The organism is Nonomuraea roseola (genome assembly GCF_039535395.1).
Taxonomy (GTDB): Bacteria; Actinomycetota; Actinomycetes; order Streptosporangiales; family Streptosporangiaceae; genus Nonomuraea; species Nonomuraea roseola.
Genome location: NZ_BAAAXC010000015.1, coordinates 4,081,687 through 4,136,529, shown reverse-complemented (window position 1 = coordinate 4,136,529; position 54,843 = coordinate 4,081,687). Strand labels below are relative to the sequence as shown.

The window sequence follows — 54,843 nt, the reverse complement described above, 5'->3', positions numbered from 1 at the left end:
CTCCACGCTCTCTGAGGCGGCCGCTGCGGCCGTTTCAGGCGACGCCGACCTGTTGAGTGCCGACAGCGATCCCATCCACCCCATGCGCGTCTACGGCGAGCTGGGCAAGGTGCTCGCCGACGACGCGGTCGTGATCGGCGACGGCGGCGACTTCGTCTCCTACGCGGGCAAGTACGTCGAGCCGCGACAGCCGGGCAACTGGCTCGACCCCGGGCCCTACGGCTGCCTCGGCACCGGCCTCGGCTACTCCATCGCCGCCCGGCTGGCCAGGCCGTCCTCACAGGTGGTGCTGCTGCTGGGCGACGGGGCCGCGGGCTTCTCACTGATGGACGTCGACACGCTCGTACGCCACAACCTGCCGGTGGTCATGGTGTGCGGCAACAACGGCATGTGGGGGCTGGAGAAGCACCCCATGCAGATGCTGTACGGCTACGACGTGGCCGCGGAGCTGCGGCCCGGAACGCGTTACGACCAGGTCGTGACCGCGCTCGGCGGCGGCGGCGAGCTGGTCACCAAGCCGTCGGAGATCGGGCCCGCGCTGAAGAGGGCGTTCGACTCGGGCGTGCCGTACATGGTGAACATCGCGACGGACCCGCAGGTCGCCTACCCCCGCAACACCACAGGGGTGTAGCAGGGGAAGGCGGTCCCTACTGCTTGGCGGTGATCGTCGGCGAGGGCGAGGTGCTCGGCGTCGGGCTGGTCGAGGGCGACGGGCTCGGCGACTTGCCCGGCGGGCAGATGTCGCTCACCACCGAGACGACCACCGTCTTGCCCTTCGCCAGCGGCTTGCCAGGCCCGGGCACCTGGCCGGACACCTTCTTGCAGCTGTCGGGCTCCATCACCATCACGGCCCTGACCCTGATCGTGTACCCGGAGGCCTGGACCTTCTTGGTCGCTTCCTCGATGAACATGTCGATCACGTTGGGCACGAGCGGCTGCTTCTGCGGAGTCTTCGTGGGCGTGGGCGAGGTCGTCGGCGTGACGGAGGGCTTCGGCGTCGTCACCCTGACGGTCGGCTCGGCGGTCTCGTCCTCGGTGGGGGAAGGCTCCTCCGTGGGCACGGTGGGCCTTGGCCTCGGTGGCTTGGTCGTCTTGGGCGGGGACGCCTTCGAGCTGACATCGCCCATGTCCGAGATGTGCACGGTCGGGCTCTTCTCGGCGTTCATGCCGGTCAGCGCCACCGCGCCCGCGCCTACGCCGAGCACGGCCACCGCCGCGATGCCCGCCACCAGCGCGCCCCTGCCGCCGGTCGCCTTGGCCGCCCTGCGCGTGCCACGGCGCGACCCCGGCGTGGTGACCGTGGTGTTCTCGGGCGGCTGCACGACCCCTGTCGAGGGCGAGGGCGCCATCGTGGCCCCCGTGACGGGCGCCAGGTCGGTGAGCGAGGGAGGCGAGCCCGCCTGCGCGGACTGCACGGCCTGCCTGGCCGCGGCCGCCATCGCCGAGGCGCTCGGGAAGCGGCGCAGGGGGTCCTTGGACAGCGCCCGCTCGACGACCGCCCTGACCGAGGGCGGGATCTCGGCGGGCAGCGGCGGCGGAGCCTCGCGGATGTGCTTGAGCGCGATGGTGACGGGGCTGTCGCCGTCGAAGGGGCGCACACCCACCAGGCACTCGTAGGCCACCACGCCGAGGGCGTAGATGTCGACGGCGGGCGTCACGGGGGCGCCCTCCGCCTGCTCGGGCGCGCAGTAGGCCGCGGTGCCGAGCACCATGCCCGCGTCGGTGAGCCTGTTGGCCACGTCCTGGCGGGCGATGCCGAAGTCGGTGATGACCAGCGTGCCGTCGCGCTGCACGAGCAGGTTGCCCGGCTTCACGTCGCGGTGGACGATCCCCTGGTCGTGGACGGCCTGCAACGCGGCGGCCGCCTGGGCGATCAGCTCCATGGCCGGTTCGGGAGCGATGCGCCCGAGGCGTTGCAGCAGTCTGTCGAGCGCCTCGCCGTCGACGAACTTCATGACCAGGTAGACGGTTGCCCCCGCGCCCGCCACCTGGTGCACACCGTAGTCGTAGACGTCGACGACCCCCGGATGGTTGACCGTCGCCATCGCTCGGGCCTCGCCCTGGAAGCGGGCGACGAATCCGGGGTCGTCCGTGCGGCCCGGAAGCAGCACCTTGACGGCGACGGTGCGGGCAAGGACGATGTCCTCGCCACGCCACACCTCGCCCATGCCGCCGGCGCCGATGCGGGTATCCAGGCGATATCGCCCCGCCAGCGTCGTCCCTTGGGCCACCATGTCTCCCCCGTTACCCCCTGTCGTCTGGAACCTCTCCCACCCCAGGGTTCTCCAACAAAGCGGATTTGTATCGCGGCGAGGTAACGCAGAGGTCACGGAATTCTGGAAGTGTAAGGCTTGTCCCTGTTTTCTCACCACAAAATTGGCGCAAGCTGTACAAACCTATCCTGGTGCCTTGCGGCCCTTCCTGTCCGTCCGATGGGCGAGATTCGATCAAGTAGCCTGGCGTCATGACGCTCGAGCCCGGACTCCGCTCCTCGATGCTCATCATGGTCGAGCGGTCGGACACCGCCGCCAAGGTGGGCAGCGGCGACGTGCCCGTGCTGGCGACGCCCAGGCTGCTGGCGCTGGCTGAGATGGTGACCACGCAGGCCGTCAGGAAGCATCTGGCGCCCGGCGAGACGTCTGTCGGCACCCGCGTCGAACTCGACCACCTGGCCGCCAGCCCCGTCGGCGCACACGTCGAGATCAGCGCCGAGCTGACCGCGGTGGACGGCAGGCGCCTGGTCTTCAGCTTCACCGCCCGCGATCGTGCCAAGCTCGTGGGCAAGGGCACGATCGAGCGGGTGGTCGTCGATCGGGAGAAGTTCCTCGGCCGGCTCTCCTGAGGCGAACGCTCAGGCGATGACGGCGATCAGGTCGCCTTCCTGCACCACGTCGCCTTCGGCCACCTTCAGCTGCGACACCACACCGTCGTCCTCGGCCAGGACGGGGATCTCCATCTTCATGGACTCCAGGATGACGAGCGTGTCGCCCTCCTCGACCGTGTCGCCCTCGGCGACGACGACCTTCCACACGTTCGCCACCATCTCGGCGTGCACCTCAGCCACGGGAACTCCCCTCTTTCAATGCCTCAACTGTGTCACGGTCACTTGGCGCGCATGCGGCCGACCAGGCCCGTGTCGTACTCGCCGCTGACGAACTCGGCGTTGCCGAGCAGCTCGGCGCAGAACGGCAGGTTGTTCTTCGGCCCTTCGACCTTGAACGCGTCCACCGCCTTCCTGCCCAGCTCGAGCGCTTCGGCGCGGCTCTGGCCGTACACGCAGAGCTTGGCCATCAGCGGGTCGTAGAACGGCGTGACCGTGGTGCCCGCAGCGTAGCCGGAATCGACGCGGACGCCGTCACCGGAGGGCTCCTCCCACACCGTGATCGCGCCGGGTCCGGGGAAGAAGCGCTTGGGGTCCTCCGCGTAGACGCGGAACTCGATCGCGTGACCCTCCACCTCGGGCCGCACCTCGGGGTTCTCCCCCGCGGCGACCCTGAGCTGCAGCTCCACCAGGTCGAGCCCGGTGACCAGCTCGGTGACGGGGTGTTCGACCTGCAGGCGGGTGTTCATCTCCAGGAACACGAAGTCCTGCTCGTCGGCGTCGACGAGGCACTCGACCGTGCCCGCGCCGAGGTAACCGACCGCCTCGCCCGCCTTCACGGCGGCGGCGAGCATGCGCTCGCGCAGCTCCTGCGTGACGCCGGGCGACGGCGACTCCTCCACGACCTTCTGGTGGCGGCGCTGCACCGAGCAGTCGCGCTCGCCCAGCGCCAGGACGGTGCCGTCGGGCAGGCCGAGGATCTGCACCTCGACGTGGCGGGCGCGCTCGATGTAGCGCTCGAGAAGGACGGCGGGCCCGTCGAGCACGTCGCCGCTGGCGAAGCGCGCGGCGGCCCTCGCGGCCTGCTCGAACGCCTTGGTCAGCCCTTCGGCGTCGTGAGCCACGCTCATGCCGATGCCACCGCCGCCGCCCGCGGTCTTGACCATGACCGGGTAGCCGATCTCCTCGGCCCGCGCCCGCGCCTGCTCCAGGTCGGTGACAGGCTCGCGGGTGCCCGCGGCGACGGGCACGCCCGCCCGCTCCATCAGGTTGCGGGCGTTGATCTTGTCGCCCATCCGCTCGATCGCCTCGGGGGCGGGACCGATCCAGATCAGGCCGGCGTTCACGACGGCCCTGGCGAAGGCGGCGTTCTCCGCGAGGAAGCCGTAGCCGGGGTGGATGGCCTTCGCTCCGGTCGCGCGCGCCGCCTCGAGCACCTTGTCGACGTCGAGATAGCTCTGCGCGGGGTTGGCGGGGCCGAGCAGCACGGCCTCGTCGGCCTCGGTGACGAAGGGCAGATCGGCGTCGGCCTCGGAGTGGACCGCGACGGCTCGCAGCCCCAGCCGCTGGACCGTGCGGATGATCCGCCTCGCGATCTCCCCTCGGTTGGCGATCAGGACGGTTCCGAGCGTCTCATTAAGCACGACGCCCACCCTATGATCGCCGCCTGTCCGACCCTTTCCCTCGAAACCACCGATCCGGACAGTTCGTCTTGTAGGAAGTCCACAAAAGTGAGCGGGGAAACGCCGCGAGGAGCATCCCCCGCCTAGAGACGATGCACCGGGGCGAGCCTGTCGACGACGCGGGCCATCGCCTCGATCACCGCCGGGTCGTACTCGCCGCCGATGCCGAGCCTCAGCCGCTCCAGAGCCGCCCCCGCCCTGTCGCGGTCGGTGGACCCGCCGACGAGGTCGTCGTAGGCGTTGGCGGCCTTGATGATCCTGCTCGACATCGGCGGGTCCTCGGCGATCGAGTCGCACTGCCTCCTGACCAGCTCGGCGACCCTGTCGAGCACGCCCGTCTGCCTGATCACGGCCGCGCCCAGCTCGGCGATGCGCCGCGCCTGCTCGGGATCGGTGAGGACGGTCGCCCCTCCGGGGATGGGATCGCGCAGGGACAGCTGGCCGATGTCGTGCATCAGCGCCGCGTACTCGAGCTCCAGCAGTTCGGGCTCGGCCATGCCGAGCTCCCTGCCGATCGCGACGGCCAACCTGCTCACCCTGCGCGAGTGGCCGGGCTCGACGTATCCCCCGACCTCGGTCACCCTCGACAGGGCGCGCACGGTCTGCAGGTAGGTCGCGCGGATGCCCGCGTACTTGCGGAAGGCGACCTGGGTGACCAGCAGCGGCGCGGCGAACACCAGCAGCGCCATCAGGTCCATGCTGTGGCAGGCGAGCGCGAGCAGCACCCCGGAGGCGGCCACGGCCGCGCCCAGCGGGAACGCCATCCTGATCTCGTCCCTGACCGCGACCTTGAACGCGGTGCGCACCTGCTCGGCTCGCAGCATCGCCGCGATGAGCACGTCGGCCAGCAGGGCGATCGCGATCAGCGCCACCATGACGACCAGCGCGGGCCACCAGGTCTTCGTCGGCTCCTGGGTCAGGGTGTAGAGAGTGCCGGCCAGCGGCCTGAAGGCGAAGGCCAGCAGCGCGCCGGTGAGCAGCCTCCTGGCCATCGCGTCGAGCCTGGGCGGGCGGCCCACGGCCAGATGCGGCAGCGCCCCCGCGATCATCCCGACCGCGATCACGGCGACCACCTGCAGCGCGGTGTGCTCGAGCTGGACGTCGCTGAGGTCGAGCAGCAGCGTGTAGCCGAGCGCGGCGGCCGCGCCGATGGGCGCGACCTCCCTGTTGCCCGGCATCGTGAGCCGCGCGAGCTCCCCGATCGCGATGAGCGCGCCGAAGCCCACCGCGATGTCGGGCCTGACCAGGCCGACGGCGCCGGTGTGGGCCACGCCGGCGACGGCCACCAGCCCCGCCGCGGCGATCAGCAGCAGCTGCCCCGAGTCGAGCCCCTGGAAGACCCGGTTCACCGCCGCACGCCCTCGGCACCGGGGGTGCTCGGCGCCGCCTCGGGCACCGGCCTGCCGATCGGGGTCGTCATGAGCCGCCCACCACTTCGATCGGCATCGTCGGGTCGTCGTGGTCCTTGGTCGTGGTCTCGGTCTCGTCGGAAGGCGGCGGCGAGGCCTTGCGCGGCGGCTGCCACGGCTCGCGCTCCAGCGCGCGCACGAAGGCCGCCACCATCTCGGGGTCGAACTGCGAACCGGCCCCCTTGTGCAGCTCGGCCACCGCCACCTCGACGGGACGCGCGCCCCTGTAGGAGCGGTCGGAGGTCATCGAGTCGAAGGCGTCGGCGACCGCGATGACCCGCGCGAACTCGGGGATCTCGTCGCCCGCCAGCCCCATCGGATAGCCCCTGCCGTCGTGGCGCTCGTGGTGGTGCATGATGCCCGCGAAGGCCTCGTCGAGGAAGTCGATGCCGCGCACGATCTCCAGCCCCCGCATCGGGTGCAGCTGGATCGCCGCGAACTCCTCCTCGGTGAGCGGCCCGTCCTTCTGCAGCACCTTCGTGGGCACGCCGAGCTTGCCCACGTCGTGCAGCATGCCCGCGTAGCGGATGGCCCTCAGCCGCTCCGCGCCCATGCCGATCTCCTGGGCGATCATCGTGGAGGCCAGCGACACCCTGGTGCAGTGGCCGCGGGTGTAGTAGTCCTTGGTCTCGACCGCCTGGCAGAGCGCGGCGATCGTGGCGTCGTAGGAGCGCTGCTGGGCGTGGTACTGCCCGAAGGCCCAGCGGGCGATGAAGAGCGGCAGCAGCACCAGCACGGCCGAGATCGAGGCCACGGTCGCCCACAGCCCCGCCACCAGCAGCCCGAAGGTGGCGTAGCCGAAGTAGGACAGCAGGAACTGCGCCATGCCCCTGGCGGGCATCCGCTCGGCGCGCTCGGTGCTCGCCAGGCGCACCATGGTCAGTGTCAGGGCGATGTTGAGTGGGACGAACAGCGCGGCCGCCACCGCGTAGGGGCCGACGAGCGCCTCGAAGTCGTTGACCTCTGGCACGCCCGTGACGCCGCCGAAGAACTCGTAGACCTTGCCCGAGGCGTAACCGCAGATCGCGAACTGGGCCCCGTTGAAAAGCCTTTTCACCAGCGGCAGGCCTGGCCGTACGCTCACGACGGCGGTCAGGCCGACGATCGCGGCGCCCTCTGGCCCCACCAGCACCACGGCGGCGAGCGCGGCCGAGAAGCTGACGGAGACGGCGAACTGCTCCACGTTGAGCAGTGTCGGCATCGACTCGCAGACCAGGAACAGCAGTGCGAGAACGAGCAGTGTGCCGTACTCGCCGACGCCGGCGAGCTGTCCCGGCACGACGACGATGTTGCCGACCAGAGCGGCCGCCGCGCCGATGACGACGACCAGGTAGGCCTTCGCAGGCCACGGCAGTCCACGCATGGCGCCCTCGCGACCCTCAGGTCCAGGAGACGCCTGGAGGGGCGGCGTCAACGCCCTCGACCAGGGGAATCACCGGAACGGCCAGTGCTTTCAACGTGCGCATGGGGCTCACGCTACAGAAGACGTCCGGCGACAGGGGGCCGACGCGGGAATCGCAAGCAAAGCGTAATCAAGCAACTACCTGCGGCGACTCCGGACCCACTCCACTGTCCCCTTCAGGCCAGTTGACAGCTCGGTCTGCGGCCGCCAGCCGAGACCCTCCCGCGCGGGAGCCGGATCGACGGCCATCGCCGGCAGGTCACCGAGCCGCGCGGGCGCGAATCCGGGGTCGTCGGGCACCCCCGCCGCCTCGGCGACGAGCGTGTGCAGCTCGCGGTCGGTGGTCTGGAGGCCGGTGCCGAGGTTGAACCGCCGCCCGCCGCCCGCCTCGCCGCACGCCCTGACGAAGCCGTCCACGACGTCGGCGACGTAGACGTAGTCGCGGGTCTGGTCGCCTTCGCCGTACAGCACGGTCGGCGCGCCCGACAGGAGCGCGTCGGTGAAGATGGCCACCACGCCCGCCTCGCCGGCCGGCGACTGGCGCGGGCCGTAGACGTTGGAGAGCACCAGCGTGGTGTAGTCGATGCCGTGCAGCGCCCTGAAGGCGGCCAGGTAGGTCTCGCCGCTGAGCTTGGAGGCCGCGTACGGCGAGCGGGGGTCGGTGGCCGCGTCGCCTGGCACGGGGATGACGCCCGGCCTGCCGTACACCGCGACGGAGGAGGCGAAGACCACCTTGCGCGCGCCACCGCTGTGGGCGGCGGTCAGCACCGAGGCGGTGCCCTCGACGTTGACGCGGGCGTCGTGCACGGGCGCCATGCTAGCCGGGCGGGCCGGCGGGGCGGGCTAGTCGGACAGGTCGGCCCGTACGCGAGCGATGCGGTCGAGGACCTTCGCGCGCAGGTCGTCGGGGACGGGGTCGCATCCGCAGTGCTTGGCGACCAGCGCCTTCACCGCCTTGTCGAGGTCGTACTCCTGCAGGCAGGGACCGCACTCGTCGAGGTGCACCCTGATGTCGACGCACTCACCCTCGCCGAGCTCGCCGTCGAGGTAGGCGTAGACCTTGTCGAGCACCTCGCGACAGTCCGTGTCGTGCGGCTCACCACAGCTCATTTGGATCCCTCCGCCGGGACCAGGCCACGCTCGCGAGCGTAGTCCTCGAGATGCGTCCGCAACTGCCTGCGGCCGCGGTGGAGTCTCGACATCACCGTGCCGATCGGGGTGCCCATGATGTCGGCGATTTCCTTGTAGGGAAAGCCCTCGACGTCAGCCAGGTAGACGGCGATCCTGAACTCCTCGGGCAACGCCGCGAGAGCTTCCTTGATGTCGCCGTCGGGCAGGTGCTCGAGCGCCTCGATCTCGGCGGACTTCAGCCCGCTCGAGGTGTGCGACTCGGCGCGCGCCAGCTGCCAGTCCTCGATCTCCTCGGTGCCCGACTGCTTCGGCTCCCGCTGCTTCTTGCGGTAGCTGTTGATGAAGGTGTTCGTCAGGATCCGGTAGAGCCAGGCCTTGAGGTTCGTGCCCTCCTGGAACTGGTGGAAGGAGGCGAACGCCTTGGCGAAGGTCTCCTGGAGGAGGTCCTCGGCATCGGCCGGGTTCCGGGTCATCCGGAGCGCGGCGGAGTAGAGCTGCTCGAGGTACGGCATGACGTCACGCTCGAACCGCTCGCTGCGCTGCTCCAGAGTCTCCGTGCCTGTCGCGGGCACCGGACCCACCCCCCTAAGATCGCCGGTGGCCTGCTGTGGCGGAACACCGTACTCAGGGGAGGATACCCGCTCGTCAGTGACCGTCAGGCCACCGGGGAGGGGTTCGGGAAGGGCGAGGCTGCGACCGGCGATGCGGTCGCGGCCCTCGGCGACTGCGAGCATGCTTGTCTGCAACACACCCGCGCGCGCGTCTGTTCCCGCAAGATAGAAGGTGACGAACGACCTGGTACGGGGAAAAACCAACGTACCTTTTCCGGAACACAGGAGTCGCGTGTGCTGCCCATTCCGGCCGAGGAACTGAACGGCTCAGGGACGCTCGGACCGTACTGGACCTTTTATCGTGCGGTCGTCGCCGAGCAGTTGAGCCGCTGGCTTCCCGGCCGTCCCTCCGTGGTCCTCGATCTGTCCGGCGGCAGGGGCCGCTGGTCCTCCCAGGCCGCCAAGGCCGGGCACAAGGTGATCGAGGTGGTCGACTTCCGCCGCGCCGTCGAGGGGCAGCCGCAGCTGCGCGATGCCGACCGGGTGCGCCAGGTTCGCGCCGACGATCTGGCCTTCCTGCCCGACGGGTGCGTGGACGCGGTGGTGGCCGAGGAGCGCGCCCTGTCGATCGAGCTGATGGCCGAGTCGGCGATGGAGGACGTGGTCCGCGTGCTGCGTCCCGGCGGGCGCGCCCTGGTCTGCGTCGACTCCCTGGTCCTCGGCATGGCGATACTGGCCGAGCAGAACTACTGGGCGCACCTGCGCCAGACCGGCGAGGTCATGCTGGTGCCGTGGCCCGACGGCAGCATCACCCGCTGCTTCAGCAGCGGCCAGCTGCGCGAGCTGCTCACCGGCGCTGGCCTGGAGGTCGAATGGGTACGGCCGCGCACCGTGCTGTCGCCCTCCACCGTCGACCACGTGCTCGCCACCGACACCAGGGCGCTGACCTGGCTGGTGCGCACCGAACTCGACGCGCATCCCAACGACGACGACACCGTCGGAATCCATCTCGTGGCGAGCGCGGTCAAGAAGGAGACGCGCTAGCGCCTTCTCTCCTGCCTCGACTGGCACTGCACGCATCTGGCGGCCTCGGGTCGCGCTTCCAGCCTGCCCTCCGGCACCTGCTTGCCGCAGTCGACGCACTCGCCGTAGGAGCCCTCGTCGAGGCGCTTGAGCGCGGCCACCACCGCGCCGCGCTGCGCGGTGGCCACGGTCAGCATGGCCTGCGCGCGGTCGGTGTCGGTCAGGTCGGATCCGGCGTCGGCCGCTGAGCGGTCCCTGACGGCCACCGGATCCCCGCGCAGCACGCCGATGGACCTGTCGAGCTCGGCGAGCATGCTCTCCAGTCGCTCTCGAGCGGTCGTGTCGTCCACGGTCCGCACCTCCGGGTAGGCGGGAGCGGCCGGCCGCGGGACTCCCCGGAGGTCCCGCCCGGCGCAGTGGGGGGCAAACAACGCGGTGACTCCGAGTAAACGGATGGCATCGCTTTCCTCACCGGATGCCCACTACGAACGCTTCTTACACTTTTAGAAGAGCGCGCCCTCTTCCTCCGGTTCCTGCGGCTCGATCAGGTGAGGGCCGTTGTTGCGCACGCTGTTGACGTCGGTGGAGACGGGGTAGGCGACCAGCCGTCCCGAGTCGGCGGGCACCAGCAGCCGCGACGCCTGCTCGGTGTCGGTCAGCGTGGGGTCGAGCCACTCCGCCCAGCGCTCCCGCTCGATCATCATGGGCATCCTGTCGTGGATGTGCCCGAGGTCGTCCTCCGCCTGCGTGGTGATGACCGTGCAGGTCACGAGCCACTTGAGCGGGTCGTCTTCGGCTCTGGTCGGGTCCTTCCAGAACTCGTAGAGCCCGGCCATGGCCAGCACGCCGTCGTCCTCGGGATGGATGTAGAAGGGCTGCTTCCTCTTCTTCTCGCCCTCAACCGGCATCCATTCGAAGTAACCATCGGCGGGCAGCAGGCACCTGCGCGAGGCGAAGGCCCTCTTGAAGGCGGGCTTCTCCGCGACGGTCTCCAGCCTGGCGTTGATCATGCGGGAGCCGATCGAGGGGTCCTTCGCCCAGACGGGCACCAGCCCCCATCGCATGACCCTCAGCTGCCTCACCGCTCGCTCGGCCTCCTTCGGCACCCTGCTGAGCACCGCGTAGACCTGCTTGGTGGGGGCGACGTTGTAGTCGGGCTGCAGTTCCTCATCGGGAGAGGCGTCCTGCTCGACCTCGAACTCCTCCAGGAGCTCGTGCTTCTTGCGCGCCGAGGCGTATCTGCCGCACATGCGTCCAGCCTGCCACGGGTTCGGCTCCCCCGCCCAGTAGGTTGGCTGGACATGAAGGCATTTCAGCTGGTCAGCCCAGGCAAGACCGAACTTCGCGACGTCGACGTGCCAGAGCCGGGTCCCGGTCAGGTTCTGCTGAAAGTGACCGGATCGGGCGTGTGCCACTCCGATCTGCACCTGCTTCACGCCCAGCAGTTGCCCTTCCCCATGACGCTCGGCCACGAGCCCGCGGGTCAGATCGTCGCGCTCGGCCCCCAGGTGAACGGATGGGCGACAGGACAGCATGCCATCTGCTACATCGTGTGGGGCTGCGGCGTGTGCCGCCGGTGCGCCACGGGGGCGGAGAACGCCTGCGAGCGCTTCCCCCGCGGCCTGGTGCCGGGGCCCGGCCTCGGCTACCCGGGCGCGATGGCGGAGTACATGCTCGCCCCCGCCAGGTCGCTGGTGCCGCTCGGCGATCTCGACCCCGTCGACTCCGCGCCGCTGGCGGACGCGGGGCTCACGCCGTACCACGCCATCGACCGCTCGCGCGAGCTGCTCACCCCGACCTCCACGGCCGTGGTGATCGGCGTCGGCGGGCTCGGCCACCTGGCGGTGCAGATCCTGCGAGCGATCACGGAGAGCACGGTCATCGCCGTCGACCTCGACCAGGAGAAGCTCACGGCGGCGCGCGGCCACGGCGCCGACCACGCCGTGCTGTCGGGTCCCGAGGCGGTGCCCGAGATCCTGGAGCTCACGCGCGGCAGGGGCGCGGACGTGGTGCTCGACTTCGTCGGCGTGACGCCAACGCTGTCCGTCGGCGCGGGGGTCGTCTCCTCCTACGGGCACCTGACGGTGCTCGGGCTCGGCGGCGGGTCCGTCGACTTCTCGGCCTCCGGTCCGCCGCAGGGGCTGCCGTGGGGCGCCACGGTCAGCAAGCCGTACGGCGGGACGCGCAGGGACCTGCACGAGGTGCTCTCGCTGGCCCAGCGCGGGCTCATCAAGGTGCAGGTGGAGCGGCACCCGCTGACCGCCGCCGACGACGTCCTGACCAGGCTGGAGCGCGGTGAGGTCCGGGGCCGCGCCGTCCTGGTCCCCTGACCGTGTACCTCATCTCCCCCCAGGCTCTCCCCCTCCTCACGGCCAGGCGGCCGTTGCGCCCGCTCCCGATAGGCTGAGCACATGTCCGCTCCGCTCTGGCCGGCCCCGACGGCCTCCGCCCCGGTCACCGCGACCGTCCGCCTGCCCGGCTCCAAGTCGGTCACCAACAGGGCGCTGCTGCTGGCCGCGCTGGCCGACGGCCCAGGCACCGTACGGCAGGCCCTGCGCAGCCGCGACGCCGACCTCATGGCGGCGGCCATGCGAGCGCTCGGCACCGAGCTGACCCCCTCGAACGAGAGCGCCTCAGGCGTCGACTGGCACGTCATCCCTGGCCCCGTCCGCGGCGGCGCCCGCATCGACGTCGGCCTCGCTGGCACGGTGATGCGCTTCGTGCCCCCCATGGCCGCGCTGGCCGAAGGGGAGGTGCACTTCGACGGCGACGCTCACGCCCGCAAGCGTCCCATGGGCCCGATCCTGTCCGCCCTGCGCGCGCTCGGCGCCGAGGTCGACAACGACTCGCTGCCCTTCACCGTCCGCGGCAGGGCCGTCGGCGGCGAGGTCACCATCGACGCCTCCGCCTCCTCCCAGCTCATCTCGGGGCTGCTGCTCACCGCCGCGCGGTTCGAGAAGGGCGTGACGATCCGCCACGAGGGCCCGCCCGTCCCCTCGATGCCGCACATCGAGATGACCGTCCAGATGCTGCGCGCGGCGGGCGTCACCGTCGACGACGACACGCGCGACGTGTGGCGGGTCGAGCCTGGCCCGATCAGCGCGAACGACCTGGTCGTCGAGCCCGACCTGTCCAACGCCGCGCCCTTCCTGTCCGCCGCGCTCATCACCGGCGGCACGGTCACCGTCCCCGGCTGGCCCGCCCTGACCACCCAGCCGGGCGACGAGCTGCGGGGCCTGCTCGGCGCGATGGGCGCCACCGTCGACCTCGGCCCCGACGGGCTCACCGTCACGGGAACCGGCCAGATCGCCGGCATCGACGCCGACCTCCACGAGGTGGGCGAGCTCACCCCGACCATCGCCGCGCTGGCCGCCCTGGCCTCCTCGCCCAGCACCCTGCGCGGCATCGCCCACCTGCGCGGCCACGAGACCGACAGGCTGGCGGCGCTCGTCACCGAGATCAACGGCCTGGGCGGCGACGCGGAGGAGACCGCCGACGGCCTGATCGTCAGGCCCGTCCCGCTGCACGGCGGCACCTTCCACAGCTACGCCGACCACCGCATGGCCACGGCGGGAGCCGTCATCGGGCTCGCCGTGCCCGGCGTCGAGGTGGAAGACATCGCGACGACGGGTAAGACACTTCCGGAGTTCGCCCACATGTGGGCGGAAATGCTGGGGCAGTCATGACCCGCGGGCCCGTCGGCAGCGGGGCCGCGCGCCGAGAGCAGGGAGCGGACCGCTGAGAAAGCGGGAGTACGACGAGGACGACGTCAGGATCAGGCCGAGCAAGGGCTCACGGCCTCGGACCAGGATCCGTCCTGCGCACGAGGACGCCGTCGAGGGCTTCGTGGTCGCCGTCGACAGGGGCCGCTACACCTGCCTCGTCGAGACGGCAGGCCGCAAGAAGAAGCGCGAGCGCCAGCTGGTCACCGCCATGAAGGCGCGTGAGCTCGGCCGCAAGGGCATCGTGGTCGGCGACAGGGTGGCCATCGTCGGCGACGTGACCGGCCAGGCCGACACGCTGGCCAGAGTCGTCAGGGTCGAGCCCCGCACCTCGATGCTGCGCCGCAGCGCGGACGACACCGAGGACACCGACGGCATCGAGCGTCCCATCGTGGCCAACGCCGACCAGCTCGTCATCGTCACCGCCCTGGCCGACCCGCCGCCGCGGCCCCGGATGATCGACCGCATCCTGGTGGCCGCCTTCGACGCCGAGATCGACTCGCTGCTCTGCCTCACCAAGTCCGACCTGGCCCCGCCCGCCGAGCTGGTGGCGCTGTACGAGCCGCTCGGCGTGCCGTACGTGGTGATGCAGAAGGGCGGCGAGCTGGAGGAGCTCCGCGAGCATCTCGCGGGGCGGATCAGCGTGCTGGTCGGGCACTCGGGTGTGGGCAAGTCCACCCTGGTCAACGCGCTGGTGCCCGACGCCAACAGGGCGGTCTCCCACGTCAACGCGGTCACCGGCAGGGGGCGCCACACCTCGAGCTCGGCGGTCGCGCTCGAGCTGCCCGAGGGCGGCTGGATCATCGACACGCCCGGCGTGCGCAGCTTCGGCCTGGCCCACGTCTCCGTCGAGACCGTCCTGGCGAGCTTCCCCGACCTGGTCGAGGGCACGGTCGACTGCCCCAAGGGCTGCAATCACCTCGACGAGGACTGCGCGCTCGACGCGTGGGTCGCCGCGGGCCACGCCGACCCCGCCCGCCTCGCCTCGCTGCGCCGTCTGCTGTCCATCCGCGAAGGCAGCCCCGAGCCCGAGTGAGTCAGCGGTTGGGGCGCAGGGTCCAGGAGACCGTCATCTCCGAGACCGTCGCCCCCTCCGCGTTGCGGATCTCGACGGCCACGTCGAACTCCGGCCGCTCCCCCGCGTCCAGCTTGGCCACGACCTCGTCGCGCGAGGCCAGCAGGCGCGCCTCGGCCACCACCTCGCCCATGGCCACCTTGCGGTAGCGGATGGTGGCCGTCGTGGGCAGCGGGACTGCGCGCGACAGCTGGTCGCCGAAGGTCGCCAGCGTCGCCGCGCCCGAGGCCGACTCCGCGAGCGCGAACAGCGCCCCCGCGTGCGGGCCCCCCACGTGGTTGTGCAGGTCCTGGCGGTCGGGCAGGCGGCAGACGGCCACGCCGTCCTCGACCTTGTCGTAGGTGATGTCGAGAGTGCGCGCGAAGGGCACCGTCTGCAGCAGGAGTTCGCCAACGTCGAGTGACATATCGCCATGCTACTGGCGAGTAACCCGAATGGGGACAAGCCACTCTGATGGAAGTGGTGTCCGACGCGATAGCGTGGCTCCTCGTGACGGGTTACAGCGACGATCTGCGTCTCGCGCATGTCATGGCGGACGCCGCCGACGACCTCACCCTGCGCCGGTTCAAGGCGGTCGACCTCAAGGTCGAGACCAAGCCGGACCTCACCCCGGTCAGCGACGCCGACCGGGCGGTGGAGGAGGCCATCAGGGGCACGCTGCGCAGGGCCAGGCCCCGCGACGCGGTCGTGGGCGAGGAGTTCGGCAAGACCGGCTACGGCGCCAGGTCGTGGATCATCGACCCGATCGACGGCACCAAGAACTACGTGCGCGGCGTGCCCGTGTGGGCGACGCTGATCGCGCTCATGGACCACGCCGAGGTCGTGGTCGGGCTGGTGTCGGCGCCCGCGCTCGGCCGCCGCTGGTGGGCGGCGCGCGAAGGCGGCGCGTGGACGGGCAAGAGCCTGACCAAGGCCACCCGCATGCGGGTCTCCTCGGTGAGCAGGCTCGAGGACGCCTCGTTCTCCTACTCCGACATCGAGGAGTGGGAGAAGGCCAGGCGGCTGGAGCCGTTCCTCAACCTGGGGCGGGCCTGCTGGCGCACCAGGGCCTACGGCGACTTCTGGTCGCACATGATGGTCGCCGAGGGCTCGGTCGACCTGTCGGCGGAGCCCGACCTGTCCCCGTGGGACATCGCCGCGCTGACAGTGATCGTCGAAGAGGCCGGCGGCACCTGGACGGGCCTCGACGGCGCCAAGGGGCTGGAGTCGGGCGGGCTGGTGTGCACCAACGGCACGCTCCACGACGAGGTGCTCAAGCGCCTCAACGCGTGAGCGTCACCGGTGCCGCTCAGAGCGCCAGAACCCGCGACACCGCGCCCATAAGCGCGTCCCTGTAGGCGTCGCCGTACAGGCAGACGTGCACCAGCAGCGGATGCAACTGGTGCAGCGGCACCCGCTCCCTCCAGCCGTCGGCCAGCGGCGCCTCCTCCTCGTACGCCCCGAGGACGACGTCCAGGTACGGCGCGCCGAACAGCGCGAGCATAGCCAGGTCGGTCTCCCTGTGACCGCCGTGCGCGGCGGGGTCGACGAGCACCGCCCTGCCCCCCGACCAGAGCACGTTGCCGCCCCACAGGTCGCCGTGGATGCGCGAGGGCGGCTCCTGCGGCCCCGAGACCTCAGGAAAGCGGGCGACGGCCCGCTCGATCAGCCGGACGTCCGCGGCGGCCAGCCGCGCCTGCCGTACGAAAGGCAGGACGCGGCAGGCGGCGTAGAACGAGGGCCAGTCGGCGGCGGGCTCGTTGGACATGGGCAGATCGGCGATGAAGCCCGGCCACGGAGCGCCGAAGGCGTCGGCGCCCAGCAGATGCGTCCTGGCGAGCTCGCGCCCGAAGCGCTCGGCGGCGGCGCGGGCGGGCCGCTCGGTGTCGATCCACTCCAGGACCAGACCGTCCTCGTGGGAGGACACCACGGTGGCCGCGATGGGGCCGAGCCAGCGCAGCCCCTCGGCCTCGGAGGTGAACAACGGGGAAACGGCGCCGTGCTTGCCGAACACGGGGCGCCCGTCGAGCATCCCCCTGCGCAGCCGCCATCCGTGCGAGGCGCCGAGGTCCTCAGTCCAGTCGATCGGCAAGGTACTTCGCCAGCCCTTCCGAGGCGGCCTTCACCTGGGCGAGCACGATCTCGAAGCCGTCGCGGCCGCCGTAGTAGGGGTCGGGCACCTCCGCGCCCTCCGGCGCCTCGAGGTCGAACGAGCGGAACAGCCGGACGTCGGTTCCCGCGGGCACGACCCGCCGCAGGGCGCCGAGGTTCTCCGCGTCCATGGCCACGACCAGGTCGTACTTGTCGAAACCGAACTGGCGAGCCCGGTGGAGCGAGCCGTCGTAGCCGTGCGCGGCCAGCACCGCGGCGGCGCGCTCGTCCATCGGGTCACCCACGTGCCAGCCGCCGGTTCCCGCGCTGTCGAGCGCCACCTTCTCCGACAGGCCGTGCTCGTCCAGAGTCTGCCTCAGCACCACCTCTGCCATCGGGGAGCGGCAGATGTTTCCCATGCAAACCAGCGATACGCGAAAGGTCATGCATCCCATCATGATGCTGACCTGGCCCGTTCACCGAACGTTCACCCCGATTCGGGGGTTGAGTCACCTTCGCTGCTTAACGTCGGTCTCGACTAAGGACCAAGTGGGAGGAAACCCAACCGTGAAGTATGCAGGCCGGCTCGCCGCCGTCGCCGTAGTCGGCGCGCTCTCGCTCGCTGCGTGCGGCACCGACAACAACACCGGTGCCCCTGCCGGCACCACGTCCGCGTCCGCCGCCGCGTCCTCGGGCAATGACAACGCCCTCAGCGGCACGATCAACGCGGCTGGGTCCTCGGCTCAGGCCAACGCGATCGACCAGTGGAAGAAGGACTTCCAGGCGAAGAACCCGAACGTCAACCTGAACTACCAGCCGAGCGGTTCCGGCGCTGGTGTCCAGGCGTTCATCCAGGGCACTGTCTCCTTTGCCGGCTCCGACTCGGCGCTGAAGGACGACAAGGGCGAGCCCGCCCAGGCCGACGCGCGTTGCAAGACCGGCAAGGCCATCAACCTGCCGATGGTCACCGGCCCTGTCGCCGTGGTCTACAACCTCCCCGGTGTCGACGGCCTGCAGCTGTCGCCCAAGACGATCGCCGGCATCTTCAACAGCACGATCACCAAGTGGGACGACGCCGCCATCAAGGCCGACAACCCCAGCGCGAAGCTGCCCTCCACGCCGATCCAGGCCTTCCACCGCTCGGACGAGTCCGGCACCAGCGACAACTTCACCAAGTTCCTCAAGGCCACGGCCGAGTGGCCGTACGAGCCCGCCAAGGCGTGGCCCGCTGAGGCCAAGGGTCAGGGCGCCAAGGGCTCCGACCAGGTCGCCGCCTCGGTGAAGGGCGCCGAGGGCGCCATCGGCTACGTGGAGCTCTCCTACGCCGAGAACTCCCAGCTGCAGAAGGCCAAGGTCGCCAACGGTTCGGGCGAGTTCGTCGAGCTCACCTCCGACAGCGCCGCCAAGACCGTCGAGGCCGCCGAGATCAAGGGCACCGGCAACGACCTCAAGCTGAGCATCGACTACGCCACCAAGGCCGCGGGCGCCTACCCGATCGTCCTGGTGACCTACGAGATCACCTGCGAGAAGGGCCTGCCGGCCGACCAGGTCCCGCTGGTGAAGTCCTTCCTGGGCTACACCGCCAGCGAGGAGGGCCAGGCTTCGCTGAAGGACCTCGGCTACGCCCCGCTCCCCGCGGCGCTGCTCACCAAGGTCCGCTCGGCCGTCGAGGCGATCTCCTAACTCATGACAACCCCCGTTCGCACCCGAGGAGGCGGGCCGGCCACGCGCCGGGCCGCCTCCCGGCGCAGCTCAGGTGAGGGTCCCTTCCGCTTCGCCTCCACCGGTGCCGGCGTCGTCCTGCTGGGAATCATGGCGGCCATCGCCGTCTTCCTGATCAGCGAGGCGATCCCGGCGTTGCAGGCGAACAAGGGCAACTTCTTCACCGAACTCATCTGGGAGCCCAACGGCAGCCAGGTCTTCGGCATCGCCGCCCTGGCCTTCGGGACCGTGCTCAGCTCGGCCCTCGCCCTCGTCATCGCGACCCCGATCGCGGTGGGCGTGGCGCTGTTCATCTCCCACTACGCGCCCCGCCGCCTTGCGGGGCCACTCGGGTATCTGGTCGACCTGCTCGCCGCCGTGCCCAGCGTCATCTACGGCCTGTGGGGCCTGGTCTTCCTGGTCCCCTTCCTGAAGACGCCTTCGGTATGGCTCAACGAGCACCTCGGCTGGTTCCCGCTGTTCGGCGGTGAAGGCGTCATCGGCGGCAAGACCATGCTCGCCGGCGCCATCGTGCTCGCGATCATGATCCTGCCGATCATCGCGGCGATCTCACGAGAGGTCTTCCTGCAGGCGCCGAAGATCAATGAGGAGGCGGCTCTCGCGCTCGGCGCGACCCGCTGGGAGATGATCAGGATGGCGGTGCTGCCGTTCGGCCGCCCCGGCGTCATCAGCGCGGCGATGCTCGGCCTCGGCCGGGCGATGGGCGAGACCATCGCGGTCGCGCTCATCTTCCCCGCGACCTTCGACCTCAGCTTCCAGATCCTCACCCCGCACGCCAACAGCATCGCGGCCAACATCGCCAACGGCTTCGGCGAAGCGACCCCCATCGGGCGCGGGGCGCTGATCGCCTCAGGTCTGGTGCTGTTCGTCATCACCCTGCTCGTCAACATGGGCGCCCGCATGGTGATCGCCCGCCGCAAGGAGTACGCGAGGGCCGCCGCATGAGCGCGATTCAGCGCATCTCGACCGGGCGACGGATCAAGGACAGGGTCGTCCAGGGCCTGGTCTACCTGGCCTTCGCGCTGGCCGTGGTCCCGCTCATCTCCGTCCTGTGGCTGGTCATCCAGAACGGCCTGGCCCGCTTCGACCTGGAGTTCCTGACCCACTCGATGCGCGGCATCGGGGCCAGGGACGCGGGCGGCGGCGCCTACCACGCCATCATCGGCACCCTGGAGCAGGTCCTGCTGGCCTCGGTCGTCGCGGTGCCCATCGGCGTGCTCACCGCCATCTACCTGGTGGAGTACGGCACCGGCGGGCGGCTCAGCCGTATGATCAGCTTCTTCGTGGACGTCATGACCGGCGTCCCTTCGATCGTGGCGGGCCTGTTCATCTTCGCCTTCTGGATCCTCTTCCTCGGCATCCCGTTCTCCGGGTTCGCGGGGGCGCTGGCGCTGTCGATCCTGATGATGCCGACGGTGGTGCGCTCGGCCGAGGAGATGCTCAGGCTGGTCCCCAACGACCTGCGTGAGGCCTCCTACGCCCTGGGCGTGCCCAAGTGGCGCACGATCCTCAAGGTCGTGCTGCCGACCGCGCTCACCGGCATCATCACCGGCGTCATGCTGGCCATCGCCCGCGTCGCCGGTGAGACCGCGCCACTGCTGCTGACCGTCTTCTTCACCGACTCCATCAACAACGATCCGTTCAACGGGCCGCAGATGGGACTCCCCCTCTACGTGTTCGACCAGGCGGCCCGTCCCAACGACACCGCCATCGACCGCGCGTGGGCGGGAGCTCTCACGCTCATCCTGATCGTCATGCTGCTGAACCTGGTCGCGCGCCTCATCGCCTGGTGGCGCTCGCCTGCCAGGGCCCGATAGGAGGTATCCGCCACCATGTCCAAGCAGATCCAGGTCTCGGGCCTCGACGCTTACTACGGATCGCACAAGGCCATCGAGGACGTCTCGATGACCATCGAACCCCGCTCGGTCACCGCGTTCATCGGCCCCTCCGGCTGCGGCAAGTCCACCTTCCTCCGCACGCTCAACCGCATGCACGAGGTCATCCCCGGCGCGCGGGTCGAGGGCAAGGTGCTCCTCGACGGCGAGGACCTCTACGGCTCCGACATCGAGCCCGTCTCGGTGCGCCGCGCGATCGGCATGGTCTTCCAGCGGCCCAACCCGTTCCCGACCATGTCCATCTACGAGAACGTGGCCGCGGGGCTCAAGCTCAACGGCCGCGTCTCCAAGTCGGAGACCGACGGCATCGTCGAGGAGTCGCTGAAGGGCGCCAACCTCTGGAACGAGGTCAAGGACCGCCTCAACAAGCCGGGCGCGGGCCTGTCCGGCGGTCAGCAGCAGCGTCTGTGCATCGCCCGCGCGATCGCGGTCAAGCCACAGGTGCTGCTCATGGACGAGCCCTGCTCGGCGCTCGACCCGATCTCCACGCTGGCCATCGAGGACCTGATGACCAAGCTCAAGGACGAGTACACGATCGTCATCGTCACCCACAACATGCAGCAGGCCGCCCGGGTGAGCGACCGCACCGCCTTCTTCAACCTCGCGGCCCAGGGTCAGCCCGGCAAGGTGGTCGAGATGGACGACACCTCACGAATGTTCACCAACCCCTCGCAGAAGGCCACCGAGGACTACATCACGGGGCGTTTCGGCTGATGGTCGTCGCGGCGAACGGGGACGCCCCTACAGCCCCCACGCTGCTGGTGGCCGACCCGGACGAGGACGTCATCCAGGAGCTGGCGGCGGCGCTCGAACGAGAGGGCGTCGAGGTCACCGGTGTGACCGACGGCGCCCAGGCGCTCCTGCAGGCCGGCGCCCTGCACCCTGACGTGGTGCTCGTGGGCGCCACGCTGCCGACCATCGGCGCGGTCGAGTTCGTCCGCGCCGTACGGCTCGCGCGCTCGGTGCCCGTCCTTCTCGGCGTCGGTGAGGGGCACGCCGAGCAGGCCGTCCAGGCGCTGGCCGCGGGCGCTTCGGCGTGCGTGGCCAGGCCGTACCGGGTGCTGGAGCTGCTGCCCTTCATCCAGGCGGCCTCCCACGGCGGCGAGACACGCAAGGTGCTGAGCGTGGGAAGCGTGGAGCTCGACGTCCACGCCTACCAGGTGCGCGTCGCGGGCCATGCCGTCCACCTGCCGTTGCGCGAGTTCGAGCTGCTGCACTACCTGATGCGCAACGCCGACCGTACGGTGACCCGCGAGCAGATCATGAGGAACGTCTGGCACTCCGCCGACGGCACCTCGACCAACACGATCGCGGTGCACGTCAAACGGCTCCGGGCGCGCCTGGGCGACGAGGACGACCAGCTGATCCAGACCGTGCGCGGTGTCGGCTACCGGCTGATCACGCCTGCCTGAAGCTCGGCGATGCTGTCGTCGTCGCAGGTCTCCCAGAAGGCGCCCACGACGTCCTCCAGGTGCCGCATCGACTCGGCACGGAACAGCACGTCCTGGTACTTCGTGATGTCGTACTGCGTGGCGCCCATGACCCGCAGGTCGAGGGGCCTGATGTCCATGCCCCTGAACTCCTCGATCTCGCCGTAGGACGACAGGATGCCCGCCCCGTACGCGCGCAGCTCACCGCTCTCGGCCATCACGCCGAACTCCAGCGTGAACCAGAAGACCTTCGAGACGAACTCCAGCGCCTCGTCGCTCTCCACCCGCCGCGCCGCCGCTCCCGCCAGCCGGTACAGCGCCGCGAACCGGTCGTTGGCCAGCGCGTTGGCGTGCCCGATCACCTCGTGGACGACATCGGGCTCGGGCGTGTAGAAGGGCACCGAGTGGTGGCGGATGTACTGGGTGGAGTGGAAGTAGCCGTCGGCCAGCACGCCGTAGAAGTCACGCAGCGGGACGAGCCCGGCCGCGGGAAGGTATCTGAACCCGGTGAGCGGCTCCAGCAGCTCGCTCACCTCCTGCAGCTGCGGGATCCTGTCCGTGGGCAGGCCCAGCCTGGACGCGCCCTCCAGGTACTCCGCCGTGGCGTACTTCCTGTGCTTGATGGCCAGCTCGTGCGAGATCAGCGACCAGATGCGGTGTTCCTGCTCGGTGTACTCGGCCGCCGGGATCGGCTCGCCCTGCCGATGGTTGACGGCCAGAGCCGCGATCGCGTTTCGCCTGGCCCGGTAGACCTGGTCGGCGAAGCCGGGATGTGACGTCGCCAGCTCAACCACCACGGACCCGTCGTCCTGGGCGGAGACCGGCGCGAAGTACTGCGCTTCCTCGAACATGCAAGAATGACAGCAATTACAGCTTTCGTTGGCAAGAGTGACCAGTTTCACTGGGCGATTCGCGCAATATCGCTTGATCGAATCGGGCTTTGACTGCGCGAATCGCCCATACCTTGTGGAGGCGGCCATGGACGAGCTCGACGCCAGGCTCCTGGTGACCATGCGCGCCCACCCTCGCATCGGGCTGACCGAGCTGGCCAGGCTGCTGGGTGTGGCCAGGGGGACGGTCCAGGCCAGGGTGGAGAAGCTGACGGCTCGCGGGGTCATCGTCGACTTCGGCCCGACGGTCTCCGCCGCGGGCACCGGCCACCCGATCCTGGCCTTCGTCTGGCTCCAGATCGCCCAGGGACGGCTGGCCGAGGCCGTCCAGGCGCTGCACGACGTGCCGCAGATCCTCGAGGTGCACGGCACGAGCGGACAGCACGACCTGCTGTGCAGGGTGGTGGCCAGGAGCACCGACCACCTGCAGGAGGTCATCGCGCGCATTCTCGCCTCTCCTGCGGTCCAGCGCACCGACACCACGATCGCGCTGTCGACGCAGATCCCCTATCGGATCGAGCCCCTGATCGCCTCCTCCCACGAGGAGAGGTAGACCTGGTACCCGCCCGCGAAGCGGCGCAACTCGCGCTCGCCCTCGTCGCTGAGCGCGGTCAGGTCGTAGGTCACCCGTACGAGACTCTCCCCTCTCGCCTCTGATGCCCCCACGCTCGCCTCCACTGGCTCGAGGGTGACGGTGACGGTGCCGGCCCTGCTGCCGGGGGTGATGCGCGCATACGAGATGAGGCGGCCCGGCCGGCGATCGACCACCACCCAGATGGTGTTCTCTTCGTGGGCGGCGGTCTCGAACACCGTGCCCGGCGCCGAGTCGTCGTCCACCGGATGCAGGAAGACCGGCTCCCACCCTTCCGCCCAGCGCTCCTCCCCACGCGGGGTGAACAGCACGAACGCCTCCTCGGGCGGAAGCGGCACCACAAAGGACCCTGTCAGCCGACACCGCCCACCCGACTCCGGACGAGGTCCGTACTCACCCGAAACCGCGCGACGGCCCGCCCCACCCGACTCTGGAGGGGGTTCGAGGTCGCCCACCACCACGTGGAGGCTCAGCCCATCCGGACCCTGGACGAGGGCCGTGTCGCCCGCTGTCGCTTGGAGGCCCGGCCCACCCGACTCTGGACGGGGTTCGAGTTCTCCCGCCACCGGGTGGAGGCTCAGCTCATCCGACTCCGGACGAGGTCCGTACTCACCCGATACCGACTGACGGCCCAGCCCGTCTGACTCTGGGCAAGGTCCGCGCTCAGCCGATTCCGGGTGACGGCTCAGCCCATCCGGCTCTGGACAGGGGACATGCTCGCCCGCTACCGCGTGGAGACCCGGCCCGTCTGACTCTGGGCGAGGTCCGCAGACGCGCGATACCGCGTGGAGGTTCGGCACACCCGGGTCTGAGCGAAGTTCTTCCCCGCCTGAGTCCGCGTGGAGACTCAGGCCACCCGTCGCCGCAGGAGGGCGCCGTTCATCCGCCTGTTCGCCGAAAACGCGCTGAGGGTGTTGTCCACCCGCCTCCAGGTGGAGATCCTTACCGCCATGGTGCTTCTCGGGGCTGTTCATCGCTCGATCAGCCGGTGGGCGTCGGCGGCGGTGAGGGTCAGGCCGTAGACCGCCTTGAGCTGCTCGATCTTCACGAGTGTCTCCGGTGAGAACGGGACCTTGCCCTCGAAGGCGTGCAGCGCGATGCCCTCGACGAGATCACCGAGTGAGATGTCCAGGTACTCGGCCAGCCCCTTGAGGACCTTGAGCACGTTGCGCTCCACACGAAGCCCGGTCTGCGTACGATCGACTGTTACCATGGTATCAATGTACCAACTTGCACAAAAGAAGGGACTCCGGAAATGCAGAAAGGGCCCCACCCAACGGGTGAAGCCCTTCCATACAAAGATTGCGCGGCGGCGACCTACTCTCCCACACCCTCCCGAGTGCAGTACCATCGGCGCTGCAGAGCTTAACTTCCGGGTTCGGAATGTAACCGGGTGTTTCCTCTACGCTATAACCGCCGCAACCCTACGAGACCATTTGCTGTCTCAGAATTGCCTAGTGGACGCGAGCAAAAAGCTTTGTGGTCAAGTCCTCGGCCTATTAGTACCGGTCAGCTCCACACGTTACCGTGCTTCCACCTCCGGCCTATCAACCCGGTCGTCTACCGGGAGCCTTACCCACACAACGTGGTGGGAGACCTCATCTCAAGGCGAGCTTCCCGCTTAGATGCTTTCAGCGGTTATCCCTTCCGAACGTAGCCAACCAGCCGTGCACCTGGCGGTACAACTGGCACACCAGAGGTTCGTCCGTCCCGGTCCTCTCGTACTAGGGACAGCCCCTTTCAAGTCTCCTGCGCGCGCAGCGGATAGGGACCGAACTGTCTCGCGACGTTCTAAACCCAGCTCGCGTACCGCTTTAATGGGCGAACAGCCCAACCCTTGGGACCTACTCCAGCCCCAGGATGCGACGAGCCGACATCGAGGTGCCAAACCATCCCGTCGATATGGACTCTTGGGGAAGATCAGCCTGTTATCCCCGGGGTACCTTTTAGCCGTTGAGCGACGGCGCTTCCACATGCCACCGCCGGATCACTAGTCCCAGCTTTCGCTCCTGCTCGACCCGTCAGTCTCACAGTCAAGCTCCCTTGTGCACTTACACTCAACACCTGATTGCCAACCAGGCTGAGGGAACCTTTGGGCGCCTCCGTTACTCTTTAGGAGGCAACCGCCCCAGTTAAACTACCCACCAGACACTGTCCCCGATCCGGATCACGGACCAGAGTTAGACGTTCAAAACGACCAGAGTGGTATTTCACCAATGACTCCACCCGAACTAGCGTCCGAGCTTCACAGTCTCCCACCTATCCTACACAAGACGTTCCAAACGCCAATGTCAAGCTGTAGTGAAGGTCCCGGGGTCTTTCCGTCCTGCTGCGCGTAACGAGCATCTTTACTCGTAGTGCAATTTCGCCGGGTCTGCGGTTGAGACAGCGGGGAAGTCGTTACGCCATTCGTGCAGGTCGGAACTTACCCGACAAGGAATTTCGCTACCTTAGGATGGTTATAGTTACCACCGCCGTTTACCGGCGCTTAAGTTCTCACCTTCGCCACTTGCGTGGCTAAGCGGTCCCCTTAACGTTCCGGCACCGGGCAGGCGTCAGTCCGTATACATCGTCTTACGACTTCGCACGGACCTGTGTTTTTAGTAAACAGTCGCTTCCCCCTGGCCACTGCGACCCCCACCAGCTCAGAAAGCTAGTTTCGTCACCAGCAGAGGTCCCCCTTCTCCCGAAGTTACGGGGGCAATTTGCCGAGTTCCTTAACCACAGTTCACCCGATCGCCTTGGTATTCTCTACCTGACCACCTGAGTCGGTTTAGGGTACGGGCCGCCACAACACTCGCTAGAGGCTTTTCTCGGCAGCATAGGATCATCCACTTCGCCACAATCGGCTCGGCATCACATCTCAGGATCAATGCGTCGCGGATTTGCCTACGACACTCCCTACATGCTTACCCCAGGAACAACCATCGCCTGGGTTGGACTACCTTCCTGCGTCACCCCATCGCTTACCTACTACCCGATCGGATCGAGCGTTCAGCCTCACCACTTGTCCCGAAGGACGCTGCGGGGCTTAAGGACTCTTAGCATCACGAGGTTCGATATGGGCGTGTTAAAGCGGGTACGGGAATATCAACCCGTTGTCCATCGACTACGCCTGTCGGCCTCGCCTTAGGTCCCGACTTACCCTGGGCGGATTAGCCTGGCCCAGGAACCCTTGGTCATTCGGCGGCAGGGTTTCTCACCCTGCATTCGCTACTCATGCCTGCATTCTCACTCGCACAGCCTCCACAACTAGATCACTCTGCTGCTTCGCCGGCTGCACGACGCTCCCCTACCCATCAACCCCGCATGGGGGTCAATGCCACGACTTCGGCGGTGTACTTGAGCCCCGCTACATTGTCGGCGCGGAATCACTTGACCAGTGAGCTATTACGCACTCTTTCAAGGGTGGCTGCTTCTAAGCCAACCTCCTGGTTGTCTCTGCGACTCCACATCCTTTCCCACTTAGCACACGCTTAGGGGCCTTAGTCGGTGATCTGGGCTGTTTCCCTCTCGACTACGGAGCTTATCCCCCGCAGTCTCACTGCCACGCTCTCACTTACCGGCATTCGGAGTTTGGCTGACGTCAGTAACCTTGTCGGGCCCATCGGCCATCCAGTGCTCTACCTCCGGCAAGAAACACGTGACGCTGCACCTAAATGCATTTCGGGGAGAACCAGCTATCACGGAGTTTGATTGGCCTTTCACCCCTACACACAGGTCATCCCCCAGGTTTTCAACCCTGGTGGGTTCGGTCCTCCACGAGGTCTTACCCTCGCTTCAACCTGCCCATGCGTAGATCACTCCGCTTCGGGTCTACAGCATGCGACTCAAACGCCCTATTCAGACTCGCTTTCGCTACGGCTCCCCCACACGGGTTAACCTCGCCACACACCATAACTCGCAGGCTCATTCTTCAAAAGGCACGCAGTCACATCACACACCAGCAAGCTGATGTAAGCTCCTACGGCTTGTAGGCACACGGTTTCAGGTACTATTTCACGACCCCTCACCGGGGCACTTTTCACCTTTCCCTCACGGTACTAGTGCACTATCGGTCATCAGGGAGTATTTAGGCTTACCAGGTGGTCCTGGCAGATTCACACAGGATTTCTCGGGCCCCGTGCTACTTGGGATCCCCTCAAACAGTCGACAAGGTTTCGCCTACCCGGCTCTCACGGTCTACGGCAGCCCTTCCCAGAGCTTTCAACTACCCCATCGATTTCTCACTGTTCGACCAATCGGCAGATCAGTCAAGAGGGTCCCACGACCCCGAACATGCAACGCCTGCCGGCTATCACACATGCCCGGTTTAGCCTCATCCGCTTTCGCTCACCACTACTCACGGAATCACTGTTGTTTTCTCTTCCTACGGGTACTGAGATGTTTCACTTCCCCGCGTTACCACCAACCGCCCTATACATTCAGGCGGAGGCAACACCACATGACTGGTGCTAGGTTTCCCCATTCGGACATCCCCGGATCAACGTCTGGTTGGCGACTCCCCGAGGCTTAACGCAGCCTCCCACGTCCTTCATCGGCTCCTGATGCCAAGGCATCCACCGTGTGCCCTAAAAAACTTGGCCACAAAGATGCTCGCGTCCACTATGCAAATCTCAAACAACAAACAGCAACCAACTCCAAACCACACAATGATGGTTCTTCGCTGGCCCTGTATGAGGCGGAACAGACGGATCAGGCCACCATGCGAAACCCGCAGCGGGTGGCCCCTACGATCCGGTCCGTTTCCTCAGGACCCAACAGTGTGTTTCAGACCCGGTCCAAGCCCCCGAAACCAGCGTTCCCACTCCCTCCGAAGAAGGCGGTACTAGCGGCCCGGCAACCCGGTCCAGCTGACTAGCCAGTGCTCCACTAATGAGCTGCCGAGCATCAGACGTTCGCTGATGACCTCGACGTAGGCCGGAGGCTCGCGCCTTCGACCAGCTGCTCCTTAGAAAGGAGGTGATCCAGCCGCACCTTCCGGTACGGCTACCTTGTTACGACTTCGTCCCAATCGCCAGCCCCACCTTCGACCGCTCCCCCCAGCAAGCTGGTTGGGCCACGGGCTTCGGGTGTTGCCGACTTTCGTGACGTGACGGGCGGTGTGTACAAGGCCCGGGAACGTATTCACCGCAGCGTTGCTGATCTGCGATTACTAGCGACTCCGACTTCATGGGGTCGAGTTGCAGACCCCAATCCGAACTGAGACCGGCTTTTAGGGATTCGCTCCACCTCACGGTATCGCAACCCTCTGTACCGGCCATTGTAGCATGTTTGCAGCCCAAGACATAAGGGGCATGATGACTTGACGTCATCCCCACCTTCCTCCGAGTTGACCCCGGCAGTCCCCCATGAGTCCCCAGCACGCCGAAGCGCCTGCTGGCAACATGGAGCAAGGGTTGCGCTCGTTGCGGGACTTAACCCAACATCTCACGACACGAGCTGACGACAGCCATGCACCACCTGTCACCCAGTCCGAAGAGGGCCACATCTCTGCAGCTTTCCGGGCGATGTCAAGCCTTGGTAAGGTTCTTCGCGTTGCGTCGAATTAAGCAACATGCTCCGCCGCTTGTGCGGGCCCCCGTCAATTCCTTTGAGTTTTAGCCTTGCGGCCGTACTCCCCAGGCGGGGCGCTTAATGCGTTAGCTCCGGCACGGAGATCGTGGAAGATCCCCACACCTAGCGCCCAACGTTTACAGCGTGGACTACCAGGGTATCTAATCCTGTTCGCTCCCCACGCTTTCGCTCCTCAGCGTCAGGTAAGGCCCAGAGAACCGCCTTCGCCACCGGTGTTCCTCCTGATATCTGCGCATTTCACCGCTACACCAGGAATTCCGTTCTCCCCTACCTACCTCTAGCCAGCCCGTATCCACCGCAGACCCGCAGTTAAGCTGCGAGCTTTCACGGCAGACGCGACAAGCCACCTACGAGCTCTTTACGCCCAATAATTCCGGACAACGCTTGCGCCCTACGTATTACCGCGGCTGCTGGCACGTAGTTAGCCGGCGCTTCTTCTGCAGGTACACGTCAACTTCGTCCCTGCTGAAAGAGGTTTACAACCCGAAGGCCGTCATCCCCCACGCGGCGTCGCTGCGTCAGGCTTTCGCCCATTGCGCAATATTCCCCACTGCTGCCTCCCGTAGGAGTCTGGGCCGTGTCTCAGTCCCAGTGTGGCCGGTCGCCCTCTCAGGCCGGCTACCCGTCGTCGCCTTGGTAGGCCACTACCCCACCAACAAGCTGATAGGCCGCGAGCCCATCCCCAACCGAAAAAACTTTCCACCACCACCCGATGCCGGGGGCGGTCGTATCCGGTATTAGACCCAGTTTCCCGGGCTTATCCCAGAGTCAGGGGCAGGTTGCTCACGTGTTACTCACCCGTTCGCCGCTCGAGTACCCCGAAGGGCCTTTCCGCTCGACTTGCATGTGTTAAGCACGCCGCCAGCGTTCGTCCTGAGCCAGGATCAAACTCTCCAAACAATGTTTGAGAATTTCTCCCGGCTGAAACATGAATGTTCCAACCAAAGGAATCCGTCCAATGGACGGGGTTGTGCATCATGCACTGGCTTTTAACACACTGTTGAGTTCTCAAGAAACGGACGCATTCACCGTCACCTACCCGGTGGCACTCGCTTCGTTATGTCTTTATTCTTTCAGCTCCCCCGGTCGGAGTCAAATTGACTCTTTCCGAGAAATCATCGGGAATTCCGACGCCCCGTTTCCGGGGCAACCCCTCAAACTTACCAGCGATCCGGACAGGTGCGAACCAACCGGACAGTGGATCAGGAAGTGGGTTTCGCCGGACCATGCCCCTGCGGGCGGGCCGGCGACAGAAACTCTAGCAGGACTCCTGGACCACATGGGGCCACTCAGGCGATCAGTTGGTCATTCCCTCCCCTCCGATGCTTCAAACCTTCCCCTCTCGCAACCAGTTGGCAAGTCATCCGCAATCGCCGCCCTGTACGAAGTAGGCACGAGCTCACTGCGCCCGTGGAGGTGCCTGTCATGCCCCGCTCGGAGTTCGACGACATCCGCGCCGCCATCGCCGACGAGACCAACCACGCCGGCGAGCTGCTGCGGATCGCCAGCGACCTGCTCGACGACCTGGAGCAGGTCCGCATGCGCGAGGCCGCGTTGCGCACCTACTACCTGCGACTGCTCACCGCGGCCCGCGCGACGGCCGCGGCCGAGGCGGCGGGGGCGCCTGAGCCTCTGGTCTTCCTGCGGCACGAGCTGGCCGAGCACGGTCAGCTGCCCGCAGACGACGAGAGCGTCCAGCGCATCCTGTCCGATGCGCGGACCGCCGCCGCGCTGCTCGCGGCGCTCGACCAGCCGACGGTTCCCAAGCGGACGGGCCTGCGCCTGCGCAGGTGCGTCGGGAGCAGCCGCACGCTGCCGAGATGACGACCGAGCGCATACCCGTCCTTGGATCGACGCCTGCGACACTGCTCAGATGTGGCAGAAGGTAGGAAACTGGGCGGCAGTCGCCCTCGTTGGAGGGTTCGGCCTCCTCTGGACGGGCGTGGTGCTCTTCGCCGTCGAGCCCACCCCCGACTGGGTGCGCGCGGCCCAGGTGGCCTTCGGCGTCCTGCTCGCCGGGTGGGCCGCCCACAAGGCCACCTCGATGCTCCGCCGTACCGCGTGATGCCGAGAATCGGGCACTGAGCCTAGAAACGCCCATGCGGGTATTGTGGGTCCCATGAGTGATCAACCGTACGAAGTTTCCCTGGATATGGGCGATGACGTGCAGGAATCCTGGATCGCCATGTACAGGGACAGATATCCCGAGCGGCACCACATCGACGAGATCGATGACGAGGCCACCCGGGGGATCTTTCACTGGATGAACGAAGAGGACAAGCGGGAGACCGACGCTCACCCCGATCCTCTGGCGGAGCCGACCTCCTGCACCGAGGAGCCCTAGGGCTGGAACCTGTAGCCCATGCCTGGCTCGGTGAGCAGGTGATCCGGGCGCGCGGGGTCGCGCTCGAGTTTGCGCCTGAGCTGGGCCATGTACTGCCGCAGGTAGTTCGTCTCCTTCAGGTAAGCGCTGCCCCACACCTCGGTCAGCACCTGCCGCTGGCTGATGAGCTTGCCGGGGTTGCGTAGCAGGAGCTCCAGGAAGTGCCACTCGGTGGGCGTCAGCCGTACCCCACCGGAGATGGTCTTGGTCGCCAGGTCCACCACGTGGTCGCCGATGCGTACGGTCGCGGGTTCGGTTTCGTGCTGGTTGGTCCTGCGGGTGACCGCGCGGATGCGCGCCAGGAGTTCGTCGATGCCGAAGGGCTTGGTGACGTAGTCGTCGGCGCCGGCGTCCAGGGCGTCCACCTTGTCCGCGCTGCCCGCCCTGCCCGACAGGACGATGATGGGCACGCTGGTCCAGCCGCGCAGGCCGTGGATGACCTCGACACCGTCGAGGTCGGGCAGGCCGAGGTCGAGGATGACCAGGTCGGGGTGCCAGCCGGCGGCCTGGCGCAGGGCAGCGTTGCCGTCCTCCGCCACCGCGACCTCGTACTCCCTGGCGGCCAGGTTGATCCGCAGCGCGCGCAGGATCTGCGGCTCGTCGTCGACCACCAGCACGCGGGTCATGCGGCGGTCCTCAGGGACACGATCATGGTGAGCCCTCCTCCTGGCGTCTCCTCCGGCACCAGGGTGCCGCCCATCGCCTCGGTAAGCCCGCGCGACAGCGCCAGCCCCAGACCGACGCCCGCGTGGTTGTCGCGGTCGCCCAGCCGCTGGAACGGCTGGAAGACCCGCTGATGGTCCTCGGGCGGGATCCCCGGCCCCTTGTCGATGACGCGGATCTCGACGCGGTCGGCGTGCTCGCTGGCCGTGACCAGCACGGGGCTGTATCTCACGCCGTTGCCCACCAGGTTGGCCAGCACCCGTTCGAGCAGGACCGGGTCGGCCATCACCTCGGGCAGCTCGACGGAGAAGTCCGCCCTCGCGTGGGATCCCGCGTCGTCGAGCACCCGGGGAATGACCTCCTCCAGTGCCACGGGCTGCAGCGCGAGCCCGAGGACGCCCGCCTGCAGCCTGCTCATGTCGAGCAGGTTCTCCACCAGCCTGTGCAGCTTGACCAGGGACTCCCCCGCCGTGGCGAGCAGTTCCTCCCTGTCGGAGGGGCTCCAGTCGATCTCGCTGCCGCGCAGGCTCTCGACCGCCGCCATCGCCGAGGCCAGCGGCGTGCGCAGGTCGTGGCTGACCGCCGCGAGCAGCGCCGTACGCATCCTGTCCGCCTCCGCCAGGGGCCGCGCCAGCGCGGCCTCCTCGCGCAACCGCTGCTGGCGCAGCGCCACCGCGGCCTCGGCGGCGAACGCCTCGAGCACCCGCCGGTCGGCGGCGTCCAGCAGCCTTCCCCGTACGGCCAGCACGAGGTCCTCGTCGATCGTCACGTCGGTGTCGCCGGTGCCAGGCTCGGTGCACGGCGGCCCGCCCGCCATGGCGACGATCCGCCACTCCTCCCCCGCGCGCTCCAGCAGCGTGACCGAGGTCAGGCCGTAGATCTCGCGCAACCTCTCGAGCAGCGGCTCGCCTCTCAGCACCTGGCCCGCCAGCGTGGAGAGCACCTCCGCGTCGGCGCTCGATCTGGACGCCTCCCTCGTACGGCGCGCCGCCAGGTCGACGACGGTGCTCACCATGGCCGCGACCAGCACGAAGATGACCAGGGCGAGCAGGTTCTCCGGCGCGGAGATCGTCAGCGTGTGCACGGGCGCGGTGAAGAACCAGTTGAGCAGCGCGAACCCGAGGACGGCCGCGGTGAGCGCCGGCCACATCCCGCCGACCAGCGCCACCGCGACGACCAGCAGCAGGAACAGCAGGATCTCGCTGGGTAGGGTCAGGTCTCGCCTGAACGGCAGCAGCGCCAGGGCCAGCAGGGGCATCGCCACCAGCGCCATCGCCCAGCCGGCGATCCTGCGCTTTCGGGTGAGGGCGGCGCTGGGTGACGCGGGCCTGCTGAGCCCCTTGCGGATCGCCTCGTGGGTGACCATGTGCACGTCGATCGAGTCGGACTGCGCCATGGTGGTGACGCCCACGCCGCGAGCGAAGATCTGCGCGAGCCTGCCCCTGCGTGAGGCGCCGAGGACGAGCTGGGTGGCGTTGACGCCGCGGGCGAAGTCGAGCAGGGCGCGCGGGATGTCCTCGCCGACGACCTGGTGGTAGGTGCCGCCGAGGCTCTCCACGAGCGTGCGCTGCCTGGCGAGGCTGGCCGGATCGGCGCTGCTCGCCAGGCCGTCCGCCCTGGTCACATGGACGGCCAGCAGGTCGGCGCCCTTGGTCCTGCCGGCGATGCGGGCGGCTCGCCGTACGAGCGTGTCGCCCTCGGGGCCGCCGGTCAGCGCCACGACCACCCGCTCGCGCGCCTCCCAGGTGCCGGCGATGCCGTGGTCTGACCGGTAGCGGTCGAGCTGTTCGTCGACCTTGCCCGCCAGCCACAGCAGGGCCAGCTCGCGCAGGGCGGTCAGGTTGCCGACGCGGAAGTAGTTGGACAGCGCGGCGTCGACGGTCTCGGGGGCGTAGACGTTGCCGTGGGCCAGGCGGCGGCGCAGCGCCTCTGGCGACATGTCGACCAGCTCGATCTGGTCGGCCCGCCGTACGACGTCGTCGGGGACGGTCTCGCGCTGGGGCACGCCCGTGATCCGTTCGACGACGTCGTTGAGCGACTCGAGGTGCTGGACGTTCACGGTGGAGATCACGTCGATGCCCGCGTCGAGGATCTCCTCGACGTCCTGCCAGCGCTTGTCGTTCGCCGAGCCGGGGACGTTGGTGTGGGCCAGCTCGTCGATCAGCGCGATCTTCGGCTTCCTGGCGATGACCGCCTCGACGTCCAGCTCGGTGAAGGCGGCGCCCCTGTGGAGCAGCCTGCGGCGGGGGAGGACTTCCAGCCCTTCGAGCTGCTCGGCGGTGCGCGGACGGCCGTGGGTCTCCACGAACCCCACCACGACGTCCCTGCCCCGCTCCAGCGCCCTGCGGCCTTCGCCCAGCATGGCGTAGGTCTTTCCTACTCCGGGGGCCGCGCCCAGATAGACCCGCAACCTCCCCCTGCCCATGCCACCAAGACTATGGCTTGTACGGCGGCGCCACCCCCCAGCCCCACCTGGGCACGGGCTCCTCCTTCGGCGCCCTGGCGTTCGGGCCTGAGAAGTACAGGGCCAGCCTGGTGCCCCACTCGACGTAGCCGGTGAACGCCGCCCTGAACTCCGCGTCGGAGGGCAGGCCGACCTCGTCGGCGGCGTCCATGAGCAGATTCACCCATCGGCGGCGCTGCTGCTCGGTGATGCCCTTGCCGAGGTGCTTGGAGACCATGTGCGTGTGGCCGCCGCGCTCGCGCGTGTAGGCGGCGGGGCCGCCGAAGACCTCGCCGAGCCACATCGCCACATAGCGGGGATGGCCCGGGTCCATGCCCGCGAACAGCGGCCCGACGAGGTCGTCCTTCTTCACCAGGTCGTAGAAGGTCGCGGTCAGCCGCTCGAGCGCCTCGGCGCCGCCCGCCCACTCGAACAGCGTCGGCTCGGTCTTGGTGATGACCTGCTCGTAGTGGCGCATCTCCTCGATGTGGGAGACGAAGGGCTTGATCTCGGCGAAGAACTCCTGGAAGTGTGCGCTCTTCCTGAAACCCTCCAGATGACCCTCTGCCGAGGTCCATTCGATGCGCAGGATGTAGTACTCGGGCTCGTCCACGCAGCGGGACAGCTCGTAGGTCAGGCACTCGGGCGAGTTGCCCAGGGGCACCACCGCCCGCCTGTAGGCGTCCTCGAAGCCGTCCGCGTCGGGGACGCGGTAGCGGATGTACTCCACGATCATGTAATGATGTAATCATTAGACCAGCTTTTCGGCAACCATGGAATATCAGCACATAAGCCGTCACACTCGGGCTGTGGATCCACTCCTTTCGTGGCTCATCAGCGCCCTGCTCCAGTTCCTGATCGTCTATCTCGCGGTACGGCTGGCACTGAAGCACGACAGGGACGGCCGCGCCTGATCCATGGGCTGCCGCTGAGAGCGCCAAGAGCTCGCGTCAGACACCTGCTCTTGTGGCGTTCGGGATAGTTTCGCCGGATGCCTCAATATCTCAGGAAGGACTACCAGGGACCGGCCGACCTGCGCGTGATGCAGACGCTGGCCCAGCGGCTCTGGTCGCAGGTCAGCCGCTGGCACCTCGGTGAACTGGCCTGGCGGCGCTTCCAGCACGTCGGCCGCGAACCGGAATGGCGCACCGCGCTGTGGGAGCTCGACGGCCAGTCTGTGGCCTGGGCGTGGGTGGACGAGTCAGGCAGGCTCGACCTGCAGCTCGACCCCGCCCACCTCACGCTGGCCGAAGAGATCCTGAGCTGGTCGGGCGCGAGCACTGTCACGCTGCTCGACGCGGAGAAGGAGCTGGCCGACGTCCTGCTGCGGCGGGGTCACGAGGAACGCACCGGCGGCCCTTTCTTCGTCCATCTCGCCCGTGACCTTGCCGACCTGCCCTCTCCCTCGCTGCCTGCCGGCTACACGCTGCGGGCGGTCCGCGACGAGCGTGACGCGGGTGCGCGCGCCGCCGTCCACGCGGCCGCCTTCTCCCCTTCCCGCGTCACGGCCGAGAGCTACCTGCAGGTGATGGCGGCCTGGCCGTACAGGCCTGAACTCGACTGGCTGGTGGAGAGCGAGGAGGGCGAGCCTGTGGCCTTCTGTCTCGTGTGGCTCGACGAGGTCAACCAGGTCGCGGTACTGGAGCCCGTCGGCACCGATCCCGGGCATCGCCGGCGGGGGCTGGCCACAGCGGCCGTCCTCGGTGCGCTCCACGCGGCCAGGCAGCTCGGCGCGCGGTCCGCACGGGTCTGCGCCAGAGGGGACGACGACTATCCGTCGGCGCGGGCGACCTACGAGTCGATCGGGTTCAGGCACTACGCGCGCAACGTGACGTTCGTTCCTCAGGACCGCCGGTAGCGGATGCCGCGCACGCGCGGGCGAGGCCGCGACCGGCCCCGGTGATCGCCAGGCTGGGGATCATCGGAGCCGGTGAGATCGCAACGATGGAAGGATAGACTGGCGGTCGCCGGCCTCATCCTGGCCGTCCCCGCCGCGGCTGGGTTCCTCTGCTGGTTCGTCCTCCTTTGCGCCATGGCGGCCTGACGCGGGTCTGGCGGACAGGCCCTACGATGTCCAGCCATGACAGAGCCGGACTTCCTCGTCGCCACGCGCGCCGCCTACGACGCCTCCGCCGTCCTTTACGCCGAGCTCGTCGGCGAGACCTTCCTCTCCAGCCCGCTCGACCACGCGATGATTTCCGTCTTCGCCGAGCTGGTCAGGGGCGCGGGTGACGGGCTGGTGGCGGACGTGGGATGCGGCCCCGGCCACGTGACCGCTCACCTGCGCTCGCTCGGCGTCACGGCCTTCGGCGTCGACCTGTCGCCCGAGATGATCGCGATCGCCCGCGACGCCCATCCCGGCCTCCGCTTCGAGGTGGGACGGATGGAGGCCCTGGATGTGGAGGACGCCTCCCTGTCGGGGGTTCTCGCCAACTACTCCATCATCCACACCCCGCCGGAGCGGCTCCCCGTCACGTTCGCCGAGTTCCACCGTGTGCTGGCACCCGGCGGCCACCTGCTGGTCGCTTTCCAGGGCTACGACCATCCCGCCGAACTGGCGGAGGCGTTCGATCACAAGGTGTCCCTCGCCTACCGGTACTCGCCCGATCGCGTGGCCGAGCTGCTGCTCAAGGCCGGTCTCACCGAGGTGGCCAGGCTGATCTGCGCTCCGGGCGAGGACCGCCTGCGAGGCTTCCCCCAGGCACACCTCCTGGCCCGCCGTACGGCCTAGCCCCACGGGCCGCCCTGCGGCCCCTGGTCCACGGGCCGGCCAGCGGACCAGGGGCGATAGGCCCAACGCAAAAGGAAAAGACCCCCAGGGATAATCCCTGAGGGTCTTCTCATTGGTAGCGGGGGCAGGATTTGAACCTGCGACCTCTGGGTTATGAGCCCAGCGAGCTACCGAACTGCTCCACCCCGCGTCGGTGTGTGTCTAAAGACTATAGGTGACGCGGGAGTCGTGCAAATCAAGAAGACGGCGTAGCGGATGGCGAGGGTGAAACGGTGCCCGAAGGCGTCGGTGACGGGGTGGCGGGCGGCGTGGTGGCCGGAGCCGTCGGGGTCGCCGAGGGCTGAACCGTAGAGGTGCGGCCCAGGGCGTTGAGCGCGTCCTGCAGGCGCTTCTGCGCCTCGCCGTACTTCACCCAGTCGGGCGGCGAGGTCGACAGCGCCTTGTTGGCGTCGTCGTAGGCCTTCTGGGCGTCGCTGATCAGCTTGGCCGTGGCGCCGGTGGCGGCGGGCTGTTCGCCCGTCTGCGGCTGGCCTGTCGTCGGCTGCTCGGCGGCCTTGCCGCTGAACACCTTGGACAGCGCGTCCTTCAGCGTGTCGCCCGAGCCGACCGTGCTGCCGTAGGCGACCAGGACCCTCCTCAGGATCGGGAAGGGCTCCTGACCCGCGGCCGCGGCGGTCTGGACGTAGACGGGCTCGATGTAGACCAGACCGTCGGCGAAGGGCAGCGTCAGCAGGTTGCCGTAGCGCACCGTGGCGTTGCCCAGGCCGAGCAGGTTGAGCTCGCCCGAGAACTTGTTCTGGAAGTTGTTCTGCGCCTGTCCTGGACCGGGGATCGAGGTGTTGGACGGCATGCGCAGGATGCGCAGCTTGCCGTACCCCGGGCCGTCGGTCGCGTCGACCGCCATGAACGCCGCCAGGTTGGGGCCCTGGCGCGGCACGAACGTCGTCGTCAGCGAGAACGACGGCTGCTGCTTCGGCATCGTGGTGGTCAGGTAGTACGGCGGCTGCTTGACGTCCTTGTCGCCCTGGGAGGGGTCGAAGGGGACGTTCCAGAAGTCCTGGCCGCTGTAGAAGGCGTTGGGGTTCTCGATGTGGTACTGCGACAGGATGTCGCGCTGCACCTTGAACAGGTCCTCGGGGTAGCGGATGTGGTCCTTGAGGTCCTGGCTCATCTTGGACTTCGGCTGGATGACGCCGGGGAAGGCCTTCTGCCAGGTCTGCAGCAGCGGGTCGTTGGGGTCCCAGGCGTAGAGCGTGACCGTGCCGTCGTAGGCGTCGACCGTGGCCTTGACCGCGTTGCGGATGTAGTTGATCTGGTCGCGCGGCTGCTGCGGGGCGACGCCGCGAACCGTCGCGGTGTCCTCGGTCATCGACAGCAGCGACTTGCTCTGTGAGTACGGGTAGTCGTTGGACATCGTGTAGCCGTCGACGATCCAGGTGATGCGCCCGTCGACGATTGCCGGGTACGGGTTGGCGTCGAGCTGCAGGAACGGCGCCACCTTGGCGACGCGGTCACGCGGGTCGCGCTCGTAGAGGATCTTCGAGCTGTCGTTGATGTCGCCCGACAGCAGCATGTTGATCTCGCCGTACTTGGCCGCGTACACCAGCCTGTTGAAGAACGAGCCGACGCGCACGCCGCCCTGTCCCGCGTAGGTGGTGTTGGCCTGGCCGGTGCCGCCGCTCTCGGGGAAGTCGAGCTCCTGGCCCTGGCCGGGCTTGACGTTCGGCGCTCCCGCGATGACGTACTCGGTGGCCATCTGCTCGCCGAAGTAGACGCGCGGCTCCTTGATCCTCTCGCCCAGGGCGCCGGTGACCGGCATGTCCTTGGCGTCGAAGTTGGGCAGGCCCTCGGAGTCGACCTCGTTGCCCGGCGCCGCCACGAAGCCGTAGCCGTGCGTGTAGACGAGGTGCTTGTTGATCCAGTTGTTCTGCTGCGAGGGCGGGCCCGTCAGCTCGCGGACGGCCACGACGTGGTCGCGAGGCAGCGGAGCCCCGTTGTCCTTGTAGCGGTCGACGTCGAGCTGGGTGGGGAAGTCATAGAAGCCTCGGATGCGCTGCTTCTGCTGGTAGGTCTTGGCGACCAGGTTGGGGTCGAGCAGCCGCACGCCCGAGACCGAGACGTCGCCGTCGGCGGTGACCTTGCTGGGGTCGGACTGCGCGGTGTAGTCGATGACCTCGCTGCCGGCCACGCCGTACGCGTCTCTGGTCGCGGCGATGTTGCGCCCGATGTAGGCGGCCTCACGCTGCTGCTGGTTCGGCTTGACCTGGAACTGCTCGACCAGGGCGGGGTAGACGCCGCCGATCAGGATTGCCGACAGGACCAGCAGGCCGAACGAGACGCCCGGCAGCATGCCGCCCGGCCGGATGACGCCGGCGAAGAAGAGCGCGGCGCAGATCAGCGCGATGATCGCGAGGATGGTCTTGGCCGGCAGGACGGCGCTGACGTCGGTGTAGGAGGCGCCGTGGACGAAGCCGCGGTCGGAGAAGACCAGGCCGTAGCGGTCGATCCAGTAGGCGACGGCCTTCAGCAGGACGAAGACGCCCAGCAGGACCGACAGGTGCACGCGCGCCGCGCGCGAGGCGTGGACGCCGGGCGACTGCAGCCTGAACCCGCCGTACAGGTAGTGCGTGATCGCCGCCATGATGATCGCGAGGATCACCGCGGTGAACAGGAAGTTCAGCACCATCCTGATGAACGGGTAGTCGAACATGAAGAACGAGATGTCCCACTTGAACAGCTCGTCCGTCTTGTTGAACGGCGTGCCGTTGACGAACGCCAGCCAGGTCTTCCACTGCCCGGCGAACGACGAGCCCGCGAAGAGCGCGAGCACGGCCATGCCGATGATGAAGATCAGCTTGCGGTGGGGATCGAGCGCCAGCCTGTAGCGGTCGGCGCCACTGCCGCCGCCGAACATCGCGGGCCCGAACATCGGCCGCGTCCTGAAGGCCAGCAGCATGTTGCCGCCGACGATGCCGGCCATGAGCAGCGCGCCGACCACGAACAGCCCGATCTCAGTGAGCAGCACCCCGGAGAAGACGGAGGTGGCCCTGACGGAGTCGAACCAGAGGTAGTCGGTGTAGATGCCCGAGAACAAGAAGAAGAATGCGACGATCGCCACCAGGGCGATCGCGACAGGAAGAAGCAGTCGCGGTCGGCGGGGCAGGCGCATCCCCCGACCGGGTCCTGGGGTCCGGAATGCCAAGGCCAACCCCTCGTCGTGATGTGCAAACGGTCCGTGGTTGGCAACCTACACCGGCCCGGCTCGGCTGACGAAGGATGCCGGTACGGCTAACGAATGGGGAGCGGGGAAAGTTCACCCGGCCGTGCAGGCAGGCACCTCTCCCTTGCCTGTCCTGATCGCGTCGAGCGCCTGGACCGCTCCGTGGAGCGTGTCGGCCTTCACCAGACGGAGACCGTCGGGGGCCGCCTTCATCGCCTCGGCGCAGTTGTCGGCGGGGGTGAGGAAGACGGTGGCGCCGGCGTCCCTGGCCCCGACCATCTTCTGCGCGATGCCGCCGATCGCCCCGACCTTGCCCTCGGGGGTGATGGTGCCGGTGCCCGCGATCGCCTTGCCGCCGGTGATCTGGCCGGGCGTGAGCTTGTCGATGATGCCGAGGGCGAACATCATGCCCGCGCTCGGGCCGCCGACGTCGCCCACGTTGATGGTGACCTTGAAGGGGAACTTGTACTTGGCCTGCATGACGATGCCGACCATCGCGGTGCCCTGCTTGGAGGCGGCCGCCTTGACGGTGACCGACTCCTCCTGACCGTTCCTCGAGACGGAGAAGGCGATCTCGTCGCCCGGCTTGCGCGCCTTGACGGCGGCCGAGACCTCCTCGACGGTGCTGACCGCGCTGCCGTCGACGGCGCGGATCTCGTCAGCGGGCTTGAGCTTGCCCGACGCGGGGGCGGACTTCTCCACCGACAGGACCGTGGGCACCATCGTGTAGTGGATCTTCATCTCCGTCAGGGCCGCGGCCGTCGCGTTGTCCTGGGAGTTGGTCATCTCCGCGGTGTTCTCCTGCTCGACCTCTTCGGCGGTCTGGGTGCGAGGGAAGATCGAGTCTTCGGGCACGACCGCCGAGGTCGGGTCGACCCAGCCGCGCAGGGCGGTCAGCAGGTCGGGCCTGGCGGCGGGGCCGCCCTGGTACGAGACGGTGACCAGGCTGAGCATGCCGCTCGTGGGGTAGGTCTTCCGCCCGTCGATCGAGATGACCGGCTTCTTGTCGACCTCGCCGATCGTGTTCTCGGTGGGGCCGGGCCGCAGCACGACGTACGGCACGTTGATCACCGCTCCGGTGATGCCCAGCGCGAGCACCAGGAAGCCCGCCACCAACAGGGTGAGTGCACGTCGTGACATGTGCTGAGCTTATTCGCAGGCGCCGACCCACTCGGTCGACCCGTCGGCGAACACCTGGTGTTTCCAGATGGGAACCTGAGACTTGAGATCGTCGATCAGCTTGCGGGAGGCCTCGAAGGCCTCTCCCCTGTGCGGGCAGGCGACCGCGACGATCACCGCGATGTCGCCGAGCTCCAGGTCACCGACCCTGTGGACGGCCGCGAGCGCCGTCACGGGGAAGTCTGCCGCGACCTTCTCCGCCACGCGCCGCAGCTCGTCGATCGCGCTCGGGTGGGCGGAGTAGGACAGCTTCGTCACGGCCTTGCCGTGGTCCTGCTCGCGGACCGTGCCGACGAACAGGGTGGTGCCGCCCGCCGCGTGGGAGCCCACCGCGGCGAACACCTCGTCGACGGAGAGCGGCGTGTCGCGAATGTCCAGCAACCGAATCACGGTCAAAGCCTACGCTTCTTGCGTACCTGCCTCACGATCGCGGCGGTGCCGATGACGGCGACCGTCGCGCCGGCCGCGGTGAGCGTGGCCTCCTTGACAGGCAGGCGCCTGCCGACCACGGTCGTCCTGTTCTCGCGCAGCTCGAGCAGCTGCTCGAGGGCGGCCTCGTTGCTCCACGCGGGCTTCCATCCCGCCTCGCGCAGGTTCGCGCAGTCGACCACCCACGGGTAGACGACGTAGTGGAGGTCCGTCGCGGGGGCGGGGGTGATGCCGAGCCTGTGGAGTCGCTGCGCCGTGCCGAACGTGAGGCCGGCGGGCAGCTCGAAACCGCGTATCCCGGACAGCTCCTCCACCTGCTCCTGCTCGAGCCAGCCCTCGGAGCCGACCGCCACCACGCCGGTGACCACTCCCCTGGCCGCCAGCTCCAGCGCCGAGAGCAGGTCGTCGACATGGCAGAACTGCCACCGCGGCGTGCAGCCCTTCACCGTCAGCAGCCTCGGCGACTCGAAGTGCCTGGTGATGACCGTGTCGATGCCCGGGCCGACGATCGCGGCGGGCCGTACGACGGTGACCTCGAGCCCGGGGTGGCTGCGGGCGGCCCTGCGGACCAGCGCCTCGATCTCCAGGTAGTCGCCCACCACGCCGGTGTCGGGCTCGGCGGCGACCGCGGAGTCCTCGGGGAGCGGGACGTCGTTCTCGGGCGCGGCGCCGTACACCATGGCGCTGGTGACCAGGACGACACGCCGCACGCGCGCGGCGGCGCTGGCGGTCAGGACCGTCTGCGCGGCGCGCAGGTTGTAGGCGCGCCGCTCGCCGGGGTCGGAGTCGAGCGCGTAGTCACCGGCGAGATGGACCAGGACGTCGATGTCGGAGATGCGGTTCGCCAAGAGCGGATCCCGTACGTCGATCACTCGCCAGGTGACGTCCTGGACGTCGCCGCGCTGCTCGTCGATGGCCACCACCCTGCGGAAATCCGCGTTGGTGGCGAGCTTCGCGACGAGCTCGCGGCCGATGCCTGAGGACGCGCCGGTGACGGCGACGACTGGTTGGCGCGGGCGTTTCGAGGTAGGCACCAGGTCCTCACTTTGCACTGATCCGCCGTAGGACGACTAACGTGGCGGATGTGGACTCCTCCATCCTGCACGAGGTAGAGCGGTGACTGACCTGCCAGGTCGCGAAAACGACCCCAACGACAACCCGTTCGCCATGTTCGGCAATCCTGAGCAGATGGCTCAGGCGATGCGGCAGTTCGCCGACATGCTGTCGGCGCCGCAGGGCTCAGGCCCTGTCAACTGGGACATGGCCAAGAACATCGCCCGCCACGCGGTGGTCGCCGAGGGCGATCCCAGCGTGATGGAGGGCGAACGCCGCCAGATCGTCGACGCGCTCCAGCTCGCCGACCTCTGGCTCAACGAGGCGACCGCGCTGCCCAGTGGGGTGTCGAACCCGCAGGCGTGGAGCCGTTCCGAGTGGATCGAGAACACGGTCCCCGTCTGGCGCAAACTGTGCGAGCCGATCGCCGAGCGCATGGTCGAGACCATGGGCGGCGCCCTCGGCGGTGGCAATCTGCCGCCCGAGGCGCAGCAGATGGCCGCCCAGCTCGGCCCGCTCATGGGCATGATGAAGCAGATGGGCGGGATGATGGTCGGCCAGCAGATCGGCCAGGCCCTCGGCTCGCTCGCCCGCGAGGTGGTCGGCACCACCGACATCGGCCTGCCGCTGTCCGACACCGCGGCGCTGCTGCCCGGCGGCGTGGCCTCCTTCAGCGAGGGCCTCGAGCTGCCCGCCGAGGAGATCAGGCTCTACCTGGCGCTGCGTGAGGCGGCCCACCACCGGCTGTTCCAGCACGTCCCATGGCTGCGCGGGCACCTGCTCGGCGCGGTCGAGGAGTACGCCAAGGGCATCACGGTCGACACCTCCGCCCTGGAGGAGCAGATCCGTGGCCTCGACATCAGCAATCCCGAGGCGCTCCAGGAGGCGCTGAGCGGCGGCGGCCTGCTCAAGCCCGAGGAGACCGAGCGGCAGAAGTCCGCCCTGGCCCGCCTCGAGACCATGCTCGCGCTGGTCGAGGGCTGGGTCGGCACCGTGGTCGACGCCGCTGCCGAGGGCAAGCTGCCGTCGGCGGGCGCTCTGGCCGAGACCGTACGGCGGCGCCGGGCGACCGGCGGTCCCGCGGAGACGACCTTCGGCACGCTGGTCGGCCTGGAGCTGAGGCCCAGGCGGCTGCGCGAGGCCGCGGCGCTGTGGCAGGCGCTCGAGGCCGATCGCGGCATCGACGGGCGCGACGCGGTCTGGGGCCACCCCGACCTCATGCCGACGGCCGACGACCTCGACGCCCCCGACACCTTCGTCAAGGGCGACACGGCGTGGGACATCTCCAAGCTCGAGGACGGCGAGGATTGACCCTTCACCGCGACGCGGTCGCCGTCCTGGCCGGATGGACGGCGCCAACCGCGGAGGAGGAGGCGCTGCGTGAAGAGTTCCTTCAGCATCTGCGCACCTATCCCGACGCCATGCTGCGCTCGTGCGCGCCCGGTCACCTCACGGCCACCACCGCCGTGCTCTCGCACGACGGCGCCCAGGTGCTGCTGACGCTGCACCCGAAGGCGGGCATGTGGCTGCCGATGGGCGGCCACTGCGAGCGGTTCGACGGTTCGCTGGCCGACGTCGCGCTGCGCGAGGCCACCGAGGAGTCGGGGATCTCCGGCCTCAGGCTGCTGCCGGGGCCGCTCGCGCTCGACAGGCACAAGGTCTGGTGCCATCCCCCGCACAGCTGGCATCTCGACGTGGAGTACGCGGCCGTCGCGCCCGCCGGCGCGGAGGCCGTCATGAGCGACGAGTCGCTCGACCTGCGATGGTTCCCCGTCGAGGAGATCCCTGAGCTGTCGGACGAGGCCACCAGGCTGCTGGCCCGCAGGGGCCGCGAGGTTCTCACCTCGGGCTCACGCTCGCTTGGCTAGAGTCCCTTCGCAGGAGGGATATGTGGAGACTGTCGGTGGCACCATCGTGACGCCCGCTCGCCGCAGGTTCCCGGTGAAGGCGCTCGCCTGGATGGCGGTCTCCCCGTTCGCCGTGTGGGCGGCGGCCAGGATCGGCGGGCTCGAGCGCGGGTCGCTCACCACGCAGCTCATGACGGCCACGCCGTACGCCGCCGCGGGCTCCCTGGTCTCTCTCGTGGTCGCCATGGCGGCGCGCAACCGCCCGGCCGCCGCGGTGGCCCTGGTCACGAGCGCCGCCCTGGGATTCAGCGTGCTCCCCCGAGCCTTCGGTACGGCGGACACGGCCACGGGCAGGCCGCTCAAGGTGCTCACCGTCAACATGCTGTTCGGCAGGGCGGACACCGGCGCGATCATGGAGCTGGTCAGGCGGTTCGACCCTGACGTGCTGTCGACGCAGGAGCTCACCCCCGACGCCGTCGGGCGCCTCGACGCGGCGGGGCTGAAGGACCTGATGCCCCACAGGGTGCTGGAGGACGAGTACAGCGCGGGCGGCAGCGGCCTGTACGCCAGGTATCCGCTGACCCGGCTGGACAACGTGGTGCCGCAGCGCGGCCATCACATGCCGGTGGGGCTCCTGGCGCTGCCGGGCGGCAGACCCGTGCAGGTAGTGAACGTGCATCCCTATCCGCCGCTCGGCCCCCTTGTCCACGACTGGAACGCCGCGCTGAGCGCGCTGCCCTCGGCCTCGGCCGATCCCGTGCGCGTGCTGGCGGGCGACTTCAACGCCAGCCTCGACCACGCGGCGATGCGCGAGCTGCTCGGGCGCGGCTACAAGGACGCGGCGGACGAGGTCGGCCAGGGACTGGTCCCGACGTGGCCGGCCAACAAGAGGATTCCGCCGATCATCACGATCGACCACGTGCTGGTCGACTCGCGGGTGGGGGTGCGCGAGGTCAGCGTGCACACCGTGCAGGGCACCGATCACCGCGCGGTCTTCGCCAGCCTCACCGTGCCGTAGCGCCCAGCACCGCCCTGGTGTTCTCCCAGCCCTCGAGGCCGGGGTCGAGGCGGTCGAGGTCGGCGGAGGTGCGCACCCTGTGCCAGCCCGGCGTGGTGGCCACCATGCGGCGGCCAGGGGCCTGCGCCCGCAACTCCTTCACCGGGTCCTGGGCGTCGAGATCGGGGTCGGCCCAGCCGGGGAAGGGCAGCTTCGCCGCCATGGCGACGGCGCCGCCGTCCTCCGAGGGACAGACCGTCAGCTCGGCCCTGCCGAGTTCGCGGAAGAGCTTTCCGATCAGCAGGGGCGGCAGGTCGGGCGCGTCACCGCTCACTATCGCGGCCTGGTCGGCATTAATGGCGGCGAAGATGTCCTTCAGCGGCGCGTGCTCTTTAATCGCGATAATGTCCGTGCCCGGCCACAAGAGATGATCCAAATCGGGAACGCTGGTGGCGAGGACGGGCGTGACGAGTTCGAGGCCCGCGACCATCTCATAGGTGTCCTCGACTATGGCTTCGAGGAACTCGCGTGGATCTCCTGGCGCGGCATTCGCCATACTTTGCCTTACCAGAACCGCGACAACCCGGGTCAACACTCCTCCGGAGGGTTGCTGGCCGCGGCAGAGAATCCTTCAAGGTAGCCGCGCGCCCGCTCCGCCTTGGGATACTGTTCGACCAGGGCCCAGAATTCAGGGCCGTGGCTGGGCACCAGCAGGTGCACGAGCTCGTGAATGATGACGTAGTTGATGACCCACTCGGGGAGCCCCTTGAGGCGGGTCGAGATTCTGATCGTGCCGCTGTCGGGGGTGCATGATCCCCATCTGTGCTGCTGGTTGTCGACCCAGCGGACACTGATCGGCTGAGCCTTGCCGTACAGGTATTTCGCCGACAGTTCGTTGGCCCGTTCCAGCAGGCCTTCGTCGGTGGGGCGCCTGCGTTGCTCCTTGGCGGCCAGCCGGTCGAGCATCCGGCTGACCCATTCATCCGCGTCCTCGCCGCTCAGCCAGGCGGGCAGGAGCACGATCGTCTTGTCGCCGTCGCGGTACGCGGAGACCGTACGCCGGCGACGAGAACTTCGACGAACCTCGACTCTCTCGGGGGGCACATATGCACGTTAGCCGACACTGACGAAATTCCACAGGGGGTGAGCCCCTGTTTTCGCTGGTCAGCATGATTAAGAGCCGGTGAATTTGGGCACTCGCCTTTCCCGATGCGCGGTGAGGCCCTCAAGCATGTCCTTCGAGGTCATCGTCACCGGCTGGGCCAGCGACTCCCATTTGAGCGCTTCTTCAAGGTCATTGTGTGCACTCTTGAGCGCGATTTTGGTCAGCCGCGTCGCGATGGGCGCGTTCGCCGCGACGCTTCCGGCGATCTCCAGAGTTTTCTCCAGGAGCTCCTCTCTCGCGTAGGAGCGGTTGATGAGCCCTTCTCTCGCGGCCTCCTCTCCCCTGATCGTTCTACCGGTGAGGAGCAACTCCCTGGCGAGGTTGATCCCGCCTCTGCTCGGCAGCAGATAGGTGGCGGCCATCCCGGGGTGGAGTCCGAGCGAGGTGAAGGGCGCCAGGAGTTTCGCGTCGTCGGCGGCGTAGACGAGGTCGCAGGCGAGCGCCACGCACAGGCCCGCGCCGACGGCGGGGCCGTTGACGGCGGCGATGGTGGGGATCTCCAGCTCGGTGATCGACAGCCAGGTGCGGTAGAAGGCGAGCATGCGGTCGCGCAGGGCGGGGACCTCCTCCTCCCCCCTGTCGGCCAGCCAGGACAGGTCGCCGCCCGAGGAGAATGCCGTGCCCGCGCCCGTGACGACCAGGCAGCGCGCCTGCCGGTCCGACGCCAGCTCCCTGATCGTTTCGGCCCACTGGGCGGTCATGCCGTCGGTCATGGAGTTGCGGCGGTCGGGGCGGTTGAGGGTGAGCAGGACGACGCCGTCGTCCTGCCTGTCGACCATGAGCTCGTTCATGGTCGAGAGAGTATCCACAGCCGCGCCCGCCACCGCGTCCGAGTTATCCACAGCCCCGGGCGAAAGCCCTCCCGACCGCCGCGCGCGTGGAAACCTGGCGCGCCATGAGGCCACGTGTGAAACCCGCGCTGCGCAGGATCCTCCGTGACGAGCGCACGCTCCAGTTCGGCGTCCACCCTCGCAGGGCGGTCCTGGTGAGCGAGCTCGCACCGTCCGTGCGGCAGTGGATCGACCGCCTCGACGGCACCAGGGAGATCGCCCAGGTCATGAAGGAGGCGTCAGGGGCGGGGCTGTCCGAGGAGGGCGCCAGGTCGTTGCTCGACACGCTCACGGCGCGGGGGGTGCTCGACGACGCGGCGGTCCGTCCCGCGACGCTGGCCAGGCTGTCGCTCGCCGAACGCGACCGGCTGCGGCCCGAGCTCGACGCGCTCGACCTGGCGTCCACGACCGCTGGGGGCGGCCTCGAGACGATGCGCCGCAGGCGGGAGGCTCGGGTGCGCGTCTACGGGGCCGGGCGGGTGGGCGCGCAGGTGGTGGCGCTGCTGGCGGCCTCCGGGGTGGGCCAGGTGCGGGTGGTCGACCCGGCTCCGGCGAGGGCGGAGGATCTGGTTCCCGGAGGGCTGGGGTGGGCGGAGCTGGGGGCGCCTCGGGAGGAGGGCGCGGTGGCGGTGGCCCGCAGGATCACGGCGGGCGGCTCCGGTCTCTCCGCTTCAGGTGACCGTTCTGGCGGTTGTTACGAGGTCTCCGGCGAGCCTGCTCCACGCCCGGCAGGCCGCCCGTCCGGTCGTGATTCGGGCGCGGCCTCCGACCGCGCCTCCGACCGCGCTTCTGGGCGCGCCTCCGAGCGTGCTTCCGGACGCGCTTCCGAACGTGCCTCCGGGCGCGCCTCCGGTGCGGCTTCCGCCAGGCGGCGGCGGGAGGCGTGGCCGGCCGTCGACGGCGGGCCTTCGGTCGAGGCGGTGGCCGGCGCGCCACACCTGTGTGACGGCTCACAGCGGCCCGACCTCGTCATCCTCGCCCCCGTCGGCCCGCTCGACGCGATCCTGGTCTCCGAGCTGGTCACCATGCGGATCCCACACCTCCTGGTCGCCGCCTTCGAGGGGCACGGCTCCGTCGGCCCCCTGGTGCGTCCCGGCGAGACAGCCTGCCTGCACTGCCTCGACCTGGCCAGGCGAGATCGCGACCCCGCCTGGCCGATCGTCACCGCCCACCTCGGCGGATTTCCCGTGGGTGAGATCGCCTGCGGCTCGGCGCTGTCGACGCTCGTCGCGGCCGCGGCGACCGGCCATGCGCTTGCTCATATCGACGGCCAGCAGAGCGCTGTGACCAACGGCACAATGGACGTTATGCCTGATTGGCACTGGAAACGTCGATCCTGGACCATGCATCCGCAATGTCGTTGCTGGCGCAAAGAGTTCAGTGCGCTAACAATGGTCAGGCCGGGTTCTTGCAGTTGACGGGCCAACGCAAAGCCCGAAGGGCCCCGTAAGGTCCGGACCACGAAGGGGGGAAGCGGCGTCTCAGCAGAGACGCCGCGCGTCATGGTGAGTGATCTTCCGCGCCGCGCCGTCACGCGCTCCGCCAAGCTGGCGACCCTTCCACTCGGGTTCGCCGGCCGCACTGTCATGGGCATCGGCAAGCGCATCGGCGGCAAGTCGGCCGAGCTGGTCGCCCAGGAGGTCCAGCAGCGCACCGCCGAGCAGATCTTCAAGGTGCTCGGCGAGCTCAAGGGCGGGGCGATGAAGCTCGGCCAGGCGCTGTCCATCTTCGAGGCCGCGCTACCTTCCGAGATCGTGGGCCCCTACCGGGCGACGCTCACCAAACTGCAGGACTCCGCTCCCCCGCTGCCCGTCGCCACCGTCCACCGGGTGCTGGCCGAGCAGCTGGGCGACGACTGGCGCGACCACTTCGACTCCTTCGACGACCAGCCGACCGCCGCCGCCTCCATCGGACAGGTCCACAAGGCTGTCTGGCACGACGGCAGGGCCGTCGCCGTCAAGATCCAGTATCCGGGCGCGGGCAAGGCGCTGCTCGGCGACTTCGCCCAGCTGGCCCGCCTCGGCAAGCTCTTCGGCGCGCTGCTGCCCGGGCTCGACATCAAGGCCGTCCTGGCCGAGCTGCGCGAGCGCATCGCCGAGGAGCTCGACTACCTGCGCGAGGCCGAGGCGCAGCACGCCTTCGCCATGGAGTTCAAGGACGACCCCGACTTCTTCGTCCCCGACGTCATCGCCGCCAACGAGCAGGTGCTGGTCACCGAGTGGATGGACGGCACGCCCCTCTCCCGCATCATCACCGAGGGCACCAAGGAGGAGCGCGACAGCGCGGGGCTGCTGTTCGTGCGCTTCCTGTTCTGCTCGCCCGCCCGCGTGGCTATGCTCCACGCCGACCCCCACCCGGGCAACTTCCGCATGCTGCCCGACGGACGGCTCGGCATCCTCGACTTCGGCGCGGTCAACCGGATGCCCGAGGGCTACCCGAAGGTGTTCGGGCAGCTCACCCGCATCTTCAACCAGGGCGACATGGACGCCGTGGTGGACGGCCTGCGCGACGAGGGCTTCATCCAGGAGCACATCGAGATCGACGGCGAGGCGCTGCGGGGCTTCCTGGCACCGTATGTGGAGCCGACGGCGGTCGAGGAGTTCACATTCAGCCGCGAGTGGCTGCAGGCGCAGGCGGCGAGCGCCACCGATTTGCGCCCGACGAACGTGGTGCGCCAGCTCAACCTGCCGGTGTCCTACGTGCTGATCCACCGGGTGCATGCGGCGGGGGTGGGGGTGCTGTGCCAGCTCGGCACGACGGCCCGCTTTCGCGACGAGGTGATCCGCTGGGTCCCCGGTTTCTCCGACGACGAGCCGGCCCCCGTCGGCTGACGCGTCTCCCCCCCGCCACCGTGCCGTCTCGTTCAGCGCCTTGGCCCGCTGCTCGCGCTGGGGCCCACGCCGCGGTCGCCTGACACCGCGGACCGGCTGTGGAAGTGAACCAGTCTCCCCACGCCGCGGTTGTCAGGGCACCAGAGGAGTCCGGTCGATCTCAGGCACCCATACCGCAGGGTCGGACCGGTCCGGAAGCGCGCGTGACCGCAGGTGCCGCAGCAGCACCCGCAGCAGTGGCCGGGGATTGCGCCGGTGCCAGACGATCGACCACGGCAGCAGCGGCGTCGGCTCGACGATCGGGATGCGGACAAGGCCGCTCCCGGTCGCGTCGATGCTCATCTCGCCCAGCCCCACCGCCGCCTTCTCCGCCAGGAACTGCTCCACGAGATGCCGCTGGCCGATGGCCGGAGCGTTGAATCGCAACGGCACGCCGAACCGCTCGGCCAGCCGCGTCAGGTAGCCTCGCCATTCCGTCGCGCCCGCCGGGTCGGGCATCGCGATGCCTGCCTCGCGCAGGTCGGCCGGCCGCAGCACGCTCCTGTCCGCCAGGCGATGATCTTCGGGTACGAACGCGTGCAGCTGCTCCAGATGCACGAGTCTGTGCACCAGCTCGGCGGGCCATGGGGCCGGCGTGTCGTGTACCCGCCCGAACGCGGCGTCGATCTCCTGCCGGCGCAGGGCAGGCAACGCCACGGACAGTCCCTGTCGCATGCTCAGCTCGATCTGGACGCGAGAGTCGCGCTCGCTCACCTGGCGCACCATCCGCAGCGGTGTGAACCGCTCGTCGTACACGTCCACCCGCAACGGCTCGTCCGCAGAGCGCACCGCCTGCACCGCCCGGTCGAACGCGGACACCGCCTCATGCGCGTGAGGCAGCAACCGCCGCCCCGCCTCCGTCAACTCCACGGCGCGGGTGGTCCGCTCGAACAGCGGCACCCCCAACGCCTCCTCCAGCCGGCGAATCCGCTTCGACAGCGCCTGCTGGCTGATGAACAGCCTCGCGCCGGCCCGCCCGAAGTGCAGTTCCTCCGCAGTGACGAAGAACGCGCGCAGGCCCTCGATGTCCGCCTCCACGCTCCGAGCCTTGATTGGAAACCGTTGGTTGTCAATCTGCTGCGGATCGTTGTTGGACGCCACCGGCCGACTGCGGGTTTGCTGGCCTCTCACCGAAGGGGAGACCGAATGAAGATCGCGGCAATTCGTCCGGAGCTGCACCTGCTACTGCTGGAGTTCGGCCAGGCGTACCTCTGGAACGACGCAGGCAGGCTCACCCTCGTCGACACCGGCATCGCCACCTCCGGCAAGGACATCGCGGCTGCGATAGAGGAGCTGGGCTTCAGCAAGAGCGACGTCAGGCACGTCGTGCTCACTCATTTCCATGAGGACCACAGCGGCGGGGCCGCCGAGATCAGCCGGTGGGGAGAGGTCACCGTACTGGCCCACCGGCTGGAGACACCGGTGATCCGCGGTGACAAGCCGGCTCCTCCACCGAACTTCACCGACGAGGAGCGGGCTCTGCACCGTGACCTCGGCGCCCACCTCCTGCCCGCCGCGCCCCCATGCCGGGTGGACCGGGAGTTGGAGGACGGGGATGTGATCGACTTCGGCGGCGGCGCGCGGGTGATCCACACGCCCGGCCACACCGACGGCAGCATCGCCCTTCACCTGCCGCGATTCGACGTGCTGTTCACCGGGGACACGGTCGCGCACGTCGACGGACAGGTCATGCCCGGCGTCTTCAACCTCGACCGCGCGGAGATGCTCCGCTCCTTCCGCCGACTCGCCGAGGTGGACGCGCAGCTCGCCTGCGTCGGTCACGGCGAACCCCTTTTCGACGCCCACGCCGCTCTCACGGCGGTCGCCGCGACTCTGCCGGCCTGAACACCGGATCGCCCCCGTAGCCGTGCGAGTCCTCGGTGAGCGCGTCGTGGCGGGCTCGACGGTCAGCGCAACAGACCTGGGAGCCCCGTCAACGAGCACGTCGTGGTCGGGCCCAACAGCCAACGCGACAGGCGTACGAGTCCCATGGGTGAGCACGCCGCAACCGGGCCCAACAGTCAACGCAGCAGGTTTCGGGCCTCCGCCAGTAGGTCGACCTGGGCCCGCCAGTCGCCGCCCGAGATTCCGATGATCGCGTGTTCGGCTCCGGCCTCGCGATAGACGGCCAGCCTCTCGGCGACCTCCTTTGGCTGGCCGGTGAGAGGGATCTCGATGACATCCTCCAGCGGGCGACCGTACGCGCCGCTGATCCCCTCCGCGATCTCCGCCCTGGACGGGACCCCAGGCCCGCTCCCCAGAGCGGCGGCGCCTCCGATCGCGATGACCGGAGCGGGCCGTCCGTGTTGGGCGGCCAGTTCGGCGAGATGCTTTCCGCCCTCGGCGACCTCGCTGGGCGAGATCAGGGAAGGGAACCAGCCGTCGCCCAGCCGCGCGGCCCGCCGGATCGCCGCGCCGGAGGCGTTGCCGACCCACACCGGCGGTATCGCCACGGCAGGCGCCAGCTCGACGGCCGGCTCCCCCTCTTCGTCTCGCAGCCGCGTCACCTCGCCCGTGAGCAGGTGGGGAAGCAACTCCAGGGCCGTGTCGGTGCGGCGGCCCCGCTCGCCGTAGGGCACCCCCGCTGCGGCCCACTGCGCGGGCCCGCCGCCCGAGCCCACACCGAGCACGAGGCGGCCGCCGGACACGTACTGCAGGGTCGCGATCTGCTTGGCCGCCCAGACGACGGGACGGATCGCGGGGACGAACACACTGGTGCCGATCCTGATGCGGGTGGTGGCCGCGGCGGCGATGGCCAGCGCGATCGGCGCGTCCAGCGTCGGCCCGCCGACGGCCAGGTGGTCGCCGTGCCAGACCCCGTCCAGCCCGGCGTTCTCCGCGTGCAGGGCTGCGGCTCGCAGGTCGATGCCGTCCCTGCGCTGGACGGCGATTCCGGGCAGGATGACGCCGATCTCGAAGCTCTTCATGGCCGTACTGTGCAACGTCAAGTCAGCTTGATGTCAACGAAAGCCTCCGCGCGGCGAGACGGTCCGGCGCCCTACGGCCAACGAGCGTTCGTTGGTCCCCATGGGTCACCCTCACCGTTCCGATGAGCCACCTCCACCCGTACTCCGCGCTTGGAGCGCCTCCAAGCAGGCTGGTTCGGACAGCGCGAGGATGCTCGACGCGACAGGCAAGTCACCACTTGCCTCTTGTTAGGCAAGTGGTGACTTGCCTATAGTGAGGGTCATGGCGGAGGATGTCTTCAAGGCCCTGGCCGACCCCACCCGTCGGCGCATCCTCGATGAGCTGGTGGAACGGGACGGCCAGACCCTCTTCGAGATCTGCACGCGGCTGGTGACCAAGCACGGTCTTGGACTGTCCCGCCAGGCGATCAGTCAGCATCTGGCCGTGCTGGAATCCGCAGATCTGGTCCGTTCGCGGCGCCAGGGCCGCTACAAGTTCCACGATCTGAACACCGAACCCCTTGAGCGCATCATCACCCGATGGCTCAAGCACGACACAGGAGGCACCCCATGAAGATCCACCTGTCGAGCGTCTTCGTCGATGACCAGGACAAGGCCCTGCGCTTCTACACCGACGTGCTCGGCTTCGTGAAGAAGACCGACGTCCCGGTGGGCGAGGACCGTTGGCTCACCGTGGTCTCACCGGAAGACCCCGACGGAACCGAACTGCTCCTGGAGCCCTCCGGCCATCCCGCCGTGAAGCCGTACAAGGAGGCGCTGGTCGAGGACGGCATCCCGGCCACCTCCTTCGCCGTGGACGACGTGGTCGCGGAGTTCGACCGGCTGCGCGAGCTCGGGGTCCTCTTCACCCAGGAGCCGCTGGAGATGGGCCCGGTCACCACCGCGGTCCTGGACGACACCTGCGGCAACCTGATCCAGATCGTGCACCACAAGTAGGGGTGCCGTTAAGGCACGTGTCACCAGCCGCAGACGAACGCGTTCGGGCAGGTCAGTGGCGGGGTGCCTACATGATCACCGCGATGCCGATCACTGACTCCCGCGCGAAAATCGGGTGCGGAGGGTCGGTGGGGTGGTGTGTGATCGGGGAATGGCGATCGAGATGGGTAGGCCGGGA

55 protein-coding genes, 1 tRNA gene and 3 rRNA genes (2 of these 59 cut by a window edge) are annotated in these 54,843 nt (G+C 68.6%); 27 read left to right on the top strand and 32 right to left on the bottom strand.

What is annotated here, in order from left to right:
- A protein-coding gene (locus ABFX55_RS43075; RefSeq protein ID WP_346129338.1) for an acetolactate synthase crosses the window boundary here: on the top strand, window positions 1-631 show its 3' portion. It extends 1,016 nt beyond the left edge of the window; 631 of the gene's 1,647 nt are visible here — the last part of the coding sequence; its start codon lies beyond the left edge, outside the window; its stop codon occupies window positions 629-631.
- Window positions 632-647: 16 nt separating this feature from the next.
- Here the strand turns inward: ABFX55_RS43075 and ABFX55_RS43070 are convergent, their stop codons facing one another.
- Window positions 648-2,234 (bottom strand): serine/threonine-protein kinase, encoded by a 1,587-nt coding sequence (locus ABFX55_RS43070; protein WP_346129336.1) that lies wholly within the window; start codon window positions 2,232-2,234, stop codon window positions 648-650.
- Between the two features lie 230 nt (window positions 2,235-2,464).
- Here ABFX55_RS43070 and ABFX55_RS43065 point away from each other — a divergent pair, with 230 nt between their 5' ends.
- Window positions 2,465-2,842: a thioesterase family protein gene (locus tag ABFX55_RS43065; protein ID WP_346129334.1), complete on the top strand. Its 378-nt coding sequence runs from the start codon at window positions 2,465-2,467 to the stop codon at window positions 2,840-2,842.
- A gap of 9 nt (window positions 2,843-2,851) precedes the next feature.
- Here the strand turns inward: ABFX55_RS43065 and ABFX55_RS43060 are convergent, their stop codons facing one another.
- From ABFX55_RS43060 to ABFX55_RS43030, 7 genes are all read right to left on the bottom strand, one after another.
- Entirely contained in the window at window positions 2,852-3,064 is a 213-nt protein-coding gene (locus ABFX55_RS43060; RefSeq protein WP_318782025.1) for a biotin/lipoyl-binding carrier protein, read from the bottom strand.
- Between the two features lie 38 nt (window positions 3,065-3,102).
- Window positions 3,103-4,464: an acetyl-CoA carboxylase biotin carboxylase subunit gene (locus tag ABFX55_RS43055; protein WP_346129332.1), complete on the bottom strand. Its 1,362-nt coding sequence runs from the start codon at window positions 4,462-4,464 to the stop codon at window positions 3,103-3,105.
- 122 nt (window positions 4,465-4,586) lie between these two features.
- Complete coding sequence (locus ABFX55_RS43050; protein WP_346129330.1) at window positions 4,587-5,852, bottom strand: HD-GYP domain-containing protein; 1,266 nt, start codon at window positions 5,850-5,852, stop codon at window positions 4,587-4,589.
- Between the two features lie 67 nt (window positions 5,853-5,919).
- Window positions 5,920-7,275, bottom strand: coding sequence for an HD-GYP domain-containing protein (locus ABFX55_RS43045; RefSeq protein WP_346129328.1), 1,356 nt, complete (start codon window positions 7,273-7,275; stop codon window positions 5,920-5,922).
- Window positions 7,276-7,452: 177 nt separating this feature from the next.
- On the bottom strand, window positions 7,453-8,121 hold the full coding sequence (locus ABFX55_RS43040; protein WP_346129327.1) for an NAD-dependent epimerase/dehydratase family protein: 669 nt from the start codon (window positions 8,119-8,121) through the stop codon (window positions 7,453-7,455).
- A gap of 36 nt (window positions 8,122-8,157) precedes the next feature.
- Entirely contained in the window at window positions 8,158-8,424 is a 267-nt protein-coding gene (gene rsrA, locus ABFX55_RS43035) for a mycothiol system anti-sigma-R factor (protein ID WP_183655832.1), read from the bottom strand.
- Window positions 8,421-9,026 carry a sigma-70 family RNA polymerase sigma factor gene (locus ABFX55_RS43030; protein ID WP_192777809.1) on the bottom strand — a complete coding sequence of 202 codons (606 nt, stop codon included), beginning with the start codon at window positions 9,024-9,026 and terminating at the stop codon, window positions 8,421-8,423. The genes rsrA and ABFX55_RS43030 overlap by 4 nt, the downstream gene beginning before the upstream one ends.
- Window positions 9,027-9,290: 264 nt before the next feature.
- Here ABFX55_RS43030 and ABFX55_RS43025 point away from each other — a divergent pair, with 264 nt between their 5' ends.
- Window positions 9,291-10,040 carry a class I SAM-dependent methyltransferase gene (locus ABFX55_RS43025; protein WP_183655829.1) on the top strand — a complete coding sequence of 250 codons (750 nt, stop codon included), beginning with the start codon at window positions 9,291-9,293 and terminating at the stop codon, window positions 10,038-10,040.
- Here the strand turns inward: ABFX55_RS43025 and ABFX55_RS43020 are convergent.
- Complete coding sequence (locus tag ABFX55_RS43020) at window positions 10,037-10,369, bottom strand: TraR/DksA family transcriptional regulator (RefSeq protein ID WP_346129324.1); 333 nt, start codon at window positions 10,367-10,369, stop codon at window positions 10,037-10,039. The two genes, ABFX55_RS43025 and ABFX55_RS43020, sit on opposite strands and share 4 nt — an antisense overlap.
- 153 nt (window positions 10,370-10,522) lie before the next feature.
- A complete protein-coding gene (locus tag ABFX55_RS43015) occupies window positions 10,523-11,269 on the bottom strand; it encodes an SOS response-associated peptidase (protein WP_346129323.1) in 747 nt (248 codons plus the stop codon).
- Between the two features lie 51 nt (window positions 11,270-11,320).
- Here ABFX55_RS43015 and ABFX55_RS43010 point away from each other — a divergent pair, with 51 nt between their 5' ends.
- The 3 genes from ABFX55_RS43010 to rsgA all read left to right on the top strand — a co-directional run bounded on the left by ABFX55_RS43010 (window position 11,321) and on the right by rsgA (window position 14,777).
- On the top strand, window positions 11,321-12,349 hold the full coding sequence (locus ABFX55_RS43010) for an NAD(P)-dependent alcohol dehydrogenase (protein WP_346129321.1): 1,029 nt from the start codon (window positions 11,321-11,323) through the stop codon (window positions 12,347-12,349).
- Window positions 12,350-12,430: 81 nt separating this feature from the next.
- Entirely contained in the window at window positions 12,431-13,705 is a 1,275-nt protein-coding gene (gene aroA / locus ABFX55_RS43005) for a 3-phosphoshikimate 1-carboxyvinyltransferase (protein WP_346129319.1), read from the top strand.
- 52 nt (window positions 13,706-13,757) lie between these two features.
- Window positions 13,758-14,777, top strand: coding sequence for a ribosome small subunit-dependent GTPase A (gene rsgA, locus ABFX55_RS43000; protein WP_379479050.1), 1,020 nt, complete (start codon window positions 13,758-13,760; stop codon window positions 14,775-14,777).
- 1 nt (window position 14,778) lies between these two features.
- Here the strand turns inward: rsgA and ABFX55_RS42995 are convergent, their stop codons facing one another.
- The gene (locus ABFX55_RS42995) at window positions 14,779-15,222 is read right to left on the bottom strand and encodes a DUF4442 domain-containing protein (RefSeq protein WP_346129317.1); all 444 of its coding nucleotides are present in this window, start codon (window positions 15,220-15,222) and stop codon (window positions 14,779-14,781) included.
- A gap of 83 nt (window positions 15,223-15,305) precedes the next feature.
- Between ABFX55_RS42995 and hisN the strand changes: the two genes are divergently transcribed.
- Window positions 15,306-16,088 carry a histidinol-phosphatase gene (gene hisN, locus ABFX55_RS42990; protein WP_346131413.1) on the top strand — a complete coding sequence of 261 codons (783 nt, stop codon included), beginning with the start codon at window positions 15,306-15,308 and terminating at the stop codon, window positions 16,086-16,088.
- Window positions 16,089-16,104: 16 nt separating this feature from the next.
- Here hisN and ABFX55_RS42985 read toward each other — a convergent pair whose 3' ends face one another.
- Both ABFX55_RS42985 and ABFX55_RS42980 read right to left on the bottom strand, forming a co-directional pair.
- On the bottom strand, window positions 16,105-16,887 hold the full coding sequence (locus tag ABFX55_RS42985) for a fructosamine kinase family protein (protein ID WP_379479031.1): 783 nt from the start codon (window positions 16,885-16,887) through the stop codon (window positions 16,105-16,107).
- A complete protein-coding gene (locus ABFX55_RS42980) occupies window positions 16,868-17,332 on the bottom strand; it encodes a low molecular weight protein-tyrosine-phosphatase (RefSeq protein WP_346129316.1) in 465 nt (154 codons plus the stop codon). The genes ABFX55_RS42985 and ABFX55_RS42980 overlap by 20 nt, the downstream gene beginning before the upstream one ends.
- Before the next feature lie 121 nt (window positions 17,333-17,453).
- Between ABFX55_RS42980 and pstS the strand changes: the two genes are divergently transcribed.
- Genes pstS through ABFX55_RS42955 form a run of 5 tightly spaced genes read left to right on the top strand, consistent with a single transcriptional unit; the run spans window position 17,454 to window position 21,915 of the window.
- Window positions 17,454-18,569: a phosphate ABC transporter substrate-binding protein PstS gene (gene pstS / locus ABFX55_RS42975; protein WP_346129315.1), complete on the top strand. Its 1,116-nt coding sequence runs from the start codon at window positions 17,454-17,456 to the stop codon at window positions 18,567-18,569.
- A gap of 3 nt (window positions 18,570-18,572) precedes the next feature.
- The gene (pstC, locus tag ABFX55_RS42970) at window positions 18,573-19,553 is read left to right on the top strand and encodes a phosphate ABC transporter permease subunit PstC (protein WP_346129313.1); all 981 of its coding nucleotides are present in this window, start codon (window positions 18,573-18,575) and stop codon (window positions 19,551-19,553) included.
- On the top strand, window positions 19,550-20,425 hold the full coding sequence (pstA, locus tag ABFX55_RS42965; RefSeq protein ID WP_346129312.1) for a phosphate ABC transporter permease PstA: 876 nt from the start codon (window positions 19,550-19,552) through the stop codon (window positions 20,423-20,425). Before pstC ends, pstA begins: the two co-directional genes overlap by 4 nt.
- 15 nt (window positions 20,426-20,440) lie before the next feature.
- Window positions 20,441-21,217, top strand: coding sequence for a phosphate ABC transporter ATP-binding protein PstB (pstB, locus tag ABFX55_RS42960; protein WP_346129311.1), 777 nt, complete (start codon window positions 20,441-20,443; stop codon window positions 21,215-21,217).
- Complete coding sequence (locus tag ABFX55_RS42955; RefSeq protein WP_346129309.1) at window positions 21,217-21,915, top strand: response regulator transcription factor; 699 nt, start codon at window positions 21,217-21,219, stop codon at window positions 21,913-21,915. The genes pstB and ABFX55_RS42955 overlap by 1 nt, the downstream gene beginning before the upstream one ends.
- On the opposite strand, the gene ABFX55_RS42950 is transcribed toward ABFX55_RS42955, so the two are convergent.
- Window positions 21,891-22,784 carry a phenylalanine 4-monooxygenase gene (locus tag ABFX55_RS42950; RefSeq protein WP_346129307.1) on the bottom strand — a complete coding sequence of 298 codons (894 nt, stop codon included), beginning with the start codon at window positions 22,782-22,784 and terminating at the stop codon, window positions 21,891-21,893. The two genes, ABFX55_RS42955 and ABFX55_RS42950, sit on opposite strands and share 25 nt — an antisense overlap.
- Window positions 22,785-22,911: 127 nt before the next feature.
- On the opposite strand from ABFX55_RS42950, the gene ABFX55_RS42945 reads away from it, so the two are divergent.
- Window positions 22,912-23,376, top strand: coding sequence for an Lrp/AsnC family transcriptional regulator (locus ABFX55_RS42945; RefSeq protein WP_346129305.1), 465 nt, complete (start codon window positions 22,912-22,914; stop codon window positions 23,374-23,376).
- On the opposite strand, the gene ABFX55_RS42940 is transcribed toward ABFX55_RS42945, so the two are convergent.
- From ABFX55_RS42940 to ABFX55_RS42920, 5 genes are all read right to left on the bottom strand, one after another.
- On the bottom strand, window positions 23,331-23,753 hold the full coding sequence (locus ABFX55_RS42940) for a hypothetical protein (RefSeq protein WP_346129303.1): 423 nt from the start codon (window positions 23,751-23,753) through the stop codon (window positions 23,331-23,333). The two genes, ABFX55_RS42945 and ABFX55_RS42940, sit on opposite strands and share 46 nt — an antisense overlap.
- Window positions 23,754-24,385: 632 nt before the next feature.
- Entirely contained in the window at window positions 24,386-24,628 is a 243-nt protein-coding gene (locus tag ABFX55_RS42935) for a hypothetical protein (protein ID WP_346129301.1), read from the bottom strand.
- A gap of 91 nt (window positions 24,629-24,719) precedes the next feature.
- Window positions 24,720-24,836: ribosomal RNA gene (gene rrf, locus ABFX55_RS42930) — 5S ribosomal RNA — on the bottom strand.
- 58 nt (window positions 24,837-24,894) lie between these two features.
- Window positions 24,895-28,001 (bottom strand): 23S ribosomal RNA (locus ABFX55_RS42925).
- Between the two features lie 369 nt (window positions 28,002-28,370).
- A 16S ribosomal RNA gene (locus ABFX55_RS42920) occupies window positions 28,371-29,892 on the bottom strand.
- Together the 16S, 23S and 5S rRNA genes form the textbook arrangement of a ribosomal RNA operon.
- Before the next feature lie 525 nt (window positions 29,893-30,417).
- Between ABFX55_RS42920 and ABFX55_RS42915 the strand changes: the two genes are divergently transcribed.
- From ABFX55_RS42915 to ABFX55_RS42905, 3 genes are read left to right on the top strand one after another with little or no spacing between them, the layout of a single operon-like run.
- Window positions 30,418-30,816, top strand: coding sequence for a hypothetical protein (locus ABFX55_RS42915; RefSeq protein ID WP_346129300.1), 399 nt, complete (start codon window positions 30,418-30,420; stop codon window positions 30,814-30,816).
- 49 nt (window positions 30,817-30,865) lie between these two features.
- Window positions 30,866-31,057 (top strand): hypothetical protein, encoded by a 192-nt coding sequence (locus tag ABFX55_RS42910; protein WP_346129298.1) that lies wholly within the window; start codon window positions 30,866-30,868, stop codon window positions 31,055-31,057.
- A 54-nt stretch (window positions 31,058-31,111) separates the two neighbouring features.
- Complete coding sequence (locus ABFX55_RS42905) at window positions 31,112-31,336, top strand: hypothetical protein (RefSeq protein WP_183655776.1); 225 nt, start codon at window positions 31,112-31,114, stop codon at window positions 31,334-31,336.
- Here ABFX55_RS42905 and ABFX55_RS42900 read toward each other — a convergent pair.
- The 3 genes from ABFX55_RS42900 to ABFX55_RS42890 are packed head-to-tail and all read right to left on the bottom strand — an operon-like array spanning window position 31,333 to window position 35,217.
- Window positions 31,333-32,001: a response regulator gene (locus tag ABFX55_RS42900; RefSeq protein ID WP_183655774.1), complete on the bottom strand. Its 669-nt coding sequence runs from the start codon at window positions 31,999-32,001 to the stop codon at window positions 31,333-31,335. The two genes, ABFX55_RS42905 and ABFX55_RS42900, sit on opposite strands and share 4 nt — an antisense overlap.
- Window positions 31,998-34,463 carry a DUF4118 domain-containing protein gene (locus tag ABFX55_RS42895; RefSeq protein ID WP_346129297.1) on the bottom strand — a complete coding sequence of 822 codons (2,466 nt, stop codon included), beginning with the start codon at window positions 34,461-34,463 and terminating at the stop codon, window positions 31,998-32,000. The genes ABFX55_RS42900 and ABFX55_RS42895 overlap by 4 nt, the downstream gene beginning before the upstream one ends.
- Before the next feature lie 10 nt (window positions 34,464-34,473).
- On the bottom strand, window positions 34,474-35,217 hold the full coding sequence (locus tag ABFX55_RS42890) for a group II truncated hemoglobin (protein ID WP_346129295.1): 744 nt from the start codon (window positions 35,215-35,217) through the stop codon (window positions 34,474-34,476).
- Between the two features lie 255 nt (window positions 35,218-35,472).
- Here ABFX55_RS42890 and ABFX55_RS42885 point away from each other — a divergent pair, with 255 nt between their 5' ends.
- Together ABFX55_RS42885 and ABFX55_RS42880 are read left to right on the top strand one after the other, a co-directional pair.
- On the top strand, window positions 35,473-36,339 hold the full coding sequence (locus ABFX55_RS42885; RefSeq protein ID WP_346129293.1) for a GNAT family N-acetyltransferase: 867 nt from the start codon (window positions 35,473-35,475) through the stop codon (window positions 36,337-36,339).
- A gap of 222 nt (window positions 36,340-36,561) precedes the next feature.
- Complete coding sequence (locus tag ABFX55_RS42880) at window positions 36,562-37,212, top strand: class I SAM-dependent methyltransferase (RefSeq protein WP_346129291.1); 651 nt, start codon at window positions 36,562-36,564, stop codon at window positions 37,210-37,212.
- A 113-nt stretch (window positions 37,213-37,325) separates the two neighbouring features.
- Here ABFX55_RS42880 and ABFX55_RS42875 read toward each other — a convergent pair.
- The 5 genes from ABFX55_RS42875 to ABFX55_RS42855 all read right to left on the bottom strand — a co-directional run bounded on the left by ABFX55_RS42875 (window position 37,326) and on the right by ABFX55_RS42855 (window position 43,077).
- A tRNA-Met gene (locus tag ABFX55_RS42875) sits at window positions 37,326-37,402 on the bottom strand.
- A gap of 45 nt (window positions 37,403-37,447) precedes the next feature.
- Window positions 37,448-40,381: a UPF0182 family membrane protein gene (locus ABFX55_RS42870; RefSeq protein WP_346129289.1), complete on the bottom strand. Its 2,934-nt coding sequence runs from the start codon at window positions 40,379-40,381 to the stop codon at window positions 37,448-37,450.
- Between the two features lie 144 nt (window positions 40,382-40,525).
- Complete coding sequence (locus ABFX55_RS42865) at window positions 40,526-41,572, bottom strand: YlbL family protein (protein WP_183655758.1); 1,047 nt, start codon at window positions 41,570-41,572, stop codon at window positions 40,526-40,528.
- Between the two features lie 9 nt (window positions 41,573-41,581).
- On the bottom strand, window positions 41,582-42,007 hold the full coding sequence (locus ABFX55_RS42860; protein ID WP_346129287.1) for a molybdenum cofactor biosynthesis protein MoaE: 426 nt from the start codon (window positions 42,005-42,007) through the stop codon (window positions 41,582-41,584).
- A complete protein-coding gene (locus ABFX55_RS42855; RefSeq protein ID WP_183660427.1) occupies window positions 42,004-43,077 on the bottom strand; it encodes an NAD-dependent epimerase/dehydratase family protein in 1,074 nt (357 codons plus the stop codon). The genes ABFX55_RS42860 and ABFX55_RS42855 overlap by 4 nt, the downstream gene beginning before the upstream one ends.
- A gap of 79 nt (window positions 43,078-43,156) precedes the next feature.
- Between ABFX55_RS42855 and ABFX55_RS42850 the strand changes: the two genes are divergently transcribed.
- From ABFX55_RS42850 to ABFX55_RS42840, 3 genes are read left to right on the top strand one after another with little or no spacing between them, the layout of a single operon-like run.
- A complete protein-coding gene (locus ABFX55_RS42850) occupies window positions 43,157-44,404 on the top strand; it encodes a zinc-dependent metalloprotease (protein ID WP_346129285.1) in 1,248 nt (415 codons plus the stop codon).
- A complete protein-coding gene (locus ABFX55_RS42845; protein ID WP_346129284.1) occupies window positions 44,401-44,961 on the top strand; it encodes an NUDIX hydrolase in 561 nt (186 codons plus the stop codon). The genes ABFX55_RS42850 and ABFX55_RS42845 overlap by 4 nt, the downstream gene beginning before the upstream one ends.
- Before the next feature lie 22 nt (window positions 44,962-44,983).
- Complete coding sequence (locus tag ABFX55_RS42840) at window positions 44,984-45,958, top strand: endonuclease/exonuclease/phosphatase family protein (RefSeq protein WP_346129282.1); 975 nt, start codon at window positions 44,984-44,986, stop codon at window positions 45,956-45,958.
- Here the strand turns inward: ABFX55_RS42840 and ABFX55_RS42835 are convergent.
- The 3 genes from ABFX55_RS42835 to ABFX55_RS42825 form a co-directional block, all read right to left on the bottom strand.
- On the bottom strand, window positions 45,945-46,493 hold the full coding sequence (locus tag ABFX55_RS42835) for a hypothetical protein (RefSeq protein ID WP_346129280.1): 549 nt from the start codon (window positions 46,491-46,493) through the stop codon (window positions 45,945-45,947). The two genes, ABFX55_RS42840 and ABFX55_RS42835, sit on opposite strands and share 14 nt — an antisense overlap.
- Before the next feature lie 32 nt (window positions 46,494-46,525).
- A complete protein-coding gene (locus ABFX55_RS42830) occupies window positions 46,526-47,041 on the bottom strand; it encodes a M48 metallopeptidase family protein (protein ID WP_346129279.1) in 516 nt (171 codons plus the stop codon).
- Window positions 47,042-47,110: 69 nt separating this feature from the next.
- A complete protein-coding gene (locus tag ABFX55_RS42825) occupies window positions 47,111-47,893 on the bottom strand; it encodes an enoyl-CoA hydratase/isomerase family protein (protein ID WP_344843782.1) in 783 nt (260 codons plus the stop codon).
- Between the two features lie 104 nt (window positions 47,894-47,997).
- On the opposite strand from ABFX55_RS42825, the gene ABFX55_RS42820 reads away from it, so the two are divergent.
- Window positions 47,998-49,350: a thiamine biosynthesis protein ThiF gene (locus ABFX55_RS42820; RefSeq protein WP_346129277.1), complete on the top strand. Its 1,353-nt coding sequence runs from the start codon at window positions 47,998-48,000 to the stop codon at window positions 49,348-49,350.
- 84 nt (window positions 49,351-49,434) lie between these two features.
- Complete coding sequence (locus ABFX55_RS42815) at window positions 49,435-50,763, top strand: ABC1 kinase family protein (protein ID WP_428834785.1); 1,329 nt, start codon at window positions 49,435-49,437, stop codon at window positions 50,761-50,763.
- Window positions 50,764-50,895: 132 nt separating this feature from the next.
- On the opposite strand, the gene ABFX55_RS42810 is transcribed toward ABFX55_RS42815, so the two are convergent.
- Window positions 50,896-51,903, bottom strand: a complete 1,008-nt coding sequence (locus ABFX55_RS42810; protein ID WP_346129276.1) for a LysR family transcriptional regulator — start codon at window positions 51,901-51,903, stop codon at window positions 50,896-50,898.
- A 45-nt stretch (window positions 51,904-51,948) separates the two neighbouring features.
- Here ABFX55_RS42810 and ABFX55_RS42805 point away from each other — a divergent pair, with 45 nt between their 5' ends.
- The gene (locus tag ABFX55_RS42805; RefSeq protein WP_346129274.1) at window positions 51,949-52,647 is read left to right on the top strand and encodes an MBL fold metallo-hydrolase; all 699 of its coding nucleotides are present in this window, start codon (window positions 51,949-51,951) and stop codon (window positions 52,645-52,647) included.
- A gap of 176 nt (window positions 52,648-52,823) precedes the next feature.
- Here the strand turns inward: ABFX55_RS42805 and ABFX55_RS42800 are convergent, their stop codons facing one another.
- Complete coding sequence (locus tag ABFX55_RS42800; protein ID WP_346129273.1) at window positions 52,824-53,729, bottom strand: LLM class flavin-dependent oxidoreductase; 906 nt, start codon at window positions 53,727-53,729, stop codon at window positions 52,824-52,826.
- A gap of 262 nt (window positions 53,730-53,991) precedes the next feature.
- On the opposite strand from ABFX55_RS42800, the gene ABFX55_RS42795 reads away from it, so the two are divergent.
- The 3 genes from ABFX55_RS42795 to ABFX55_RS42785 form a co-directional block, all read left to right on the top strand.
- Window positions 53,992-54,282: an ArsR/SmtB family transcription factor gene (locus tag ABFX55_RS42795; RefSeq protein WP_346129272.1), complete on the top strand. Its 291-nt coding sequence runs from the start codon at window positions 53,992-53,994 to the stop codon at window positions 54,280-54,282.
- Window positions 54,279-54,665 carry a VOC family protein gene (locus tag ABFX55_RS42790; RefSeq protein ID WP_346129270.1) on the top strand — a complete coding sequence of 129 codons (387 nt, stop codon included), beginning with the start codon at window positions 54,279-54,281 and terminating at the stop codon, window positions 54,663-54,665. The genes ABFX55_RS42795 and ABFX55_RS42790 overlap by 4 nt, the downstream gene beginning before the upstream one ends.
- Before the next feature lie 151 nt (window positions 54,666-54,816).
- Window positions 54,817-54,843: the 5' end (the start) of a GNAT family N-acetyltransferase gene (locus ABFX55_RS42785; protein WP_346129269.1), read on the top strand. The gene runs 843 nt beyond the window's last position; the window shows 27 of its 870 coding nt (coding positions 1-27); the start codon lies at window positions 54,817-54,819; its stop codon lies beyond the right edge, outside the window.

Excerpts from the sequence above, each read along its gene's own strand:
- ABFX55_RS43070 (WP_346129336.1), bottom strand. The coding sequence starts at position 2,234 with ATGGTGGCCCAAGGGACGACGCTGGCGGGGCGATATCGCCTGGATACC.
- ABFX55_RS43065 (WP_346129334.1), top strand. The coding sequence starts at position 2,465 with ATGACGCTCGAGCCCGGACTCCGCTCCTCGATGCTCATCATGGTCGAG.
- ABFX55_RS43045 (WP_346129328.1), bottom strand. The coding sequence starts at position 7,275 with ATGCGTGGACTGCCGTGGCCTGCGAAGGCCTACCTGGTCGTCGTCATC.
- rsrA (WP_183655832.1), bottom strand. The coding sequence starts at position 8,424 with ATGAGCTGTGGTGAGCCGCACGACACGGACTGTCGCGAGGTGCTCGAC.
- ABFX55_RS43015 (WP_346129323.1), bottom strand. The coding sequence starts at position 11,269 with ATGTGCGGCAGATACGCCTCGGCGCGCAAGAAGCACGAGCTCCTGGAG.
- ABFX55_RS43010 (WP_346129321.1), top strand. The coding sequence starts at position 11,321 with ATGAAGGCATTTCAGCTGGTCAGCCCAGGCAAGACCGAACTTCGCGAC.
- aroA (WP_346129319.1), top strand. The coding sequence starts at position 12,431 with ATGTCCGCTCCGCTCTGGCCGGCCCCGACGGCCTCCGCCCCGGTCACC.
- ABFX55_RS42995 (WP_346129317.1), bottom strand. The coding sequence starts at position 15,222 with ATGTCACTCGACGTTGGCGAACTCCTGCTGCAGACGGTGCCCTTCGCG.
- ABFX55_RS42980 (WP_346129316.1), bottom strand. The coding sequence starts at position 17,332 with ATGACCTTTCGCGTATCGCTGGTTTGCATGGGAAACATCTGCCGCTCC.
- pstC (WP_346129313.1), top strand. The coding sequence starts at position 18,573 with ATGACAACCCCCGTTCGCACCCGAGGAGGCGGGCCGGCCACGCGCCGG.
- pstA (WP_346129312.1), top strand. The coding sequence starts at position 19,550 with ATGAGCGCGATTCAGCGCATCTCGACCGGGCGACGGATCAAGGACAGG.
- pstB (WP_346129311.1), top strand. The coding sequence starts at position 20,441 with ATGTCCAAGCAGATCCAGGTCTCGGGCCTCGACGCTTACTACGGATCG.
- ABFX55_RS42955 (WP_346129309.1), top strand. The coding sequence starts at position 21,217 with ATGGTCGTCGCGGCGAACGGGGACGCCCCTACAGCCCCCACGCTGCTG.
- ABFX55_RS42950 (WP_346129307.1), bottom strand. The coding sequence starts at position 22,784 with ATGTTCGAGGAAGCGCAGTACTTCGCGCCGGTCTCCGCCCAGGACGAC.
- ABFX55_RS42945 (WP_346129305.1), top strand. The coding sequence starts at position 22,912 with ATGGACGAGCTCGACGCCAGGCTCCTGGTGACCATGCGCGCCCACCCT.
- ABFX55_RS42935 (WP_346129301.1), bottom strand. The coding sequence starts at position 24,628 with ATGGTAACAGTCGATCGTACGCAGACCGGGCTTCGTGTGGAGCGCAAC.
- ABFX55_RS42915 (WP_346129300.1), top strand. The coding sequence starts at position 30,418 with ATGCCCCGCTCGGAGTTCGACGACATCCGCGCCGCCATCGCCGACGAG.
- ABFX55_RS42910 (WP_346129298.1), top strand. The coding sequence starts at position 30,866 with ATGTGGCAGAAGGTAGGAAACTGGGCGGCAGTCGCCCTCGTTGGAGGG.
- ABFX55_RS42905 (WP_183655776.1), top strand. The coding sequence starts at position 31,112 with ATGAGTGATCAACCGTACGAAGTTTCCCTGGATATGGGCGATGACGTG.
- ABFX55_RS42900 (WP_183655774.1), bottom strand. The coding sequence starts at position 32,001 with ATGACCCGCGTGCTGGTGGTCGACGACGAGCCGCAGATCCTGCGCGCG.
- ABFX55_RS42895 (WP_346129297.1), bottom strand. The coding sequence starts at position 34,463 with ATGGGCAGGGGGAGGTTGCGGGTCTATCTGGGCGCGGCCCCCGGAGTA.
- ABFX55_RS42890 (WP_346129295.1), bottom strand. The coding sequence starts at position 35,217 with ATGATCGTGGAGTACATCCGCTACCGCGTCCCCGACGCGGACGGCTTC.
- ABFX55_RS42885 (WP_346129293.1), top strand. The coding sequence starts at position 35,473 with ATGCCTCAATATCTCAGGAAGGACTACCAGGGACCGGCCGACCTGCGC.
- ABFX55_RS42880 (WP_346129291.1), top strand. The coding sequence starts at position 36,562 with ATGACAGAGCCGGACTTCCTCGTCGCCACGCGCGCCGCCTACGACGCC.
- ABFX55_RS42870 (WP_346129289.1), bottom strand. The coding sequence starts at position 40,381 with ATGCGCCTGCCCCGCCGACCGCGACTGCTTCTTCCTGTCGCGATCGCC.
- ABFX55_RS42865 (WP_183655758.1), bottom strand. The coding sequence starts at position 41,572 with ATGTCACGACGTGCACTCACCCTGTTGGTGGCGGGCTTCCTGGTGCTC.
- ABFX55_RS42835 (WP_346129280.1), bottom strand. The coding sequence starts at position 46,493 with ATGGCGAATGCCGCGCCAGGAGATCCACGCGAGTTCCTCGAAGCCATA.
- ABFX55_RS42825 (WP_344843782.1), bottom strand. The coding sequence starts at position 47,893 with ATGAACGAGCTCATGGTCGACAGGCAGGACGACGGCGTCGTCCTGCTC.
- ABFX55_RS42820 (WP_346129277.1), top strand. The coding sequence starts at position 47,998 with ATGAGGCCACGTGTGAAACCCGCGCTGCGCAGGATCCTCCGTGACGAG.
- ABFX55_RS42815 (WP_428834785.1), top strand. The coding sequence starts at position 49,435 with ATGGTGAGTGATCTTCCGCGCCGCGCCGTCACGCGCTCCGCCAAGCTG.
- ABFX55_RS42805 (WP_346129274.1), top strand. The coding sequence starts at position 51,949 with ATGAAGATCGCGGCAATTCGTCCGGAGCTGCACCTGCTACTGCTGGAG.
- ABFX55_RS42800 (WP_346129273.1), bottom strand. The coding sequence starts at position 53,729 with ATGAAGAGCTTCGAGATCGGCGTCATCCTGCCCGGAATCGCCGTCCAG.
- ABFX55_RS42795 (WP_346129272.1), top strand. The coding sequence starts at position 53,992 with ATGGCGGAGGATGTCTTCAAGGCCCTGGCCGACCCCACCCGTCGGCGC.
- ABFX55_RS42790 (WP_346129270.1), top strand. The coding sequence starts at position 54,279 with ATGAAGATCCACCTGTCGAGCGTCTTCGTCGATGACCAGGACAAGGCC.